General features: G+C 52.9%; 54 protein-coding genes (1 of these 54 running past the window's edge). 34 read left to right on the top strand and 20 right to left on the bottom strand.

What is annotated here, in order from left to right; all coding sequences use genetic code 11:
• Positions 1-374: 374 nt before the first annotated feature.
• Complete coding sequence (gene queG, locus SBO83_RS16375) at positions 375-1,562, bottom strand: tRNA epoxyqueuosine(34) reductase QueG (protein ID WP_396132270.1); 1,188 nt, start codon at positions 1,560-1,562, stop codon at positions 375-377.
• Between queG and nnr the strand changes: the two genes are divergently transcribed.
• The 15 genes from nnr (at position 1,561) to SBO83_RS16450 (ending at position 19,952) form a co-directional block, all read left to right on the top strand.
• On the top strand, positions 1,561-3,075 hold the full coding sequence (gene nnr / locus SBO83_RS16380; protein ID WP_396132271.1) for a bifunctional ADP-dependent NAD(P)H-hydrate dehydratase/NAD(P)H-hydrate epimerase: 1,515 nt from the start codon (positions 1,561-1,563) through the stop codon (positions 3,073-3,075). The two genes, queG and nnr, sit on opposite strands and share 2 nt — an antisense overlap.
• A gap of 10 nt (positions 3,076-3,085) precedes the next feature.
• On the top strand, positions 3,086-3,553 hold the full coding sequence (gene tsaE / locus SBO83_RS16385) for a tRNA (adenosine(37)-N6)-threonylcarbamoyltransferase complex ATPase subunit type 1 TsaE (RefSeq protein WP_353500639.1): 468 nt from the start codon (positions 3,086-3,088) through the stop codon (positions 3,551-3,553).
• Positions 3,554-3,560: 7 nt separating this feature from the next.
• Positions 3,561-5,318, top strand: coding sequence for an N-acetylmuramoyl-L-alanine amidase AmiB (amiB, locus tag SBO83_RS16390; RefSeq protein WP_396132272.1), 1,758 nt, complete (start codon positions 3,561-3,563; stop codon positions 5,316-5,318).
• Between the two features lie 45 nt (positions 5,319-5,363).
• Positions 5,364-7,277, top strand: a complete 1,914-nt coding sequence (gene mutL, locus SBO83_RS16395; protein ID WP_396132273.1) for a DNA mismatch repair endonuclease MutL — start codon at positions 5,364-5,366, stop codon at positions 7,275-7,277.
• Complete coding sequence (gene miaA, locus SBO83_RS16400; protein ID WP_396132274.1) at positions 7,270-8,211, top strand: tRNA (adenosine(37)-N6)-dimethylallyltransferase MiaA; 942 nt, start codon at positions 7,270-7,272, stop codon at positions 8,209-8,211. The genes mutL and miaA overlap by 8 nt, the downstream gene beginning before the upstream one ends.
• Before the next feature lie 114 nt (positions 8,212-8,325).
• On the top strand, positions 8,326-8,637 hold the full coding sequence (hfq, locus tag SBO83_RS16405) for an RNA chaperone Hfq (protein WP_034795158.1): 312 nt from the start codon (positions 8,326-8,328) through the stop codon (positions 8,635-8,637).
• Positions 8,638-8,735: 98 nt separating this feature from the next.
• Positions 8,736-10,040: a ribosome rescue GTPase HflX gene (gene hflX, locus SBO83_RS16410; RefSeq protein ID WP_034795161.1), complete on the top strand. Its 1,305-nt coding sequence runs from the start codon at positions 8,736-8,738 to the stop codon at positions 10,038-10,040.
• Positions 10,041-10,073: 33 nt separating this feature from the next.
• A complete protein-coding gene (hflK, locus tag SBO83_RS16415) occupies positions 10,074-11,354 on the top strand; it encodes an FtsH protease activity modulator HflK (RefSeq protein ID WP_353500642.1) in 1,281 nt (426 codons plus the stop codon).
• Between the two features lie 2 nt (positions 11,355-11,356).
• A complete protein-coding gene (gene hflC, locus SBO83_RS16420; protein ID WP_353500643.1) occupies positions 11,357-12,352 on the top strand; it encodes a protease modulator HflC in 996 nt (331 codons plus the stop codon).
• Positions 12,353-12,436: 84 nt separating this feature from the next.
• A complete protein-coding gene (locus SBO83_RS16425) occupies positions 12,437-12,637 on the top strand; it encodes a DUF2065 domain-containing protein (protein WP_353500644.1) in 201 nt (66 codons plus the stop codon).
• Positions 12,638-12,780: 143 nt separating this feature from the next.
• Positions 12,781-14,079 carry an adenylosuccinate synthase gene (locus SBO83_RS16430; protein ID WP_396132275.1) on the top strand — a complete coding sequence of 433 codons (1,299 nt, stop codon included), beginning with the start codon at positions 12,781-12,783 and terminating at the stop codon, positions 14,077-14,079.
• A gap of 250 nt (positions 14,080-14,329) precedes the next feature.
• Entirely contained in the window at positions 14,330-14,755 is a 426-nt protein-coding gene (gene nsrR / locus SBO83_RS16435) for a nitric oxide-sensing transcriptional repressor NsrR (protein ID WP_034795174.1), read from the top strand.
• A gap of 41 nt (positions 14,756-14,796) precedes the next feature.
• On the top strand, positions 14,797-17,340 hold the full coding sequence (gene rnr / locus SBO83_RS16440; RefSeq protein ID WP_396132276.1) for a ribonuclease R: 2,544 nt from the start codon (positions 14,797-14,799) through the stop codon (positions 17,338-17,340).
• Between the two features lie 87 nt (positions 17,341-17,427).
• Positions 17,428-18,168, top strand: a complete 741-nt coding sequence (gene rlmB, locus SBO83_RS16445; RefSeq protein ID WP_034795179.1) for a 23S rRNA (guanosine(2251)-2'-O)-methyltransferase RlmB — start codon at positions 17,428-17,430, stop codon at positions 18,166-18,168.
• Positions 18,169-18,320: 152 nt separating this feature from the next.
• Positions 18,321-19,952 carry an isovaleryl-CoA dehydrogenase gene (locus SBO83_RS16450; protein WP_396132277.1) on the top strand — a complete coding sequence of 544 codons (1,632 nt, stop codon included), beginning with the start codon at positions 18,321-18,323 and terminating at the stop codon, positions 19,950-19,952.
• A gap of 3 nt (positions 19,953-19,955) precedes the next feature.
• On the opposite strand, the gene bsmA is transcribed toward SBO83_RS16450, so the two are convergent.
• Both bsmA and SBO83_RS16460 read right to left on the bottom strand, forming a co-directional pair.
• Positions 19,956-20,264, bottom strand: a complete 309-nt coding sequence (gene bsmA / locus SBO83_RS16455; protein ID WP_396132278.1) for a biofilm peroxide resistance protein BsmA — start codon at positions 20,262-20,264, stop codon at positions 19,956-19,958.
• 96 nt (positions 20,265-20,360) lie between these two features.
• Positions 20,361-22,307, bottom strand: coding sequence for a Cache 3/Cache 2 fusion domain-containing protein (locus tag SBO83_RS16460; protein ID WP_396132279.1), 1,947 nt, complete (start codon positions 22,305-22,307; stop codon positions 20,361-20,363).
• Between the two features lie 251 nt (positions 22,308-22,558).
• Here SBO83_RS16460 and yjfP point away from each other — a divergent pair, with 251 nt between their 5' ends.
• From yjfP to rplI, 5 genes are all read left to right on the top strand, one after another.
• Positions 22,559-23,308: an esterase gene (gene yjfP / locus SBO83_RS16465; protein WP_396132280.1), complete on the top strand. Its 750-nt coding sequence runs from the start codon at positions 22,559-22,561 to the stop codon at positions 23,306-23,308.
• Positions 23,309-23,479: 171 nt separating this feature from the next.
• The gene (gene rpsF, locus SBO83_RS16470) at positions 23,480-23,872 is read left to right on the top strand and encodes a 30S ribosomal protein S6 (RefSeq protein WP_017492198.1); all 393 of its coding nucleotides are present in this window, start codon (positions 23,480-23,482) and stop codon (positions 23,870-23,872) included.
• Positions 23,873-23,877: 5 nt separating this feature from the next.
• Complete coding sequence (gene priB, locus SBO83_RS16475; protein WP_353500651.1) at positions 23,878-24,195, top strand: primosomal replication protein N; 318 nt, start codon at positions 23,878-23,880, stop codon at positions 24,193-24,195.
• Between the two features lie 4 nt (positions 24,196-24,199).
• Entirely contained in the window at positions 24,200-24,427 is a 228-nt protein-coding gene (rpsR, locus tag SBO83_RS16480; RefSeq protein WP_002210155.1) for a 30S ribosomal protein S18, read from the top strand.
• 39 nt (positions 24,428-24,466) lie between these two features.
• Entirely contained in the window at positions 24,467-24,919 is a 453-nt protein-coding gene (gene rplI, locus SBO83_RS16485) for a 50S ribosomal protein L9 (RefSeq protein WP_100938242.1), read from the top strand.
• A gap of 81 nt (positions 24,920-25,000) precedes the next feature.
• On the opposite strand, the gene SBO83_RS16490 is transcribed toward rplI, so the two are convergent.
• On the bottom strand, positions 25,001-25,732 hold the full coding sequence (locus tag SBO83_RS16490) for an OapA family protein (protein WP_396132281.1): 732 nt from the start codon (positions 25,730-25,732) through the stop codon (positions 25,001-25,003).
• Between the two features lie 298 nt (positions 25,733-26,030).
• On the opposite strand from SBO83_RS16490, the gene fklB reads away from it, so the two are divergent.
• On the top strand, positions 26,031-26,651 hold the full coding sequence (gene fklB / locus SBO83_RS16495) for an FKBP-type peptidyl-prolyl cis-trans isomerase (protein WP_396132282.1): 621 nt from the start codon (positions 26,031-26,033) through the stop codon (positions 26,649-26,651).
• A gap of 68 nt (positions 26,652-26,719) precedes the next feature.
• Here the strand turns inward: fklB and SBO83_RS16500 are convergent, their stop codons facing one another.
• Positions 26,720-28,681: a bifunctional 2',3'-cyclic-nucleotide 2'-phosphodiesterase/3'-nucleotidase gene (locus SBO83_RS16500; RefSeq protein ID WP_396132283.1), complete on the bottom strand. Its 1,962-nt coding sequence runs from the start codon at positions 28,679-28,681 to the stop codon at positions 26,720-26,722.
• A gap of 220 nt (positions 28,682-28,901) precedes the next feature.
• Between SBO83_RS16500 and cysQ the strand changes: the two genes are divergently transcribed.
• Positions 28,902-29,648, top strand: a complete 747-nt coding sequence (gene cysQ / locus SBO83_RS16505; RefSeq protein WP_396132284.1) for a 3'(2'),5'-bisphosphate nucleotidase CysQ — start codon at positions 28,902-28,904, stop codon at positions 29,646-29,648.
• A 71-nt stretch (positions 29,649-29,719) separates the two neighbouring features.
• On the opposite strand, the gene SBO83_RS16510 is transcribed toward cysQ, so the two are convergent.
• Positions 29,720-30,277, bottom strand: a complete 558-nt coding sequence (locus SBO83_RS16510) for a YtfJ family protein (protein ID WP_396132285.1) — start codon at positions 30,275-30,277, stop codon at positions 29,720-29,722.
• 318 nt (positions 30,278-30,595) lie between these two features.
• Here SBO83_RS16510 and SBO83_RS16515 point away from each other — a divergent pair, with 318 nt between their 5' ends.
• Positions 30,596-30,802 (top strand): DUF1107 domain-containing protein, encoded by a 207-nt coding sequence (locus SBO83_RS16515; protein WP_353500657.1) that lies wholly within the window; start codon positions 30,596-30,598, stop codon positions 30,800-30,802.
• Between the two features lie 81 nt (positions 30,803-30,883).
• On the opposite strand, the gene SBO83_RS16520 is transcribed toward SBO83_RS16515, so the two are convergent.
• The 4 genes from SBO83_RS16520 to msrA form a co-directional block, all read right to left on the bottom strand.
• Positions 30,884-31,444 carry a DNA-3-methyladenine glycosylase I gene (locus SBO83_RS16520; protein ID WP_396132365.1) on the bottom strand — a complete coding sequence of 187 codons (561 nt, stop codon included), beginning with the start codon at positions 31,442-31,444 and terminating at the stop codon, positions 30,884-30,886.
• Between the two features lie 223 nt (positions 31,445-31,667).
• Complete coding sequence (locus SBO83_RS16525; RefSeq protein WP_353500659.1) at positions 31,668-33,041, bottom strand: hemolysin family protein; 1,374 nt, start codon at positions 33,039-33,041, stop codon at positions 31,668-31,670.
• Positions 33,042-33,052: 11 nt separating this feature from the next.
• Positions 33,053-33,310 (bottom strand): hypothetical protein, encoded by a 258-nt coding sequence (locus SBO83_RS16530; RefSeq protein WP_353500660.1) that lies wholly within the window; start codon positions 33,308-33,310, stop codon positions 33,053-33,055.
• Positions 33,289-33,945 carry a peptide-methionine (S)-S-oxide reductase MsrA gene (msrA, locus tag SBO83_RS16535; RefSeq protein ID WP_396132286.1) on the bottom strand — a complete coding sequence of 219 codons (657 nt, stop codon included), beginning with the start codon at positions 33,943-33,945 and terminating at the stop codon, positions 33,289-33,291. Before msrA ends, SBO83_RS16530 begins: the two co-directional genes overlap by 22 nt.
• A 299-nt stretch (positions 33,946-34,244) precedes the next feature.
• Between msrA and tamA the strand changes: the two genes are divergently transcribed.
• The 3 genes from tamA to SBO83_RS16550 are packed head-to-tail and all read left to right on the top strand — an operon-like array spanning position 34,245 to position 40,121.
• The gene (gene tamA, locus SBO83_RS16540; RefSeq protein WP_396132366.1) at positions 34,245-35,924 is read left to right on the top strand and encodes an autotransporter assembly complex protein TamA; all 1,680 of its coding nucleotides are present in this window, start codon (positions 34,245-34,247) and stop codon (positions 35,922-35,924) included.
• Entirely contained in the window at positions 35,921-39,739 is a 3,819-nt protein-coding gene (gene tamB / locus SBO83_RS16545) for an autotransporter assembly complex protein TamB (protein WP_396132287.1), read from the top strand. The genes tamA and tamB overlap by 4 nt, the downstream gene beginning before the upstream one ends.
• A gap of 31 nt (positions 39,740-39,770) precedes the next feature.
• Positions 39,771-40,121 (top strand): gamma-glutamylcyclotransferase family protein, encoded by a 351-nt coding sequence (locus tag SBO83_RS16550; RefSeq protein WP_034795217.1) that lies wholly within the window; start codon positions 39,771-39,773, stop codon positions 40,119-40,121.
• A gap of 118 nt (positions 40,122-40,239) precedes the next feature.
• Here the strand turns inward: SBO83_RS16550 and SBO83_RS16555 are convergent, their stop codons facing one another.
• Positions 40,240-41,211: a helix-turn-helix domain-containing protein gene (locus SBO83_RS16555; protein ID WP_396132288.1), complete on the bottom strand. Its 972-nt coding sequence runs from the start codon at positions 41,209-41,211 to the stop codon at positions 40,240-40,242.
• Positions 41,212-41,486: 275 nt separating this feature from the next.
• A complete protein-coding gene (gene ppa / locus SBO83_RS16560) occupies positions 41,487-42,017 on the bottom strand; it encodes an inorganic diphosphatase (protein WP_034795220.1) in 531 nt (176 codons plus the stop codon).
• A 303-nt stretch (positions 42,018-42,320) separates the two neighbouring features.
• Here ppa and SBO83_RS16565 point away from each other — a divergent pair, with 303 nt between their 5' ends.
• Positions 42,321-43,892, top strand: coding sequence for a methyl-accepting chemotaxis protein (locus SBO83_RS16565; RefSeq protein ID WP_396132289.1), 1,572 nt, complete (start codon positions 42,321-42,323; stop codon positions 43,890-43,892).
• A 91-nt stretch (positions 43,893-43,983) separates the two neighbouring features.
• Here the strand turns inward: SBO83_RS16565 and fbp are convergent, their stop codons facing one another.
• Positions 43,984-45,000, bottom strand: coding sequence for a class 1 fructose-bisphosphatase (gene fbp / locus SBO83_RS16570; protein WP_353500665.1), 1,017 nt, complete (start codon positions 44,998-45,000; stop codon positions 43,984-43,986).
• 167 nt (positions 45,001-45,167) lie between these two features.
• Between fbp and mpl the strand changes: the two genes are divergently transcribed.
• Complete coding sequence (mpl, locus tag SBO83_RS16575; protein ID WP_396132290.1) at positions 45,168-46,553, top strand: UDP-N-acetylmuramate:L-alanyl-gamma-D-glutamyl-meso-diaminopimelate ligase; 1,386 nt, start codon at positions 45,168-45,170, stop codon at positions 46,551-46,553.
• Positions 46,554-46,849: 296 nt separating this feature from the next.
• On the opposite strand, the gene yhcN (SBO83_RS16580) is transcribed toward mpl, so the two are convergent.
• The 3 genes from yhcN (SBO83_RS16580) to argR form a co-directional block, all read right to left on the bottom strand.
• Positions 46,850-47,113 (bottom strand): peroxide/acid stress response protein YhcN, encoded by a 264-nt coding sequence (gene yhcN / locus SBO83_RS16580; RefSeq protein WP_353500667.1) that lies wholly within the window; start codon positions 47,111-47,113, stop codon positions 46,850-46,852.
• 232 nt (positions 47,114-47,345) lie between these two features.
• The gene (gene yhcN, locus SBO83_RS16585) at positions 47,346-47,609 is read right to left on the bottom strand and encodes a peroxide/acid stress response protein YhcN (protein WP_100938234.1); all 264 of its coding nucleotides are present in this window, start codon (positions 47,607-47,609) and stop codon (positions 47,346-47,348) included.
• Positions 47,610-48,091: 482 nt separating this feature from the next.
• A complete protein-coding gene (gene argR, locus SBO83_RS16590) occupies positions 48,092-48,562 on the bottom strand; it encodes a transcriptional regulator ArgR (RefSeq protein WP_353500668.1) in 471 nt (156 codons plus the stop codon).
• Between the two features lie 463 nt (positions 48,563-49,025).
• Between argR and mdh the strand changes: the two genes are divergently transcribed.
• Entirely contained in the window at positions 49,026-49,964 is a 939-nt protein-coding gene (gene mdh / locus SBO83_RS16595) for a malate dehydrogenase (protein ID WP_034795231.1), read from the top strand.
• 72 nt (positions 49,965-50,036) lie between these two features.
• On the opposite strand, the gene SBO83_RS16600 is transcribed toward mdh, so the two are convergent.
• The gene (locus SBO83_RS16600) at positions 50,037-50,303 is read right to left on the bottom strand and encodes a helix-turn-helix domain-containing protein (RefSeq protein ID WP_353500669.1); all 267 of its coding nucleotides are present in this window, start codon (positions 50,301-50,303) and stop codon (positions 50,037-50,039) included.
• Positions 50,304-50,970: 667 nt separating this feature from the next.
• On the opposite strand from SBO83_RS16600, the gene SBO83_RS16605 reads away from it, so the two are divergent.
• The gene (locus SBO83_RS16605; RefSeq protein WP_396132291.1) at positions 50,971-51,339 is read left to right on the top strand and encodes a DNA-binding protein; all 369 of its coding nucleotides are present in this window, start codon (positions 50,971-50,973) and stop codon (positions 51,337-51,339) included.
• 64 nt (positions 51,340-51,403) lie between these two features.
• Here the strand turns inward: SBO83_RS16605 and ispB are convergent, their stop codons facing one another.
• Positions 51,404-52,375, bottom strand: a complete 972-nt coding sequence (gene ispB / locus SBO83_RS16610; RefSeq protein ID WP_396132292.1) for an octaprenyl diphosphate synthase — start codon at positions 52,373-52,375, stop codon at positions 51,404-51,406.
• Positions 52,376-52,634: 259 nt separating this feature from the next.
• Between ispB and rplU the strand changes: the two genes are divergently transcribed.
• From rplU to cgtA, 4 genes are all read left to right on the top strand, one after another.
• Positions 52,635-52,946 carry a 50S ribosomal protein L21 gene (gene rplU, locus SBO83_RS16615; RefSeq protein ID WP_034795239.1) on the top strand — a complete coding sequence of 104 codons (312 nt, stop codon included), beginning with the start codon at positions 52,635-52,637 and terminating at the stop codon, positions 52,944-52,946.
• Between the two features lie 18 nt (positions 52,947-52,964).
• Positions 52,965-53,222, top strand: coding sequence for a 50S ribosomal protein L27 (gene rpmA / locus SBO83_RS16620; RefSeq protein WP_034795241.1), 258 nt, complete (start codon positions 52,965-52,967; stop codon positions 53,220-53,222).
• 88 nt (positions 53,223-53,310) lie between these two features.
• Entirely contained in the window at positions 53,311-54,282 is a 972-nt protein-coding gene (locus SBO83_RS16625) for a DMT family transporter (protein WP_353500672.1), read from the top strand.
• An 18-nt stretch (positions 54,283-54,300) separates the two neighbouring features.
• Entirely contained in the window at positions 54,301-55,470 is a 1,170-nt protein-coding gene (cgtA, locus tag SBO83_RS16630) for an Obg family GTPase CgtA (protein WP_353500673.1), read from the top strand.
• Positions 55,471-55,558: 88 nt separating this feature from the next.
• Here the strand turns inward: cgtA and pmrB are convergent, their stop codons facing one another.
• A complete protein-coding gene (gene pmrB, locus SBO83_RS16635) occupies positions 55,559-56,626 on the bottom strand; it encodes a two-component system sensor histidine kinase PmrB (RefSeq protein WP_396132293.1) in 1,068 nt (355 codons plus the stop codon).
• On the bottom strand, positions 56,623-56,648 hold the 3' end of the coding sequence (gene pmrA / locus SBO83_RS16640) for a two-component system response regulator PmrA (RefSeq protein ID WP_353500675.1). 637 nt of this gene lie beyond the right edge of the window; 26 of the gene's 663 nt are visible here — the last part of the coding sequence; its start codon lies off the right edge, out of view; it ends in the stop codon at positions 56,623-56,625. Before pmrA ends, pmrB begins: the two co-directional genes overlap by 4 nt.

The following is a 56,648-nucleotide window of genomic DNA, read 5'->3' on the forward strand; positions in this document are numbered from 1 at the left end:
GGAATAGCTCAGTTGGTAGAGCACGACCTTGCCAAGGTCGGGGTCGCGAGTTCGAGTCTCGTTTCCCGCTCCAAATTATCCACTTCATATCTAAGCCAGACACCACGCCACTTACAGGCGCGTTACGTCATCACTTTACATCCTTTGTAGTAACTTCTTTAACAGACTTATCCACAGATTTCGTTTGGTTTTCACACAGTGCGTTTTTGCACCGCTATTTCTTGTTAAAAAATAACCATCTGATTTATAACAGAATAAATATATGAAGAAACGTTATGACGATCACTTGCTCTTTTTTTTGCACTTGATTGGCAAAGCATTTTTATTTTTATGCACAGCTAAAAACTTCACAATATTACAATTCAAATCCCGCCTTATGCGTCGCGCGGTAAGCCTTTTTCCACCGCCCGAATCAGACGTTTCTTCTGCGAAGATTGCACCTCGACTTGGTTTTCACTCCGTTTTTGCAGCTGCTGCGCGATAGCCCACTCAATGTGCTCATCAAGCAGGCTATTTTCCCCTTGGCGAGATTGCAGGGCCAAAAGCACATTTTCTGCATAAGGCGCATTGCCCAGTGCCACTGAAATGTTGCGTAGCCAACGCAGATGGCCAATACGCCGAATCGGCGAGCCTTCGGTGATGCGCAGAAACTTCTCTTCATTCCAGGTGAACAGGGCGACCAGCTCCGGGGCATGCAGCGCGGCGCGCGGGCTAAAGTCATCTTCATCAGTCAGTTGCGAGTAGCGATTCCATGGGCAAATCAGCTGGCAGTCATCACAGCCGTAGATGCGGTTGCCCATCAGCGGGCGGAATTCTTCTGGAATGGCACCTTCTAGCTCGATAGTCAGGTAGGAAATGCAACGGCGGGCGTCGACGGTGTAGGGCGCGACAATCGCCTGCGTCGGGCAAATCGTCATGCAGGCCACGCAGCGCCCGCACTGTTCCTCCTGCGGTTTATCTACCGGCAGCGGCAAATCAATCAGCAGTTCGCCCAAGAAGAACCACGACCCGGCTTCACGATTCAATATAAGTGAGTGCTTACCAACCCAACCAAGCCCGGCTTTCTCCGCCAGCGGACGCTCCATGACGGGAGCAGAATCCACAAAAGGCCGAAACGAAATTTGTGTGCCATGCTGATTCAAGCCATCAACTGCCGCTGAATCAGCATGTTCCGTGCAATAGTCTTGGATTTTTTCGCCTAACTTCTTCAGACGTTGGCGCAAAACCTTGTGATAGTCGCGGCCAAGGGCATAGCGGCTGACATAGCCCAGCTCGGGGTTATTTAAGGTTTTGGCGAAGGCGGCTTTGGCGGGCAAATAGTTCATGCGCACGCTGATCACCCGCAGAGTGCCGGGCAAAAGCTCGTGCGGGCGGGCGCGCAGCATGCCGTGGCGAGCCATCCAATCCATTTCACCGTGGTATTGTTTATCCAGCCACGCTTGTAATTTCGGTTCTTCAGCCGATAAATCGGTATCGCAAATACCGACCTGCTGGAAGCCTAGAGATTGGCCCCACTGCTTGATAAGTTGGGACAGCTGAATGAGATCGAGAGGGAGTGTCATGACTAACCAAAGTGAAAAACGTAACGCGGCGAGTTTACCACATTCTGTCTTTTCCGCAGACTGGCTGCGGCAGGCCGAGTCTCAGGCTGCGCGGGAAACCGGTATCTCTTTGTTTACACTGATGCAACGCGCGGCGTCGGCGGCTTTTTCTCTGGCTCGCGCCGAGTTTCCTGCTGCCAGACACTGGCTGGTGCTCTGCGGGCATGGCAACAACGGCGGGGATGGCTATGAGATCGCTCGGCTTGCCAAGGCGGCGGGTTTACAGGTGACGCTGCTGGCGGTGGACGGCAAAAAGCCGCTGCCTGAAGAAGCTCAGATGGCGCAACGAGGTTGGCAGAAGGCGGGCGGGCACACGCTGAATGCTGAAGCCAGTTGGCCGGAAGATATTGATTTAATTATTGATGGCCTGCTGGGGACCGGGCTGTCGTCTGCCCCGCGCGCGCCCTATGACGGATTAATCGCCGCCATTAATCAGCACCCTGCGCCGGTGCTGGCGCTGGATATTCCCTCTGGCCTGAACGCCGCCACCGGCGCGGCAGAAGGGGAGACGGTGAATGCCAAGGTGACGATTTGCTTTATCGCCCTGAAGCCGGGCGTATTGACCGGCAAGGCGCGGGACCACGTTGGCAGGCTGCACTGTGATCCCCTCGGGCTGGAAAGCTGGCTGGGCGGCCATCCGCCGGTATTGCAGCTGCTCGACGCAAGCCAGCTGCCTGACTGGTTGCACCCTCGACGCCCCTGTTCGCACAAAGGCGATCACGGCCATTTGCTGGTGGTCGGCGGCGATATTGGCTTTGCCGGGGCCATAAGAATGGCTGCCGAAGCCGCGCTGCGCGCAGGTGCTGGTATGGTGCGAGTACTCACTCACAAACAGCATCTTGGCCCCTTGCTTACCGCCCGACCAGAGCTGATGGTGCAGGAGTTGAATGAAAAATCGCTGGCCGAAGGTCTGGAATGGGCCGACGTGGTGGTGCTCGGGCCGGGGTTGGGGCAGAACAGCTGGGGCAAAAATGCCTTCAAACAAGTGACGGAAAGCCAAAAAACCGCCTTGTTCGATGCTGATGCACTTAACTTACTGGCAATCACACCGCAGAAACGGCAAAATCGCGTGTTGACGCCTCATCCCGGCGAAGCCAGCCGTTTGCTCGGATGTTCAGTGAAAGAGATTGAAAGTGACCGCTTACTTGCTGCGCGTAAATTGTCAGAACGCTATGGCGGCGTTGTGGTCTTAAAAGGCGCGGGCAGTTTGATTTCCCAAGACGGCGGGCCATTGGCCTTGGCCGATGTCGGTAACGCGGGTATGGCGACCGGCGGGATGGGTGACGTGCTCTCCGGCATCATTGGCGGCCTGCTGGCACAAAAACTTTCTCTGTATACGGCAACCTGCGCGGGCACGGTGGTTCACGGTGCCGCCGCCGACAGACTGGCTCTTTCGCAAGGAACGCGCGGTATGCTGGCGACAGATCTTTTAACGGTAATTGCCCCGTTAGTTAATCCTGACTTAAAAAAATAGATATTACCTAATGAATCAATTATTTATCTCTCTGCCGGACGAAGCGGCGACGCTGAAATTAGGTGCTACCCTTGCCAATGCGTGCAAGGGTTCCACGGTTATTCACCTGTTTGGTGATTTAGGTGCCGGGAAAACCACCTTTAGCCGGGGGTTCCTGCAAGCCCTTGGTCATCATGGAAATGTTAAAAGCCCAACCTATACTTTGGTGGAGCCTTATCAGCTTGAGCCGATTGCGGTATACCATTTTGACTTGTATCGTCTGGCTGACCCGGAAGAACTCGAGTTTATGGGGATCCGCGATTACTTCGCGCAAGACGCAATTTGTTTGGTCGAGTGGCCGCAGCAGGGCGCTGGCGTTTTACCTGCCCCAGACATTGAATTAACCCTTGAATATCAGGGTGATCAGCGCAAAGCCACGATTAACGCAGTATCTGATTTAGGTCTGAGTTTATTGCATCTGGTACAACAGCAAGGATGAGCACGCGATGACTCAGAGCCTCAAAACATGCTTCCTCAAGACAACGCTTTTTTTAGCGTCATTAGCGCTTTTTGCTACCGTTTCCCTTTCGCCAGCCTTGGCCGCTGGCATGAAAAACATCAATGTGTCCAATGGGTCAACCCAATCGACCATTACCATCACCTTCGACGGTAAGCCTGATTACGCTTTTTTCCCACTACATAATCCAGAACGCGTGGTGATAGACGTTAAGCAAAGCGGCGTCATGAGAGGTCTGCCGCTGAATTTTAATGGGCAGAATCTGGTGAAGCGCGTGCGTTCGAGCAATGCACAGGACGCCCAGAGCCAGCGTTTAGTGTTTGAATTAACGCAAAAAGTTCGCACTAACGCCGTTACCCAGCAGAATCAGGTGGTGTTCACCATGACGGCGGCGGGAACGCCAACCAAGCGCGCGGCGCCTATTGATACTGTGACCTCGACGCCTTCGCCAAACAGAGCTCCGGCTCCGGCGAACAATGGCGCTAACCCGTTTGATGGCAACAAGCTGACGGCAGTCACCAGCGGCCCGGCATCCGATAATACGCCGACTCCGCGCACGCGCGGCACCACCAGTGATAATCAGGTGATTGTGGCGATTGACGCCGGACACGGCGGCCAAGATCCCGGCGCCATCGGCAGCAATGGCCTGAAAGAGAAAAACGTCACTATTGCCATTGCGCGCAAGCTTGAAGCCAAGCTCAATGCCGACCCGATGTTCAAACCGGCAATGACCCGCGATGGCGACTACTTCATTTCCGTCATGGGCCGTTCGGACGTGGCGCGTAAAAAAGGCGCTAACGTGCTGGTTTCTATTCACGCGGACGCCGCGCCGAACCGCAGCGCGACAGGGGCATCGGTCTGGGTGCTGTCTAACCGCCGCGCAAATAGCGAAATGGGTAACTGGCTGGAACAGCACGAGAAGCAGTCCGAGCTGTTAGGCGGCGCGGGTGACATGCTGGCAAACACCGCGGCTGACCCTTACTTAAGCCAAGCAGTGCTTGATTTACAATTCGGCCATTCGCAACGCGTGGGTTATGACGTCGCCTCTAAAGTCTTGCTCCAGCTGCGCCACGTCGGCAAGTTGCACAAAGCCAAGCCAGAGCACGCCAGCCTTGGCGTATTGCGCTCGCCGGATATTCCTTCCCTGCTGGTAGAAACCGGCTTTATCAGTAATGCGAATGAGGAGCGGCTGCTTGGAAGCAGCGCGTATCAGGATAAAATTGCTCAGGCCATCTATTCCGGCCTGCGTAATTACTTCCTGTCGCATCCGTTGCAATCCGGCCCAAAGGTCGAAAACCGACCGTTGCTGGCCTCAGCAACGGCGGTTGATTCAGGCAACAGGGCTGCTAACAGCTCGATGAGCCAGCCCGGCCCGGTTGAAGCCACGGCGGCATCGGCCGGGGCAACGCAGATTCACCAGGTTAAGCGCGGCGAAACCTTAACGGGCATCGCCAATCGCTACGGCACCACGCCGAAAGCCTTGAGTGATATGAACAAATTGAAGAAAGACGGTGTTTGGGTCGGGCAGCGGCTGAAAGTACCTGCCGGCACCAGGGCGGTTTCGCCAAACAGTACCAAAACCGCTGCCGTTAAGAAAAAAGCGGCAAAGCATAAAGTGACTCGCGGCGATACGCTATCCGCTATAGCATCCAAGTATGGTGTCAGCATGAATGACATCAAAACGGCGAATCACATGAAGTCCGGCGAAGTTCAGCTTGGCCAAACATTAACTATTCCGCAGTCATAACCCGGCCATGCGTCACGGGTTGTAACGTCGCTTACAGGAGCTGCCATGCCGATTCAGGTTCTTCCGCCGCAGTTAGCTAACCAGATTGCGGCTGGTGAAGTTGTTGAAAGACCGGCTTCGGTAGTGAAAGAGCTTGTCGAGAACAGTCTGGACGCGGGCGCTACCCGCATCGATATTGATATCGATCGCGGCGGTGCCAAGCTCATCCGCATTCGCGACAACGGCTGCGGCATTGGTAAAGATGAGTTGGCGCTGGCGTTGGCGCGCCACGCCACCAGTAAAATCAGCTGTCTGGATGACCTCGAAGCCATCATTAGTTTAGGTTTTCGCGGCGAAGCATTGGCCAGTATTAGCTCGGTATCGCGCCTGATGCTCACCTCGCGCACGGCAGCCCAGCCAGAAGCCTGGCAGGCCTATGCCGAAGGGCGCGATATGGCGGTGACGGTGAAACCTGCCGCGCACCCTCAAGGCTCGACGGTCGAAGTGCTCGACCTGTTTTACAACACGCCCGCCCGACGCAAGTTCATGCGCACGGAAAAAACCGAATTCACCCATATTGATGAAGTGGTGCGCCGCATCGCGCTGGCGCGTTTCGACGTCGCCATCAACCTGAGCCACAACGGCAAGCTGATACGTCAATATCGCGCCGTGACAGACCCGGCGCAATCTTCACGCCGTCTGGCAAGCATCTGCTCGCAGACCTTTGTCCAACACGCGCTGGAAGTGAAATGGGAACACGGCGATTTAGGCATTCGCGGCTGGGTTGCCGACCCGGCGGGCTCTCGCAGCCTGACTGACATGCAATATTGTTATGTGAATAACCGCATGATGAAGGATCGCCTGATAAATCACGCGATCCGCCAGGCGTATCAGGATCAGTTGAAAGACGATCAGCAGCCCGCTTACGTGCTCTATCTGGATGTCGATCCGCATCAGGTGGACGTCAACGTTCATCCCGCCAAGCATGAAGTGCGTTTCCACCAGTCGCGTCTGGTACATGACTTCATCTATCAGGCTGTGATGACGGTGTTGCAGCAGGCGGCCAAGCCAGAATTAGTCGCCCAGCCGAACGTAGACGAAGACGGCGTGGAAGATGAACTGCCGCGCTGGCAGCCGGAGAACCGGCAGGCGGCGGGGGGCAATCACTTCTCACAGCCAGCCGCCAAGCGTGATGCTGTGCCAAAAGCGCCTCGGGAGAATGTGTTCCCGGCCACGTCGCGAGTCAGCCAGCCGCGTGAGCAGCTATTTAAAGAAGACAAACCGACTTACAGCCCGCCGCAGGGCGAGGTGTACCAGCGTTTGTTGCAAACCACCGCCGAAGCCTTACACGCCAACGAACCTGCGCCAGCGGCTCAGCCTAAAGTATCGCATAATCAGCCCGCCGAGCCTGCACTGGAGTCCCATAGCCAAAGCTTTGGGCGCGTGCTGACCGTCTGCGCGCCGCAATATGCCTTGCTCGAACGGGGCAAGCAGTTGGCATTGTTATCACTGCCGGTTGCTGAACGCTGGTTAAAAAGGGCACAGCTGACGCCGACGGAAGAGGGCTTACGCCCACAACCACTGCTTATCCCCTTGAAGCTGCAAATAAATAAAGAAGAGAACGCCACCGTTGCTCGCTATCAGGCCCTGCTGCAGAAATTCGGCATAGAGATGGGGGTTGATCACCAGCGTGTGACCTTGCGCGCGGTACCTTTACCTTTACGCCAACAAAATTTACAAAAGTTGATACCTGACCTGTTAGGCTACCTTGCTGTTCAGCAGGAGGCGACTTCTGATGCGGTAGCCATGTGGTTTGCCCGCCATATTGGTAGCGATCATGAAGTCTGGACCATTGCTCAGGCCATACAATTACTCACGGATGTCGAGCGACTTTGCCCCCAATTGGTGAAATCACCTCCGTCCGGTCTCCTGCAACCTGTTGATTTACAGCCCGCCCTGGCGGCTTTTAAGCATGACTGACTTGAATATACATTCTGCACCCCCAGCTATCTTTATTATGGGGCCAACGGCTTCCGGCAAAACAGCGCTCGCGATGTCTTTACTCGAGCATCTTCCCGTCGAACTTATCAGCGTGGATTCCGCACTGATTTACCGGGGAATGAATGTCGGCACCGCGAAACCGACGGCGGAAGAACTGAGTCACGCGCCGCATCGATTAATCGATATTCTCGACCCGAGCGAAGCCTATTCTGCTGCTGATTTCCGCGCAGACGCTTTGCGCGAAATGGCCGAGATCACCGCGCGTAACAAAATTCCTCTGTTAGTGGGTGGGACCATGATGTATTTCAAAGCATTATTGGAGGGTTTATCGCCATTACCTCCGGCTGATGCTGACGTTCGGCAGCGCATTGAAGCGCAGGCGGCGGAGTCAGGTTGGGAGTCTTTACATGCGCAGTTACGCGAGATAGATCCGGTTGCCGCTTTGCGAATTCATCCGAATGATCCACAGAGACTGTCCAGAGCACTGGAAGTTTTTTTTATTTCGGGTAAAACTTTAACCGAACTGACTAAAATTTCGGGTGAAACGCTGCCTTATCACGTGCATCAATTTGCGATTGCCCCAACGCGTCGTGAACTGTTACATGAACGTATTGAACAGCGCTTTAGTCAGATGCTATTGAATGGTTTTGAAGACGAAGTCAGAACGCTGAAAGCTCGTGGCGATTTGCATACGGATTTGCCTTCCATTCGTTGTGTGGGGTATCGCCAGATGTGGTCATATCTTTCTGGTGAAACCGACTACGATGAAATGGTTTATCGTGGTGTTTGCGCGACACGACAGCTAGCCAAACGTCAGATGACTTGGTTGCGTGGCTGGGAGGGGGTTGAATGGCTGGACACAGAAAAGCCAGACGAAGCCTTAAGCCGTGTAATTCAGGTTGTTAGTGCATAGGTTGGGTGATTGTGTACAATTGATTAGTACTCAGCGCGCAAATTTTTGATGTGTTTTATTTTCGAGCCAATAGGCTCAAAGTTACGAACAACAAACTAATAAGGAAAAGATAGAATGGCTAAGGGGCAATCTTTGCAAGATCCGTTCCTGAACGCATTGCGTCGTGAACGTGTTCCGGTTTCTATTTATTTGGTGAATGGTATTAAGCTGCAAGGCCAGATTGAGTCTTTTGATCAGTTTGTCATTCTGTTAAAGAACACGGTAAGCCAGATGGTGTATAAACACGCTATCTCCACCGTGGTGCCTTCCCGCCCGGTTTCTCACCATAGTAATAATCCAAGCAGTGGTGGCGGCAGTAATTATCACCAAGGTAGTACTTCTTCTGCGCCGCAACAGCCGCAGCAGGACAGCGATGACGCTGAATAAGGCGCATAGCTGGTTGACCACGATGGGGCTCATAAGTCTTCCGATTACGCTTATGTGCCCCTGGCTGGCGGTTTTTCCCCAAATGAGAGGTCACAAGCTTGTTTGACCGTTATGAAGCCGGTGAGCAGGCCGTACTGGTTCATATCTATTTCTCGCGAGACAAAGACACGGAAGACCTGAGCGAATTCGAATCGCTGGTATCTTCTGCAGGTGTTGAGGCGTTACAAGTCGTCACAGGTAGCCGTAAGGCTCCACACCCTAAATACTTTGTCGGTGAAGGAAAGGCCCAAGAAATTGCAGACGCAGTTAAAGCAACTGGCGCGTCTGTTATCCTGTTTGATCATGCACTTACACCTGGCCAGGAGAGAAACCTGGAAGCACTGTGCGAATGTCGCGTGGTCGATCGTACCGGACTAATTTTAGATATTTTTGCCCAGCGTGCTCGAACCCATGAAGGTAAATTACAAGTAGAATTGGCGCAATTACGCCACATTGCTACCCGATTGGTTCGCGGTTGGACACACCTTGAGCGTCAAGGTGGCGGTATTGGTGCTCGTGGGCCGGGTGAAACCCAGCTCGAAACCGACCGTCGTTTATTACGCGACAGGATAACGCTTATCCTCAGCCGACTTGAGAAAGTCGCCAAGCAGCGTGAACAAGGCCGTCGGGCGCGTATTCGTGCCGATATCCCCACTGTTTCGCTCGTCGGTTATACCAACGCCGGCAAATCAACGCTGTTTAACCGTATTACTGAGGCCGACGTGTTTGTGGCCGATCAGTTGTTCGCCACGCTAGACCCGACAGTCCGACGCATTTCGGTCGCAGATGTCGGCGAAACAGTGCTGGCGGATACCGTAGGGTTTATTCGTCACCTGCCCCATGATTTAGTCGCCGCTTTTAAAGCGACATTGCAGGAAACCCGACAGGCAACTCTGCTAATGCATGTGATAGACGCAGCGGATATTCGTGTTGAGGAAAATATCGACGCGGTGAATACGGTGCTAGCAGAGATTGAAGCAGATGATATCCCTGTGCTGTTAGTGATGAATAAAATAGATATGTTGGATGACTTTGTCCCGCGTATCGACCGCAACGATGAGAATTTGCCGATCAGGGTCTGGCTTTCAGCCGTGACCGGTGAAGGTATCCCGTTGTTATTTCAGGCATTGACGGAGCGTCTTTCTGGTGAAATAGCGCAGCATGAATTGCGTTTACCACCGGAGGCAGGCCGCCTTCGTAGCCGTTTTTACCAGCTTCAGGCTATTGAAAAAGAATGGATTGAAGAGGATGGAAGTATCGGTCTTATGGTGCGAATGCCCATTGTTGACTGGAACCGCCTCTGCAAACAAGAACAGGCACTGAGTGGTTATGTCCGCAACCAGAACCTGTCTGATTTGGCCTGAAGAACACCAATCATAGAATAATGGAGCTATAACATGGCGTGGAATCAGCCCGGTAATAACGGACAGGACCGCGACCCCTGGGGCAGCAGCAACAATAGCGGCAACTCTGGTGGAAATAATTCTGGTGGTAATAACAACAAAGGTGGCCGCGAACAGGGCCCGCCTGACCTTGATGATATCTTCCGTAAACTCAGCAAAAAGCTGGGTGGTTTCGGTGGAAAAGGCTCGGGCAATGGCAATGGAACCGGCAATGGTTCTAGTCCGCAAAACAGCCTAAGCGGTCGTATTATCGGTATCGCCGTGGTGGCCGTGGTCGTTATCTGGGCCGCCAGCGGTTTCTACACGATTAAAGAAGCGGAGCGCGGCGTTGTGACGCGTTTCGGTAAGTTTAGCCATCTGGTCCAGCCTGGTCTGAACTGGAAACCAACCTTCATCGATCAGGTTCGTGCTGTTAACGTCGAATCCGTGCGTGAATTGGCGGCATCTGGCGTCATGCTGACCTCCGACGAGAACGTCGTGCGCGTCGAGATGAACGTTCAGTATCGCGTTACCGACCCAGAAGCTTACCTGTTCAGCGTAGCTAATGCTGACGACAGCCTGAGTCAGGCAACTGACAGTGCGCTGCGTGGCGTTATCGGTAAGTACACGATGGATAAAATCCTGACTGAAGGCCGTACCACGGTGCGTAGCGACACCCAACGCGTATTGGAAGAAACCATTCGTCCATACAAAATGGGTATTACGGTTCAGGACGTCAACTTCCAGACCGCGCGTCCACCGGAAGAAGTGAAAGCGGCTTTCGATAACGCCATCGCCGCCCGTGAGAAAGAGCAGCAGTCTATTCGTGAAGCAGAAGCCTACGCTAACCAGATCCAGCCTCAGGCAAACGGTGAAGCACAGCGTAAGCTGGAAGATGCTAAAGCCTATAAAGACCGTACGGTTCTGGAAGCACAGGGTGAAGTGGCTCGTTTCGCCAAGCTGCTGCCTGAATATAAAGCTGCGCCGGAAATTACCCGCGAGCGTCTTTATATCGAAACCATGCAGAACGTCCTTAGCCATACTCGTAAAATCTTGGTTAACGACAAGAGCAACAATCTGATGATGTTGCCTCTGGACCAAATTATGCGCGGCGGCAACGCAGCTGCATCAAAAGGAAGTGATCAGGGTGGGCTTCTGCCTCCTAGATCTTCAAGTTCACTGAACAGTGTGAACAGCAGTGCCAATAACAGCGGTTCCCGTTCGTCTGGCAGTGTCATGGACCAACGCCGTGCTGATGCACAGCGTGACGATACACTTCGCGTAGGGAGAGAATAACAATGCGTAAGTCATTTTTACTTATCGTCGTTGTGGTGCTGGTGGCGCTTTATGCTTCACTGTTTGTGGTTCAGGAAGGCGAGCGCGGTATCGTGCTGCGTTTCGGCAAGGTTCTTCGTGATAGCGAAAATAAACCTTTGGTTTATGAGCCAGGCCTGCACTTCAAAGTACCTTTTGTTGAGTCGGTGAAAACCCTCGACGCGCGTATCCAGACCATGGATAACCAGGCTGACCGTTTCGTGACCAGCGAGAAGAAAGACCTGATCGTTGACTCATATCTGAAATGGCGTATCAGTGATTTCAGCCGTTACTATCTGGCAACGGGCGGCGGCGACGTCTCTCAGGCAGAAGTGCTGTTGAAACGTAAACTGAGTGACCGTCTGCGTTCTGAAATCGGTCGTTTGGATGTTAAAGACATCGTGACTGACTCACGTGGCCGTCTGACGCTGGACGTTCGCGACGCGCTGAACAACGGTTCTGCTGAAGAAGTTGAAGCGACCACCGAAGCTGATGATGCGATTGCCTCAGTAGCTAAACGCGTTGAGCGTGAAACCAGCGGCGAACAGCCTGCGGTGAATCCAAACAGTATGGCAGCGTTGGGTATTCAGGTTATCGACGTGCGTTTGAAGCAAATTAACTTGCCACAGGAAGTGTCGAGCGCCATTTACGACCGTATGCGTGCTGAACGTAACGCGGTTGCATTGCGCCACATCTCCCAAGGTCTGGAAGAAGCTGAAAAACTGCGCGCAACGGCTGACTACGAGAGAACCCGTACCGTTGCCGAAGCTGAGCGTACTGCGCGTATCACTCGCGGTGAAGGTGATGCAGAAGCCGCTAAGCTGTTTGCTGATGCCTTCAGTCAGGATCCAGACTTCTACGCATTCATTCGTAGCCTGCGTGCTTACGAAGAGAGCTTCAGCAGCGGTAACGATGTCATGGTGATGAGCCCAGACAACGATTTCTTCCGCTTCATGAAGTCCCCAGATAAAACCAAGTAATCAGGTTTTGCTGATAATCAAAAGGCCCTTAACGGGGCCTTTTGTGTTATATGAGCCCGTCAATTCACAGAGAAAAGAGCAAAAATGAATTCGAGCATTTGGTTAGCGCTGGGGTTAGTTCTGGTTCTGGAAGGTTTAGGACCGATGCTTTACCCTAAAGGGTGGCGAAAAATGATTCAATCCATGACCCAGTTGCCTGACAGCGTTTTGCGCCGTTTTGGTGGCGCTCTTGTGGTTGCCGGCTTCGTTATTTACTACATGTTGCGGAATCAGGCCGGTGGCTAAAGATTTGTGACTAACCTGCGTCACTTTTGAATTTGGCGCGTAGCAGGAAATGGAAAAATTTCACGCAATCGTATACTAAAAGTGCTGGAAACCGCGGATTGAGATGTTAGAATCCTTTTTTAAGCAACCTGGTGATTCTTGAGATGGGTAAGAACGTCGTCGTACTCGGCACTCAATGGGGTGACGAAGGGAAGGGCAAGGTCGTCGACCTGCTGACCGAACGGGCTAAATATGTTGTGCGCTATCAGGGCGGTCACAACGCTGGTCATACTCTGGTTATTAACGGTGAAAAAACCGTTCTTCATTTAATTCCTTCTGGCATTTTGCGTGAAAACGTCACCAGCATCATCGGCAACGGTGTTGTACTGGCGCCTGACGCCTTAATGAAAGAAATGGGCCAGCTTGAAGCTCGTGGCATCCCTGTACGCGAACGTCTGTTACTGTCTGAAGCCTGCCCGCTGATCCTGCCTTACCATGTCGCTCTGGACATGGCGCGCGAAAAAGCGCGTGGCGATAAAGCTATCGGCACCACCGGTCGTGGTATCGGCCCTGCTTATGAAGATAAAGTTGCTCGTCGCGGTCTGCGCGTGGGTGATCTCTTCAACAAAGAAACTTTCGCCAGCAAGCTGAAAGAAATCATCGATTATCACAACTTCCAGTTAGTGAACTACTACAAAGTAGAAGCCGTTGATTACCAGAAGACTCTGGACGACGTGATGGCTATCGCTGACATCCTGACCGGAATGGTAGTTGACGTGTCTGAACTGCTGGATGGCGCGCGTAAGCGTGGCGACCTGATCATGTTCGAAGGCGCACAAGGCACCTTGCTGGACATCGACCACGGTACTTATCCATACGTGACCTCTTCTAACACCACGGCTGGCGGCGTTGCTACCGGTTCTGGTATTGGTCCACGTTACGTTGATTACGTTCTGGGTATCGTTAAAGCCTACTCCACTCGCGTAGGTGCAGGTCCGTTCCCTACTGAACTGTTCGATGAAACTGGCGAGTACCTGCGTAAGCAAGGTAACGAGTTTGGTGCAACCACTGGCCGTAGCCGTCGTTGTGGCTGGTTGGACATCGTTGCGGTACGCCGTGCTGTGCAGATCAACTCCCTGTCTGGCTTCTGCTTGACCAAGCTGGACGTGCTGGATGGCCTGAAAGAAGTCAAACTGTGCATCGGTTACCGTATGCCAGATGGCCGCGAAATGACTACCACCCCGCTGGCAGCAGAAGGCTGGGAAGGCATTGAGCCAATCTACGAAACCATGCCTGGCTGGACAGAAACCACCTTCGGCGTGAAGCAAGTAGACAAGCTGCCACAGGCGGCGCTGGACTACATCAAACGCATCGAAGAGTTGACTGAAGTGCCAATCGATATCATTTCGACTGGTCCGGATCGTAGCGAAACCATGATCCTGCGCGACCCGTTTGACGCATAACAGCCCGGCTGTTTGCTGCTAACGCCGCAATGAAATCCAAACCGGGCCTTGTGCCCGGTTTTGTTGTATAGAGTAAAGTTTTTCTTCCCGCCTATGCTTGTGTACTTCTCATAAACCATCCACTATCTAAATGATTAGCCGCGAACTTCATCGCTGGTTTATCATCAACACGCTAATTTAAATAATCTTCTTAACCCTGTTGTCATCGTCGAAAGAGAAAGAACGGGTAAACTACTACCCAGAGGTATGTGTGCAGTTAACGAGTTTTACTGATTATGGTTTGCGGGCACTGATTTACATGGCGGCACTGCCAGATGATCAGATGACCAATATTTCACAGGTCACCGAGGTTTATGGTGTATCGCGTAACCATATGGTGAAAATCATCAATCAGTTAAGCCGGGCTGGATTGGTCACAGCCGTGCGGGGTAAGAACGGTGGGATTAAGCTGGGTAAGCCAGCAGAAACTATCCTTATTGGCGACGTAGTGCGTGAGCTTGAACCTTTGACGCTGGTGAACTGCGCCCAAGATTTCTGCCACATCACGCCAGCGTGCCGACTTAAGCAGGTATTACACACTGCTGTAGAACATTTTCTTGATGAGCTGAATCAATATACTTTGGCTGACATGGTTAAAGACAATTCATCGCTCTACAAATTATTGCTTGTTGAATGAAAGAGTTTCAACAAACTGCTGATGACAACGGAGGAACCGCTATGTCACAAGATCCATTCCTGGAACGAGAAGCAGAGAAGTACGAATCACCTATTCCAAGTCGTGAATTTATTCTTGAACATCTCGCTAAACGTGAAACCCCTGCCAGCCGCGAAGAGCTTGGCAATGAACTGAATTTATCCGGCGAAGAAGCGCTGGAAGCACTGCGCCGCCGTCTGCGTGCCATGGAGCGTGATGGCCAGCTAGTCTTTACTCGCCGCCAGTGTTACGCACTGCCAGAGCGCCTGGACCTGCTGAAAGGCACGGTCATTGGCCACCGCGATGGTTACGGCTTCTTGCGCCTCGAAGGCGTGAAAAAGGACGACGTTTACCTCTCTGCCGAACAGATGAAAATGTGCATCCACGGCGACGTGGTGCTGGCGCAGCCTATCGGCACTGACCGTAAAGGTCGTCGCGAAGCCCGTATCGTGCGCGTGGTGGTACCGAAAACTAGCCAAATCGTTGGCCGCTACTTCACCGACGCCGGTGCAGGCTTTGTGGTGCCGGACGACAGCCGTTTAAGCTTCGATATCCTGATCCCAGCCGACGCCATTAACGGCGCGCGCATGGGCTATATGGTGGTGGTCGAGCTGACCCAGCGCCCAACGCGCCGCACCAAAGCCGTGGGGAAAATTGTTGAAGTGCTGGGCGACAAAATGGGCACCAGCATGGCAGTAGATATCGCGCTGCGTACTCATGAAATTCCTCACGTTTGGCCGCCGCAGGTGCTCAAGCAGGTTGAAGGCCTGAGCGAGCAGGTGCCGGAAGAGGCTAAAAAAGGCCGCGTCGATTTACGCAAATTGCCGCTGGTCACCATTGATGGGGAAGACGCCCGCGACTTCGATGACGCCGTATACTGCGAGAAAAAACGCGGTGGCGGTTGGCGTCTCTGGGTGGCTATCGCCGATGTCAGCTATTACGTGCGTCACGGCACCGCGCTGGACGACGAAGCCCGCAGCCGCGCGACCTCTGTCTACTTCCCGTCGCAGGTTGTGCCAATGCTGCCGGAAGTGCTGTCCAACGGCCTGTGCTCGCTCAACCCGCAGGTTGACCGTCTGTGTATGGTCTGCGAGATGACCATCTCCGCGCAGGGCAAGCTGACCGGCTCGAAATTCTATGAAGCGGTGATGAGCTCCCATGCTCGCCTGACCTACAACAAAGTCTGGCGCATCATCGACGGCGACGAAGAGCTGCGCGAGCAGTACAGCCCCCTGGTGAAACACCTGCAAGAGCTGCACACCATGTACAAAGTGCTGGATCAGGCGCGTGCAGAGCGTGGCGGTATTGCCTTCGAAACCGAAGAAGCCAAGTTTATCTTCAACGCCGAGCGCCGTATCGAGCGCGTCGAGCCGACCGTGCGTAACGATGCCCACAAACTGATCGAAGAGTGCATGATTTTGGCGAACATCGCCGCCGCGCGCTTTGTTGAGAAGCACAACGAGCCGGCGCTGTTCCGCGTCCACGACCGTCCAAGCGACGACCACATCTCCGCGCTGAAAAGCGTGCTGGGTGAGTTAGGCCTGGTGATGGGCGGCGGCATGAAGCCTGAGCCGAAAGATTACGCGCAAATCATGGATGAGCTGGCGGATCGCCCTGACCGCGAAATGCTGCAAACCATGCTGCTGCGTTCAATGAAGCAGGCGATTTATGATCCGGAAAACCGCGGTCACTTCGGTCTGGCGCTGCAATCTTATGGTCATTTCACGTCGCCAATTCGTCGCTACCCTGACCTGGCGCTGCACCGTGCGATTAAGTACCTGCTGGCGAAAGAGCACGGCACGCTGAAAGAGCGCTGGACGCCAACCGGCGGCTGGCACAGTGATTACGAAGACATGCTGCAACTGGGCGAGCACTGCTCAATGGCCGAGCGCCGCGCTGATGAAGCAACGCGTAACGTGGCCGATTGGCTGAAGTGTGACTTCATGCAAGACCACGTGGGCGAAGTGTTTAACGGCATTATCGCCAGCGTCACCGGCTTCGGCTTCTTCGTGCGCCTCAACGACCTGTTCATCGATGGGCTGGTGCACGTCTCCACGCTGGATAATGACTATTACCGTTACGACAACATCGGTCAGCGTTTGATTGGTGAGTCCTCCGGCATGGTTTATCGCTTGGGCGATACCGTCGAAATCCGCGTTGAAGCTGTGCACATGGACGAGCGCAAAATCGACTTTGCTCTGGTGTCCAGCACGCGCAAACCGCGTGGTGAAGGTAAAACTGCCCGCGATCGTGCGAAGACGCCGGGTGAACGCGCCATGCGCCCAACCGGCCCGGCCAACGGCGGTCGCCGCCGCACGGGCAAGAAAGGGGTGAACTTTGAGCCGGACAGCGCTTTCCGTAAAGAAGACGGCAAGCCAGCCAAACCCGCGCGTTCGAAAAAAGCCGCGAAAGATGCCGCTGTAGCCCCTGTAGATAAAGGGGCTGTTAAAGGGGCGACGGGCAAAGACGGTAAGCCGAAGAAGACCAAAAAGCCTTCTGACAAAACGCAGAAAATTGCCGCCGCCACTAAAGCCAAGCGTGCAAAGAAAAAGCAGTCTGACAGCTAGCCGGACGGGTGATAGAATCGCCCGCAACCTTGTTTAATGTTTAATTGCGGACAGCATGCTGTCCGCAAGTCTATTTTAAAGAGCATCATGAGCGAAATTATCTACGGTATTCACTCCGTTAAAGCCTTACTCGACAACGATCCGCAGCGCTTTCTGGAAGTTTTTATCCTGAAAGGCCGTGACGACAAACGCCTGAAACCCTTGATCGATGAGCTGGAAGCCAGCGGCATTGTGATTCAGGTGGCAAACCGTCAATGGCTGGATGAGAAGTCCGAAGGTGCGGTGCATCAGGGCATTATCGCCCGCGTGCGCGAAGGGCGTCAGTATCAGGAGAATGATCTTCCTGCGCTGCTTGAAAGCCTCGACAGCCCATTCCTGCTGGTGCTGGACGGCGTGACTGACCCGCATAACCTGGGTGCTTGCCTGCGTACGGCTGACGCGGCGGGCGTTCACGCGGTGATTGTTCCTCGTGACCGTTCTGCCAAGCTAAACGCCACGGCGAAGAAAGTCGCCAGCGGCGCAGCAGAGAACGTGCCGTTAATCAACGTGACCAACCTGGCGCGCACCCTGCGCGTGTTGCAGGAGCACAATGTCTGGATCGTCGGCACCGCCGGTGAAGCCGACCACAACCTGTATCAGAGCAAAATGACCGGCCCAATGGCGCTGGTGATGGGTGCCGAAGGCGAAGGTATGCGCCGCCTGACTCGCGAACACTGCGACGAGCTGATCAGCATCCCAATGGCCGGTTCTGTCTCTTCTCTAAACGTATCAGTGGCGACTGGCGTCTGCTTGTTCGAAGCTGTGCGCCAGCGCGCGCTTAAAGCCTAATCTTTCGGATTAAGTCTTTGATAATTAAACGGGAGCCAACAGGCTCCCGTTTTGCATTCCTGCCTTTGTGATCTACCCGCCGGTTAATTCCCCGATTTTTACCATACTTGATCCCATCACGACGTGGCCCTTTTACAGTCATGGAGAACATTATGGACTGGCAAACCCATCGAGTTTTTAATCAGCCGAAGCCTCTCAGCAACAGCAATTTATTCCTTTCTGACTCTCCTCTGCGCGAAGCGGTAAGCCGACACCATGCCGGCTGGGACGCCGACGTGCTGGCCTCCCTTGGTCAACAGCTGGGTTCGGCCGAGTCGCTGGAGCTGGGGCGACTGGCCAATGTTAACCCGCCCGAGCTTTTGCGCTATGACCCGACCGGCGAGCGGCTGGACGAGGTGCGCTTTCACCCCGCGTGGCACCTGCTAATGCAGGGATTGATTGCCAATCGCGTGCATAACCTGCCGTGGGAGGATGAGGCGCGGATTGGCTCCTCGGTGGCGCGCGCGGCGCGTTTTCTGCTTCACGCGCAGGTGGAGGCGGGCACGCTCTGCCCGATAACCATGACCTTTGGCGCGATCCCGCTGCTCAAGAAAACCCTGCCCGCCGAGTTCAAGCAGTGGCTCACGCCGCTGCTTTCTGACCGCTATGACCCTCATTTGCTGCCCGGCGACCAGAAGAAGGGCGTGCTGATTGGCATGGGAATGACCGAAAAGCAGGGCGGCTCGGACGTGCTGAGCAACACCACTAAGGCGACGCCGCTGGCCTCGCGCGGCCCCGGCGAGGCGTATCGGCTGGTCGGGCATAAGTGGTTTTTCTCCGTGCCGCAGAGTGATGCTCACTTGGTGCTGGCCCAAGCCGACGGCGGGCTGTCGTGCTTCTTCCTGCCCCGCGTCTTGCCCGACGGGCAGCGCAACGCGGTGCGCATCGAGCGCCTGAAAGACAAGCTGGGCAATCGCTCCAACGCCAGCAGCGAGGTGGAGTTCCAAAACGCCACCGGCTGGCTGCTGGGGGAGGAGGGGGACGGCGTTCGCCATATCCTCAAGATGGGCGGCCAGACGCGCTTTGACTGCGCCTTGGGCAGCCACGGCATGATGCGCCGGGCGCTTTCTGTTTCGCTTTACCACGTGTTCCAGCGGCAGGCGTTCGGTAAGTCGCTGGTGGATCAGCCGATGATGCGCCAAGTGGTGAGCCGCATGGCGCTGCGCCTTGAAGGGCAAACCCAAATTTTGCTGCGGCTGGCCGCTGCCAGCGGCGCGGCGGAGAGTGTTAGCGAGCAGGTGCTGTATCGCCTGCTGACGCCTGCGGCCAAGTTTGAAGTATGCCGACAGGGTATGCCTTTTGTGGCCGAAGCCATGGAGACGCTGGGCGGGGTGGGGTATTGCGAAGAGAACGAGCTGCCGCGTCTGTATCGCGAGATGCCGGTCAACAGCATTTGGGAAGGCTCGGGCAATATCATGTGCCTTGACGTACTGAGAACCCTGAAGAAAGTGCCCGACAGCGGCGAGCTGGTGCAGCAGTTTTTACATCACTCTCGCGGGCAGAATCGCTGGTTTGACCGCGCCGCGCGACAGTTGCTGCAAAGGCTGCGTTCTCCCGATGAAGCGCAGGCGCGCTGGCTGACTTCACAGCTATTTAATCTGTTTACTGCCGCGCAGATGTTGGAGTTTTCCTCGCCGCCGATTGCCGATGCCTGGTGCCAAATGACCTTAGACGAGCGCGGCGAAAGCCTGCTTTCAGAGCGCCTGTGCCAGCAGTTGCTTAACCGCGCCATAGGGGCGGAGTAGCGTTTAGCGGTACAGAATAGCCTGTGAATACCAGCGACCCGGCACGATGGTTTCGCTGTTAAACATGATCACATAGTAACGCGCGCCTTGGGCATCTGCCTTGCGCTGCACGGCGGCTTCGGCGTCCATCGGGCTGCCGATCACTTCCACCGTAATGCTGCCCATTTTGGTCAGGGTGGACGTTTGCGCGCGGGTGATTTCCTGCGCCTTGGCCGTGGGGGCCGGTGGCGGAACCGGCGTGGTTTGCGTCAGGCTGCTACAGCCGCCGAGGGCGACAACAAAAAACAGGGCAATCAGGGAAGGCGTTTTCATGGGAGTGTCCAAAATATCGGCGATAGCCTCAGTGTAGCGCTTCGCCGAGGAGTCTGGCGAGAGGCGCTACGTCACCCCTCGCCAGAGATCGCACTTTTAGGAACTTATTTTGAACAGGCTGACAACGCGCGACAGGTGCTCACCCTGCTCGCTGAGCGACTCGGTGGTCTGGTGGGAATGCTCAACCAACATGGCGTTCTCCTGCGTGGCTTTGCCAATCTGCATAATCGCCACATTGACTTGGGAAATGCCCGCCGACTGCTCGTGAGAAGCCACGTCAATGTCATGCATCAGGGCGCTCACTTGACGAATGCCCCGCAAGATATCGCTCATGGTGGCCTGCGTTTTACGCGCGCTGTGCTGGCCGTCGTCGACCTTCTGCAAAGAGTCGTTGACCAGCGTCTCAATCTCTTTCACCGCATTGGAGCTGCGCTGCGCCAGAGCGCGGACTTCGGCGGCGACCACGGCAAACCCGCGACCCTGTTCGCCCGCGCGGGCGGCTTCTACGGCGGCGTTCAGCGCCAGAATATTGGTCTGGAAGGCGATGCTCTCGATGACCGTAGTGATATCCGCAATGCGCTTCGACGAGTGCTCGATGGCCGCCATGCTCTCTGCGGACTGCCTGACGGCATCTTCGCCCGCCGTGGCGGCCTCTGCCGTCTGCTGCACCAGCCGTGCCGCCTGAGAGGCGTTGTCGGCGTTGTGCTGCACATTGCCGGTGATCTGCTCCATGCTGGCCGAGGTTTCTTCCAAACTGCTGGCCTGCGTGCCAATCTGCTGGGTTATCTTGCCGCCGTTGGAAGCCAGACTTTGGGTGCTTTCGCTGACTTCCACCGAAACTTGGCGAACCTCCGCGACGATTTTCTCCAGCCCGTTGCCAATGCCGTCGATGGCATTCATCAGCGCGCCAATTTCATCAATCCGCTGAGTCTGCGCTCGGGCCAGCAAGTTACCACTGGCGTACTGCTCGGCGATTTTCACCACCTGATTCAACGGCTGGCTGACCATTCTTTTGGTTAGCCAGACAAACAGCACGGCAAAGGCGGCGAGGGCCAGCAGGCTGATGACAATGAACTGGTTGCGAGTCTGATCCACCTTTTCAACCAGACTGTCTCTGTCGGTGGTGCCTGCCACAATCCAATGCCATTCGGGGATGCTGGTGTACACCATGAATTGTGAACGATGGGTTTCGGTGTCGATATACTCCTGCTCGCCGTGCTGCTGGCTTATCACTTTCTGCAGCATGCCTTCCGGCCACGCTGGGCGCTGGCCTTCGCGATGCGCATCAATGAGATAGTTACCCAGATTTTTCCCTTCGGCGCTGTTCAGCGCGAAGAATTCTCCTTTGGCGCCAATGCGTTTAGCCAAAATCTTACTGCGCATATCGGCAAATTGTTTAGTGATATCCACCCCGACAAACAGAATGCCGATCACGCCACCCTGTGCATCGCGCACCGGCTGATACTTGGTGATGTATTGCTTGCCGAACAGCGTTGCCAGCCCGCTAAAGGACTGGCCCGCCATGATTTGCCGATATGCCGGGGCTGTCGGGTCAAGCTGCGTGCCCATGGCGCGACTGCCGTCCTGCTTTTTAAGCGAGGTGGTGATGCGAATGAAGTCATTGCCGCGCCGGGCGAAAATGGTGGAAATCGCGCCAGTGCGTTCGAGGAAATCGTCAGGTAACTGCGTATTCAGGTTGAGCACCTGACCGCCAGCCTTTAGCGTGGGTGCCAGCTGGTCGCCCACTTTCAGAGGGTTTTGGCTATCAAGTTCAAAGTCGGATGGCAGGAATCGGCTGAAAAGGCGGGTATAACTGTCGACCTGCGCATTCAAACTATTGTTATAAATTTCAATCATATCGGCCACGCCAGTGACCTGTTCATTGATCGCCTGTATCGCCAGCGTGTTGATCTGCTTACCTGCCGATTGGGCCAGAGAAAGGGTGATAATGATAAATAGGATCCCTACCAGTGCCGAAGCGCAGCTGGCGAGCTTTGCGCCAATACTCCAACTGCGAAAAAAGAAAGGCTTAGCCGTTTTCATAGTCATTTCCGTTTATTTTTTGAATAGCGCAGTAACGGCTAAAGCTGGGAAATGATTAGTTCCATAATGTAAGCATTTGTTTCACTAAATTTTGATCTAAATCATGGAAATTTATATTTAACTTAGTTTGTCATTTTATTCTTGGTTATAAATCATGCCAAAAAGCCAGTGGTAGCTTTTGTTGAGGCAGCTAAAATAGAGGCCTTGCGAGGGTTTTCGCCTTATCGCCATTATTTAAGGGAGTGAATCAGATGGTTGAGATGTATCAAGAGGAGGTAGAAGGCATTCAGCTGATCCACGCCGTTCCTTCCGGTCAGTACCATGCGCAGCTGCCCACCATTTTCTTCTATCACGGTTTCCTCTCTTCAAAAGAAATTTACTCCTACTTTGGCTACACGCTGGCGAAAGCGGGGTATCGCGTGATTTTGCCGGATGCCCTGCTGCACGGTGCGCGCGCCGATGGCGATGAGCCGAAGCGTCTCGCCAGTTTCTGGCGCATTCTGCAAAATAATGTTGATGAGCTTGAGACGCTGAAGGATTCGTTTGTCGCCCGCGGCCTGGCGGATGCCGAGCGTTTGGCGGTAGGTGGCGTGTCGATGGGCGGCATGACCACGCTGGCGTCGCTGGTGCGCTTCCCTTGGGTGAAAGTGGCGGCGTGCCTGATGGGCTCTGGCTACTTCTCGACGTTATCTGCCACGCTCTATCCCAATTATCAGCAGGAAGATGCCGAGCAGCTTGAGGCTTTCCGCCAGCATCACGCGCCGCTCCTGAGTTGGGACGTCAGTGACAAAGTGGCACAGATAGCGGATAGACCTCTGTTTATCTGGCACGGCGAGCAAGATGACGTGGTGCCCTTTGCCGACAGCCTGCGCCTGCGCCAAGACATTATTGCCTGCGGACACGCATCGAACCTGATCTTTGTTGCCGAGCCTGCCGCCACGCATAAAGTCAGCGTTTATGCCCTCAATGAGACGGTTGCCTTCTTCGAGCGCCAGCTTTAATGCCCGTATTTTCAAAGGCTGAGAATTAATCAGCCTTATTCCTTGAGTTTCCCGCTGGCTGTACATATAATTGCGCGTCATTTTTTCGACCGCACAACAAACACGTTCCTTGCTTCCATGGGCCGCGGTTGACCCTGACAGGAGGCTGAATAATCCGTAAGGAGCAATTCGATGCGTCATTACGAAATCGTTTTTATGGTTCACCCTGACCAAAGCGAACAGGTTCCGGGCATGATCGAGCGTTACAGTGCTGTAATCACTAACGCTGCTGGTCAGATTCACCGTCTGGAAGACTGGGGCCGCCGTCAACTGGCTTACCCGATCAACAAACTGCACAAAGCCCACTACGTTCTGCTGAACGTTGAAGCTCCGCAGGAAGCGATCGATGAGCTGGAAACTAACTTCCGCTTCAACGACGCCGTTATCCGTAGCATGGTTATGCGTACAAAACACGCGGTAACTGAAGCTTCACCAATGGTTAAAGCGAAAGACGAACGCCGTGAGCGTCGTGAAGATTTCGCCGAAGCTAATGATGATTCTGAAGCTGGGGATTCTGAAGAGTAATTGCCGTGACGGCGAATCGTCTGGTGTTGTCCGGCACAGTGTGCAAGGCACCCATTCGTAAAGTGAGTCCTTCCGGGATACCCCACTGCCAGTTTGTGCTAGAGCACCGCTCGCAGCAGGAGGAAGCCGGATTTAACCGACAAGCATGGTGCAGAATGCCCATCGTTGTCAGTGGACAAGCGTCACAAGCATTAACTCACAGTATAACGGTCGGCACGCAACTCACTGTTTCCGGATTCATTAGTTGCCATCAAGGGCGCAATGGACTGAACAAAGTGGTGTTACATGCCGAGCAGATTGATTTGATAGATTCTGGAGACTAGCCTAATGGCACGTTATTTCCGTCGTCGCAAGTTCTGCCGTTTCACCGCGGAAGGCGTTGTAGAGATTGATTACAAAGACATCGCTACGCTGAAAAACTACATTACCGAAAGCGGTAAAATTGTCCCGAGCCGTATCACCGGTACTCGTGCAAAATACCAGCGTCAGCTCGCTCGTTGCATCAAGCGCGCTCGCTACCTTTCTCTGTTGCCATACACTGATCGTCATCAGTAATCGGCAACTGTCCATTAACGACTTTGAGAGGATAAGGTAATGCAAGTTATTCTGCTTGATAAAGTAGCAAACCTGGGTAGCCTGGGTGATCAAGTTAACGTTAAAGCGGGCTATGCTCGTAACTTCCTGGTACCACAGGGCAAAGCTGTTCCTGCTACCAAGAAAAACGTTGAGTTCTTCGAAGCACGTCGTGCAGATCTGGAAGCCAAACTGGCTGACGTTCTGAGCGCTGCTGAAGCTCGCGCAACTAAAATCAACGAACTGGGTTCAGTCACCATCGCGTCTAAAGCAGGCGACGAAGGTAAACTGTTCGGCTCTATCGGTACTCGCGATATCGCTGATGCCGTTACTGCTGCTGGCGTTGAAGTTGCTAAAAGCGAAGTTCGTTTGCCGAATGGCGTTCTGCGTACCACTGGTGAACACGAAGTTGAGTTCCAGGTACACAGCGACGTATTCGCTAAACTGAACGTAGTTGTGGTTGCTGAAGCGTAATAACGCTGAGGTTAACCTGTGAGACGCCGGCCTTGTGCCGGCGTTTTGCTTTTTAAAGAAAGCAAAATTGAAAAGCGCGAGTTAACGGCTGCGCTGATATGTCCCATCCGCCTGACGGGTAAAGAGCACCGTCGTGTTCTGTTCGGTGGTGATTTGTAGCGACGTCACCGCGCCCTGCGCATTGCGCTGAATCTTCACTTCCTGTCCCGCCTTCAAATTACTCAGCGGCTTTTGGCTGCCTTCCACCTGCGCCATCGCGAAGACATCGTTGACCGCCAGATTGTTGTCGCGGAACAGCTGCGCCATGGTTTGACCCGGCTTCACGCTGTAGCTCTGCCAGTTGTCCTGAGCGACAGGCTGAGGCGGCTCAGTGGCCGCCTGCTGTTGAGGTTGAATCTCTTGCTGCTGCGGCTGAGCCCGCTGCGTGGTGCGCCCCTGATCGTTTCGCAGGTCAGCTTGCATCGGAATGGATGTCGACTGCTGCGGCTGAGAAGGGGCATAGGTATTCGGCGGTGAATAAGGCCATAACAGCGCCAGCACCACGATCAGCGCGCTAATAAGGATCCAGCGGCGATGCGCGTAAGGCAGTGGCGACATCCAGTGAAAATTATCACTCATATGCCAAACTTTGTGCGCCAGCGCCTTGGCTTTGCTCACCAGTGATGGCTTCTGCGGCGGTAGCTCTTGCTGTTCATCGCTTTCAGACTGCGGCGTAGCGTTACGCATCGGTCTTTTCATAATGGCAATCCAGGATCTCAACATGGGTTGATACATACGGATGGCTTTCCTTCTCCTGGGCGGGATTCGGCCCATGACAACCTCTCTTTCTTACGCTTGAAACGCACGACTTCTGGATTTAACAGAACAAAAATCATACCCGATTATTCTGTCGGATTTTCCCGCTAAGTATAGCTGGTTAACTGCTTGATGCGGAAAGGAACAACGCACAAATAGCACGCAAACGATGCCTTTGCAGAGAATTAGCGGAATAAACCATGTCCTATCTAGGAAAATGCCGGGCCGATGTCATGCCACTTCATAGAGAATTTTACCCAAAAGCCGCACACTGTTATGCTGCGTTTTCGACTTTTTAAGAATTTAAGGAAACTTCATGACAACCCCTTCATTTGAAAGCGTTGAAGCGCAGGCAAGCTACGGTATCGGCTTGCAAGTTGGTCAACAATTGCAAGAATCAGGTTTACAAGGTTTAGAGCCTGACGCATTGCTGGCAGGCTTACGCGATGCGCTGGAAGGGAATACGCCAGCAGTTCCTGTTGACGTCGTTCACCGTGCTCTGCGTGAAGTTCACGAGCGCGCTGACGCCGTGCGTCGTCAACGTCAAGAAGCTCTGGCGGTTGAAGGACAAGAGTTCCTGACTGCCAACTCTCAGCGTGAAGGCGTAACCAGCACCGAGTCTGGTCTGCAATTCTCTGTGATCAAACAAGGCGATGGCCCAATCCCAGGCCGTCAGGATCGCGTACGCGTTCACTACACCGGTAAGCTTATCGACGGCACTGTGTTCGACAGTTCCGTGCAGCGCGGCGAGCCAGCTGAGTTCCCGGTAAACGGCGTTATCGCTGGCTGGATTGAAGCTCTGACCCTGATGCCAGTCGGTTCTAAGTGGGAGCTGTATATCCCTCATGAGCTGGCTTACGGCGAACGCGGTGCTGGCGCGTCCATCCCGCCATTCAGCGCGCTGACTTTCGAAGTTGAGCTGCTGGAAATCCTGTAATCGCGACAGATTACAGAGATAAGAAAGGGCGCCTCGGCGCCCTTTTTTGCGTTCACAAGAGGATTTGATTACTTTTTCAGAGGAGTTTGCAGGTCAACCTGATAGACCTCGAAACCGACGTCATCCGCGCCCTTGGCAGTCATCGGGTACTGCGCGTGGGTTTTGATGAATTCGGCCGCTTTTTCGCTTGGAGACGTTTCGAAGCGAATGTCCAGAGGCTGGCTGGCGACAATCGGCGCCAAACGCCAGTTGTTGTCCGCGGTTGGCGTGACCGCCCCTGATTTCTGGGTTTCAGCACCAATATAAGCCGCGACGACAGAACGGTTTTCATCCGGCGAGGCGAAGGCGATGTGCTTATCGCCCGTTCCGGCGAACTTACCGCCATAGGCGCGGTAGTTGTTGGTGGCGACCAAGAAGGTGGCCTTCAGGTCGATAGGCTTGCCGTTGAACGTCAGGTTCTTGATACGCTCCGCATCTTTATTGACAAGCGTACACTCGCCGTCATATCGCGCGGGCTGGGTGACGTCTATCTGGTAATTCACCCCGTCAATCACGTCGAAGTTATAGGTGCGGAAGCCGTCCCAGTTAATTAGCGATTGCGGTTTGCTGCTGTGAACGTCGATTTGGTTGAACTGCCCGGCGGAGCACTCCAGCCAGTCTTTCACTTCCTGCCCGCTGACCTTCATCACCACCAGGGTGTTCGGGTAAAGGTACAGGTCTGAGGCATTGCGGAAGGTCAGATTGCCTTTCTCGACCTCAACAAAGCTTGCCGGGTCATTCTTGCGGCCACCGGCTTTGAACGGCGCGGCGGCGGAGAGCACCGGCAGGTTCGCTAGGTCCGGATCGCCCTGAATAAAGTGCTCGGTATAGGCTTTCTGCGCGTTGTTGACGATTTGCACCGTTGGGTCATCCTGAATCAGCGACAAGAAGCTGTACATGTTGTCGTTAGATTTCCCCACCGGCTTGCTGACAAACTCACGCGTGGCCTTGTGGTCGTCGGCCAGCACTTTCACTAACTCCGGGTCTTCCGCCGCTAACGATTTCTTGCTGGCTTTGTCGAAAATTGGCCGGGCTTCGGCGCGAGCCGTTTCCACGCTCCACTTGCCGTCTTTATTGTTCAGCACCATGTCAACCACGCCGAGGTGGTCACCCCACATGCCCGGCATCACGGCGGGTACGCCATTTAATGTGCCTTGTTTGATGTCCGCACCTTTGATATTGGCGAAATCTTCACTTGGGAACACGGCGTGCGCGTGGCCGAACATGATAGCGTCGATGCCCTTAACCTGGCTTAAGTAGTAGACCGAGTTCTCTGCCATGGTTTTGTAGGGGTCGCCGGACAGGCCTGAATGTGGGATGGCCACGATAATATCGGCGCCTTGCTTGCGCATCTCTGGCACCCACTTTTTGGCGGTTTCGGTGATGTCGGCGACGGTCACTTTGCCTTGCAGGTTGGCCTTATCCCACACCATGATTTGCGGCGGCACAAAGCCGATATAGCCAATGCGCAGGTTGTGCGTTTTGCCATCGCGGTCTTTGACAGTGTTGTCGGTAATGAGGAAAGGTGTGAACAGCGGCTTGCCGGTTTTGCTGTCGATGACGTTGGCATTCACATAAGGGAATTTCGCCCCGGCAACGGCTTTTTGCAGGTACTCCAGCCCGTAGTTGAACTCGTGGTTGCCCAAGTTGCCGACCACGTAATCCAGCGTATTCATGGCTTTATAGACGGGATGGATGTCGCCTTTGTTCAAGCCCTTCGCCGCCATATAGTCGCCCAGCGGGCTGCCCTGAATCACGTCGCCATTGTCGACCAGCACGGAGTTAGTGACTTCGCCGCGCGCCGCGTGGATCAGGCTGGCGGTGCGCACCAGCCCAAATTTGTCCGTCGGCTTATCTTTGTAGTAGTCGAAGTCCATCATGTTGCTGTGTAAGTCGGTGGTTTCCATGATGCGAAGATCAACCTGTGACGCGTGGGCCGAGACGGCAACCAGCGAAGCCAGCAGGGATAACGTCAGATGACGCTTAAGCATTGAAGTGCCTCCAGAAAAGAAGAACAGTGAACAAAAAGTCGGATATATATCTCAAAATTCGGTGAGAATGTAATCAGGTGTCATAAATAATTGTGAGATGTAACAGGTATTGCCCAGCGGAATTGTTAACACGGGCAGATTACGGGATAGCTATTCCGGCTAAAAAAAACTAGGCTTCTTACATGACTTAGCGTTTTGAAAAGAACAACTGAGGTGGACAATGTTAGAGCAAATTTGCCAACTGGCGCGCGAGGCGGGTGACGCTATCATGGCGGTGTATGACGGTGAGCAGCCGTTAGACGCCCGCCAGAAAAAGGATGACTCTCCGGTCACGGCGGCGGATATCGAGGCTCACAACGTGATTAAGCAAGGCCTGACGGCGCTTGACCCGCAGACGCCGATGCTGTCCGAAGAAGACCCGCAGAGTTGGAGCGAGCGGCAGGGCTGGACTCGCTATTGGCTGGTCGATCCGCTGGACGGCACCAAAGAGTTCCTCAAGCGCAATGGCGAGTTCACCGTGAATATCGCGCTGATCGAAGACGGCAAGCCGGTGCTGGGCGTGGTGTATGTGCCGGTGACCGGCGTGATGTACAGCGCGGCAGAGGGCAAGGCGTGGAAAGAAGAGAAGGGCGAGCGCAAGCAGATCCGCGTACAGGAAGCCCATCCGCCGCTGGTGGTGGTAAGCCGTTCGCACTATGACAACGATCAGGAGTTGCAGGATTACCTGACTCAGCTCGGCGAGCACCAAACCGTGGCTGTAGGCTCTTCGCTGAAATTCTGTCTGGTGGCGGAAGGCGAGGCGCAACTCTACCCGCGCTTTGGGCCAACCAATATTTGGGACACCGGCGCAGGCCATGCCGTGGCGATTGCCGCAGGCGCGGTGGTCAAAGACTGGACCGGGCAAACCCTGCTCTATACGCCGAAAGAGTCATTCCTTAATCCGGGCTTCCGCGTTTCACTATTCTAGTGAGGTAAAAGATGCCATAAAAAGAAAAGCGCCGACGGGCGCTTTTCAGTTCGAGTCTTCCTTGCCGGCAATTACTCCTTCACCAGCTTATGCAGCAGATCAATCACCTGTTTGACCTCGGCCTGGGTCAGCGCGCCATCTTTGGCAAATTTAATCATCCCGTTCTTATCTAGCACCACGATGGCCGAGCTTTTCGGCTCCAGCTGCCACGCCTTTTTCACCACGCCGTTGCTGTCGACAATCACCTGTGACCACGGGAACTCCTTCTTGCCGCCCTCGATGCTTTTTCGCACAAACATGCCTGTGCCGATAATGGCGTCATCAGTATTCACGATTGTCGTCGTTTGGTAACGATCGTGAGGTAGATTGGCTGCCCTGATGGCATCGACCAGCGGCGCATTCAGCTCTTTTGCGCTGCTGCGCCCGGCCATATGCTGCACCACGCGGACCTTGCCCGGCAGTTTGGCACTGTTCCAGCGGGCGTAGCTGAACTCATCGTTGACGTAATTGAGTTCGCCTTTTTCGTCCACGCCGACCGCCGGAAGGCGATTGTCGATGACCAAATTGTGGGCTGAGGCGAAGAATGGAAAAATAACTAAGGATATAATTAGCAAGCTTCTTAAAGTCATAGTGGCTCCAGAGAAAAGGCGACAAAACGTACTGACACGACAATCATAGAAGTTGTTAAGTGGTCTGTCCTGTTGAGATGTTAACAGTGTGTTATAGCTTACAGAAATGACATAGATTGAAGGGTTATACTGTTGGCATAAGGACTATTCTGAAAGCGTACTGTCAAGGTAGGTAAAAGCAGTTAAATATACTGGCAGAACCTGAACTCCCTGCTATGTTATATGTCTACTCACTGCGAATATGATTCGATTCAGGCTTTCATCGCAGCTTTAACCTGAGCCTGAGCACGCAGTGATTTATCGGAGGAAAGTAGAAAAATGAGAATCTTCCAGCGCTACAATCCGTTGAAAGTAGCCAAGTATGTTAAGACGTTGTTCCGCGGTCGTTTGTATATTAAAGATGTCGGCGCATTTGAGTTCGACCATGGCAAAATTTTATTGCCGAAAGTACGTGATAAGCGCCATTTTAGTGTGATGTCTGAAGTTAACCGTCAGGTTATGCATCTTCAGGCCGAAATGGGCTAAGGCCCACAGGCGCGCACAACAGCGAGTTTTCTGTTGTACGCGCCATTATGTTTCTCTTCAGTCCTCGATTCCCCCTTCGCTTCAAACCGGCCGTTTCAGCTTTGCTCGCAGCGCCTCCACTTCCTGACGACAAATACAACCTTCGAGATGATCGTTCACCAGCCCCAGTGCCTGCATTAATGAATAGGTGGTGATTGGCCCGACAAAGGTCCAGCCGCGCTTTTTCAGGGCTTTGGACATGGCGAGAGAGGCGGCGCTGGTGGTGTTTTCATGCCAGTAAGCCAGATTGACGGTTTCCGGCCGCTCCTGCGGCGACGGCTCAAACTGCCATATCCACGCCGCCAGGGAGCCAGCTTCTTGCACCAGTTCAATCGCGCGTTTGGCATTGTTAATGGTGGAGAGGATTTTCGCCCGGTTACGCACAATACTGGCGTCTTGCATCAGGCGCTCAACGTCCTGCTGGTCGAATTGCGCGACAAGATGGAAGTCGAAGTCGTTGAAAGCCCGGCGGAAATGCTCGCGCTTGTTATAAATCAGCTTCCACGACATGCCCGAATGAAAGCCTTCGAGACAGATTTTTTCAAACAGCCGCTGGTCATCCACCACCGGATGGCCCCATTCGTTATCGTGATAGTCCGGCATGCTTGGTTGCCAGAAGCAGCGAGGCGTCCCGTCTTCAGCCACGATCAGCCCTGATTCTGTATTGCTCAATGCTTTGCTCAAACCGCGCGCTCCATAGCTGGGAGGATAAACTTACCCTAGTGGGCTTTGTGGCGCCGATCAACCCGCATAAAAAAATCCGAAAACGCGATGAACGTTTCCGGATTCCGTTTTCGAGATTGATTTAGCGCGCGGCTAACGACGGTTAGTGGTCGCCGTTTTTCTCAGCCAGCTTGTTCGCGGCTTTCTCATCTTTGATCTCTTGCGGCGTTTTTGGCAGCAGAGGCGCGACCGGTTTGTCAGTGATGCGAGTCACCAGCAGCTGGTCAATCTTGTAGCTGTCGATGTCTACCACTTCAAACTTGTAGCCCGAGAACTTGACGAAATCGGTGCGTTTCGGGATTTTACGCAGCATGAACATCATGAAGCCGCCGATGGTTTCATAGTTGCCAGACTGCGGGAACTCTTCGATATGCAGCACGCGCATCACGTCTTCGATTGGCGTACCGCCTTCGATAAGCCATGAATTCTCGTCACGGGCGACAATCTGCTCTTCCATACCCTGACCGACCAAATCGCCCATCAGGGTGGTCATCACGTCATTGAGGGTGATGATGCCCACGACCAGCGCGTATTCGTTGAGGATCACCGCGAAGTCTTCACCGGCGGCTTTAAAGCTTTCCAGCGCCTCGGAGAGGGTCAGGGTGTCCGGCACAATCAGCGCGGAGCGAATCTGCACGCCGCTGCTCAACATTAGGCTCTGATTGCCCAACACGCGGTTCAGCAGGTCTTTGGAATCGACATAGCCCACGACCTGATCGATATGACCGTCACACACCAGAAACTTCGAGTGCGGATGGGTGGCAATCTTCTGTTTGATGCTGTCTTCGCTCTCGCGCAGGTCAAAGTAGATCACGCTTTCGCGAGACGTCATGGAAGAAGGCACGGTACGAGATTCAAGCTCAAACACGTTTTCAATCAGCTCGTGCTCCTGCTTGCGCAGCACGCCCGCCAACGCACCGGCTTCAAACACGGCGTAAATGTCGTCGGAGGTAATGTCGTCGTTGCGCACCATTGGCAGTTTGAACAGGCGGAAAATCATATTTGCCATGCCGTTGAAGAACCAGACCATAGGGCGGCAAATCATGAGGCAGAAACGCATCGGGTTGACTATACGGACGGCAACCGTCTCAGGTGAAATCATACCGATGCGCTTCGGCGTGAGGTCAGCAAATAGAATAAACAGGCTAGTGACCAGGACGAAGGAACAGATGAAGCTGACTTGATCCGCCAATTCCGGCGACATGAAGCGAATAAAGAACGTCTGGAAAGCAGGGGAGAAGGCCGCATCACCGACAATACCACCAAGAATGGCGACGGCGTTCAGACCAATTTGTACCACGGTGAAGAACAGGCCAGGGGTTTCCTGCAATTTCATAACACGGGAGGCATTGACGTTTCCTTCGTCTGCCAACTGTTTAAGTTTAATTTTTCGAGAAGCGGCCAGCGATATCTCCGACAGGGAGAAAAAGGCACTGATCGCGATGAGTAAAAGAATCAGTAAGATACTGTTTAACATAATCTATCCGTTTAACACCGACCTAAAACCGGCAGGGAAGGGTACTCGTTGGGTTGCTGTATAAAAGAAAAATCATCAAGGGCGAAAAAATCAAAGATAACAGCTAGAAATACTCTGATTGGGCCACATTCGCGGCCCGCATAGTATAGCGGAGCCGCGATATTGCCGCCAGCGCTTAAAAATTCTCCTGCATCGCCCGTGCTGCGGGGCTTTTCGCCATCCGCGCCACGGGCAAATTGGCAAATCATCAGCGCGTCGGTGGCAGACAAACGCCAATGCCGCCTAACCCGCAATAACCCTCTGGGTTCTTGAACAGGTATTGCTGGTGGTCATCTTCGGCATAGTAGAAAGGCAGCGCTTCGCTGATTTCCGTGGTGATGTGGCGCTTGTCGTTGGCGGCGTCCATAGCATTCTGGAAACGCTGGAGGCTCGCCAGGGCGGCGTCCTGCTGCGCTTCGCTCAGCACGTAAATCGCCGAGCGGTACTGAGTGCCGATATCGCCACCCTGACGCATGCCCTGCGCCGGATCGTGATTTTCCCAGAAAATTTGCAGCAGCTTTTCATAGCTGATGATGGCCGGATCGAACACCACGCGCACCGCTTCGGCATGGCCGGTCTGGCCGGTGCACACTTCGCGGTAGGTCGGGTTGGGGGTGAAACCGCCGGTGTAACCTGCCGCCGTGCTGTAAACCCCTTCTTGTTGCCAGAACAGGCGCTCAACGCCCCAGAAACAGCCCATAGCAAAGATTGCCACGTTCATTTCATCGGGAACGTGAGTCATGGAGTGGCCAGTCACGGCGTGAGTCGTGGCAACGGGCATTGGCGTGGTGCGGCCGGTTAAGGCGTCTTCTTGCTTCACCCGTTGAGTTTTGTCAGTACTATTTTTATCAGATTGTTGAACCAAAACGGACTCCAGTTGTTTCTTTAATAACCTGTTACGGTCAATAGTTTGCTGTTAGTTGTATCTGATTGCGACTTTGCACACAATACGGGAGACGTTGCTCTGTCGTTGACGATTTTTAGGGAATTAGCACTAAACTACGTGAATTAGATTTTAAAGAGGCGAATCTGCCGACTTTCGGCATTAATTCCCCGGCAGGCATCTGATATTTTAACAGGATAGTAAAATCAGCAGGAGCGCTTGTGCCACGTTACCACCGTAAACTCTTTGTGTTAGGTCTGTTGCTGGCCCCCTCGCTCTCTATGGCGGCGAAAGTGCGCTTGCAGTTGGAAGGTCTGGAAGGCGACCTGCAAAAGAATGTCCGTGTCCGACTCTCCTCAATCCAGAGTGACGAAGTGGGGGCGGACGGGCGTTTCCGCGCGCGCGTCAGTGCGGCTATCCAGCAAGGCCTAAGGCCGCTGGGGTATTACCAACCGACTATCGATTTCGACTATCGAGCGACCCCGCCGCCGGGCCGTCCGGTGCTGATTGCCAAAGTCACGCCGGGCATTCCGGTGAAAATCGCCGGGACCAGCGTGGTGATTGAAGGTCAGGCGAGCAAGGACGAAGAGTTTGAAGCGCTAAAGAAGTCGCGCGTCCCAGCCGTGGGCACCATCCTCAATCACGGAACCTATGACAGTTTCAAAAGCGCGCTGACCGGCGCTGCCGTGCGTAAGGGCTACTTTGACGCAGATATGCGCAAGAGCCAGCTTGGCGTGATAGAAGATGAACACAAGGCGTTCTGGGATATCCAATTCGACAGCGGCGATCGCTATCACTTTGGGCAGGTCAATTTCCAAGGCTCGCAAATCCGCGAAGAGTATCTGCAAAATCTGGTGCCGTTCCATCAGGGCGACTACTACAGCTCCTCAGATCTGGCGGAGTTGAACCGCCGTCTGTCCGCGACGGGCTGGTTTAACTCGGTGGTGGTCGCGCCTGATTTTAGCGACGCCAAAGCCACCAAAACGCTGCCGTTGAACGCCGTGGTGACGCCACGAACCCGCAACACCTTAGAAACCGGTGTCGGTTACTCCACCGACGTCGGCCCGCGCATTAAAGCCAACTGGAAGAAGCCTTGGGTCAACGATCGCGGCCAGAGCATTGAAAGCACCATCAATCTCTCCGGCCCGGAGCAGTCGCTGGACCTGAGCTATAAAATCCCGCTGCTGAAAGCGCCTCTCGAGCAATATTATCTGGTGCAGGGCGGCTTCAAGCGTGAAGACCTCAACGACACCAAATCGGACTCCAGCACCGTCAATCTGGCGCGTTACTGGGATCTGAGCAGCGGCTGGCAGCGCGCGGTTAACCTGCGCTGGAGCCTCGACCACTTTACCCAAGGTAATGTCACCAACACCACCATGCTGATTTATCCGGGCGTGAGTGCCAACCGCACCCGCCAGCGCGGCGGTTTGATGCCGACCTGGGGCGACTCCCAGCGCTACTCGCTCGACGTGTCTGATACCACCTGGGGATCGGACGTCGACTTCGCGGTGGTGCAGGCGCAAAACGTCTGGATCCGCACCTTGGCGGAGAAAAATCGCTTCGTGGTACGCGGGAATTTGGGCTGGATTGAAACCAACGACTTCGAGCGCGTGCCGCCGTCTTTGCGTTTCTTCGCCGGTGGTGACCGCAGTATTCGCGGCTATAAATACAAATCTCTGTCGCCAAGAGACAGTGACGGCAAGCTGACCGGTGCGTCAAAACTGGCGACCGGCTCGCTCGAATACCAATACAACGTGACCGGAAAGTGGTGGGGCGCGGTGTTTGTTGACTCCGGCGAAGCCGTAAATGATATCGCCAAAAGCAATGTGAAAACCGGCGCGGGTGTGGGCGTTCGCTGGGCTTCCCCCATTGGGCCGGTCAAGTTCGACATTGCCGCGCCCGTGGCGGACAAAGATGAGCATGGATTGCAGTTTTACATCGGTTTGGGTCCAGAATTATGAGTTTGTTTAAAAAGATCTGTATTGGTTTCCTCATCGTTCTGCTGTTGCTGCTGGGCACGGTGGCGTTTCTTATCGGCACGCAAACGGGCCTGCATCTGGTTATCAACAGCGCCCAGCGCTTTGTCCCCGGCCTGAAGATCGACAGCGTTGAGGGCGGCTGGCGCAACCTCCAGTTGAAAGGCCTGCATTACCAAATGCCGGGCGTGGATGTGAAAGCGGGCGAGTTCCACCTGTCGCTCGACCTCTCGTGCTTTAAAAACAGCGCGCTGTGCGTCAACGCCATCGGCCTGAGTGACGTGGACGTGGCGGTGAAAACCAATGAAATGGCGCCGTCACAGCCCGCTGCTGAACCAGAAAACAGCGAGCCGCTGACCAACCTCAGCACGCCGTACCCCATCACGCTGCGCGCGCTGACGCTCAATAACGTCAATGTGACTATCGACGATCGCGCCATTTCGCTGGGTGAGTTCAGCACTGGCGCGCAGTGGACGGATCGCTCGCTGCATCTGACCCCGACTCATATCGGCGGCCTGCTGATTGCCCTGCCGAAGACCCCGGCTAACCCTCTGCCAGAGGTGGTGCAAGCCGCGCAAGATAAGGCTATTGAGAAAGCCACCGGCAAACCGGCGGAAAAACCGGTTGAAGCCCCGCCTGAAAAGCCGCTGGGTGAAACCTTACAAGAGCTATTTGCCAAGCCATTGCTGCCAGAACTGCCGAACTTCCGCCTGCCGCTGGATTTGAATATTGAGCAGCTGACGGCGGACAATTTACGCCTGACGGGGGATACCGACGTGTTGATCACCCGTTTCGCCCTTAAAGCCAGCTCGCAGGAGCAGATTGTGAAGCTTGAGCAGCTGCAAGTGCGTTCGCCGCAAGGCTCCCTAGACGGTATTGGTCAGGCGACGCTGGAAAACAACTGGCCGGTGGACATGACGCTGAACACCGCGCTGAACGTCGACCCCATCAAAGGCGAGAAAATTAAGCTGAAGGTGGGCGGTGGCCTGCGCGACAAACTGGATCTCGGCATTAACCTCTCAGGCCCGGTGCGCGCGCAGCTGGCGCTGCAAACCCAGCTCGCCGAGGCGGGCCTGCCGCTCAATCTGACCCTGAACAGTGACGCGCTGCAATGGCCGCTGACCGGCACGCCGCAGTATCAGGTCAAAGGCTTCAAACTGAAGTTTTCGGGTAAGGCGACGGATTACGCGCTGTCACTGCGTTCCGACTTCAGCGGCGACCAAATCCCTCCTGCCACCTTGACCGTGGATGGCAAAGGTAACGTCGAGCAGTTCAAACTGACCCTGCTACGCCTGGCCGCTCTGCAGGGTAATACTGACCTGACGGGCATTGTGGACTGGAGCAAGGCGATTAGCTGGAATGCCTTACTGACCCTGAATGGCATCAACACCGCCAAGCAGTATCCTGACTGGCCAGCCAAATTGCAGGGCAAAATCGCCACGCGCGGCAGCCTGTATGGCGGAAGCTGGCAGATGCAAATCCCGACGCTGGAGCTTGACGGCAACGTTAAGCAGAACCTGGTTAAGGCGCGAGGGAATCTGCGTGGTAACAACTACGGCCAGTGGGATATCCCTCAGCTGCATCTGGAGTTGGGCCGCAACAATATTGATGTGAAAGGCTCACTCAGCGATAAATGGGCGCTGGACGCCAACATTGACGCCCAGCATCTGGACGGCGCGCTGCCGGGACTGGGCGGCGTCGCTAAAGGCATGATTCAGGTGCGCGGTGACTTGAAAGCGCCGAAGCTGCTGGCTGACCTGACCGCCAGCCGCCTCAAGTGGCAGGCGCTGACCATTAACCGGGTGGACATCAAAGGCGATGTCAGTTCGTCGGAGCAGATTCAGGGCAATCTCGCGGTTCGCATCCAACAGCTCAAGCAAGATGCTCTGGATATCAGTAACCTGACGCTAGATGCCAAAGGCAATGAGAAGCTGCATCAGCTGAAATTGAATGTCGAAGGCAAACCGGTTTCTGGCCAACTGGCCCTGACCGGCAGTTTCGACCGCGCCACAGAGCAGTGGAAAGGCAACATCAACAACACGCTGTTTGATACGCCAGTGGGCGCGTGGCGCTTGAATCGCTCGATTGCGCTGGAGTACTTCAACAAAGAACAGCGCGTTACCGTCGGCCCGCACTGCTGGCAGAACCCCAATGCCGACCTTTGCGTGCCGAAAACCATCGAGGCGGGAGCCAGCGGGCAGGCGAGTTTGCAGCTCAATCGCTTTGATTTGGCGATGCTCAAGCCTTTCCTCGGCGACGATACCAAGCTGAGTGGCGTGTTTACCGGCAAAGCCAACGTGGCGTGGAAAGCCGACGGCGGCTTGCCGCAGGGCAGCGTGTCGCTGGTGGGTAACGGCGTGAAGGTACAGCAACTGGTGAGTGGCAACCCCCTGCCTATCGCCTTCGACACCCTGAACCTGAATGCCGGCATGAACAACGGCCGCGCGACGCTGGACTGGTTAATCAAGCTGACCAATAACGGGCAGTTTGATGGCAACGTGCAAATCGCCGACCCGCAGAACCGCCGCAATCTCAGCGGGACGGTGAATATCAATCGCATCTCGATGGCGCTGATCCAGCCGATTCTGGCCGATGGCGAGAAGGCCTCGGGCCTGCTCAACGCCAACCTGCGTCTGGGCGGCAACGCGCAGAAGCCGCAGGTGTTTGGCCGATTGGCGCTGTCCGATATCGACTTCGACGCCGCGTTTATGCCGTTTGATGTCACCAGCGGCAACCTCAATATCAACTTCAACGGCATGTCGTCGCTGATGGATGGGGTGATCCGCACCGCCCACGGCCAGCTGGCATTAAACGGCAACGCCGACTGGAGCGTGCTGAACGCGTGGCGCGCCAGAATTGCCGCCAAGGGCGACCGGGTGAGGGTTTCCGTGCCGCCGATGGTGCGACTGGACGTCTCGCCGGACGTGGTGTTTGAGGCCACGCCGCAGCTGTTCTCGCTCAACGGTCGGGTGGATATCCCGTGGGCGCGCATTACCGTGCAGGAGCTGCCGGAAAGCGCGGTGGGCGTCTCGTCCGATGAAGTGATGCTCAATGACCAGCGGCAGCCGATTGCGCCGCCGTCGACCTCGATCCCCATCAACAGCAACCTGATGGTGAATATCGGCGATGACGTGCGTCTCGACGCCTTCGGCCTGAAAGCCCGTCTGAAAGGGGCGCTCAAGGTCGCGCAGGATAAACACGGTCTGGGGTTAAACGGCCAGATTGATATTCCTTCCGGTCGTTTCCACGCTTACGGGCAGGACCTGATTGTGCGTAAAGGCCAACTGCTGTTCTCCGGCCCGGCCGACCAGCCGCTGCTGAATCTGGAAGCGATTCGTAACCCAGACTCGACCGAAAATAACGTTATTGCCGGTTTACGTGTTACGGGCGAGGCGGATTCGCCTAAACTTGAAATATTCTCAGATCCGGTGATGTCGCAGGAACAAGCCTTGTCCTACCTGCTTCGCGGCCAAGGTTTGGACAGTTCTGGTGCCGATAGTGGCGCGATGACCTCAATGCTTATCGGTATGGGGGTTGCGCAAAGTGGTAAACTTGTGGGTAAAATCGGCGAAGCATTCGGTGTCAGCAATCTGGCGCTGGATACGCAGGGCGTTGGGGATAACTCTCAGGTGGTGGTCAGTGGCTATGTTTTACCGGGTCTTCAGGTGAAATACGGTGTCGGTATCTTCGACTCGCTGGCTACGCTGACTCTGCGTTATCGTTTGATGCCTAAACTTTACCTCGAAGCCGTTTCGGGTATCGATCAGGCATTGGATTTGCTTTATCAGTTTGAGTTTTAACTCATGTGACTTTTACTATACGAAACCAAACATGCGAATAATTGTTTATGGCAGTTTACGACGCAAGCAAGGCAATAGTCATTGGATGACGAACGCTCAGTGGTTGGGTGACCACGAGCTGGAAGGCTACGCGCTCTATAATCTGGGGCACTATCCGGCAGCCGTTCCAGGGGATGGAAAAGTCTATTGTGAAGTTTACCGCATCACGTCATCCATTATGGCTGAACTGGATGAACTGAAAAGTAATACAAAAGATTATAAACGTGAGCTGATTTCCACTCCGTACGGCAGTGCCTGGATCTACCTCTATATACGTTCGCTCGAAGGCGTACCGCGTATTGAAGGTGGTGATTGGCTCAAGCGTGCGGAAGATGTGAAGTAAGAACGCTGAGCAAGGTCGTCGTTCCGTTGATACCAAACACATCTCTTCTAAAACCAGGGAGAGAGACATAAAAAAAACACCGTCCAATGGGCGGTGTTTTTCTTTTTACTAAACTGTGTCAGTTTTCATCTCTGCTGATATGGAAATCTGCTGTATCGAGTTCAAAATCTTCTTCCATACCGAGTTTTTTCAGAATAGCTGGTAGCACTTGATGGATCGTCCGCATCCCTACCAATAGCTCGTTCATATAGATATCCGGATGTAATCGTAAAGCATTTGTCCCAAAACTTTCTTCTTCTGCCTCAACAGAAAGCGTGTCACTAGATGAGTTCACAAGGTCTAATAACTCTGCTTTTAAAGGGATTCTTGCTCGTAGCACTTTGTTCTTAATTTTATTCACTAAACGAATACAGTTGGTTTTAACTTTGTATCTAAAACATAAAATATCCGGCGATAAATCATTATTTATTCTTATTTTACATGCGGATAGCGCTAGTAGGCTATATTCTAACTCTGATACGGTATCGAATAAATCTAGCTCATCATCGTACATGAAATCTTCAATATATGCAGAGTAGAAGCCATATACTCCATTGAGAGCATTATACATTTCATAGATTAACGAAGTGATAGGATTAGCATTTATAGCATCCCAGAGCTGTTCCTCTAAATCTTCATCATCTATATCTGCATAATCAGCATCTAACTCGTGAGGGAAATCTTTGGGTATCTTGATACCAATTTGGTTCAGTACATCTAAAGTCTGGTGGCACAAATCATTCATTTCATCTAGCAAGGGGTAGGTTTCAATCCCAGTTTCAGCGTTTTGAAGTGCTGAGTTTGCAAGGAAATGAATTAATCCTTCCCATTTTTCAGCATTCTCTACAGAGCCAGCCAAGAGTATAAATGCCTCATCAAAGGTATTAGAGCCAATAATCTCTCTAACCTTTTTCTCCATTTCTGATGACATATGGTCACCTTTTTTCCATTTTGTAATCTGAGTGGGCGAAACACCAAGTTGGATAGCTAACGCCTTCTGGCTGCAACCTAGCTTATCTAATGCTCGTTTAATCAAATTTTCGCTAAGCATAGGAGACACCTCTTTAATTTTTATTTAGTGAAATTAGTGTGTTTTTTACTAAACTCATTTTAATGAATGATTTAGTTTATATCTATGTAAATTTACTAAACAATCTAATGTGCGAAGATAGAGAGAGGGTCTTGAGAAAAAGACTTTAAAGGATATTGTTTTGATATCAGATGGTTGCGATTTTACGAACATAAAAAAACACCGTCCAATGGGCGGTGTTTTTCTTTTTATACGGCTTGTACGGCCACCAGTCAGCGGCCGCGTAGCTCAAACAATTACTTGTTTTTAGCGCGTTCGAAAGAGGTCACGATCTCTTCCTTCGCGGCAGCAGCGTCAGCCCAGCCGTCAACTTTAACCCATTTGCCTTTTTCCAGCGCTTTGTACTGCTCGAAGAAGTGGGTGATCTGGCCGCGCAGCAGTTCTGGCAGGTCGTTCACATCTTTAATGTGATCGTACTCTTTGCTCAGTTTGGTGTGTGGTACTGCAACAACTTTGGCATCTTCGCCAGATTCGTCGGTCATTTTCAGCACGCCAACTGGACGGCAGCGAATGACTGAGCCTGGTTGCAGTGGGTACGGCGTTGGGACCAACACGTCTACCGGGTCACCATCAAGGGACAGGGTGTGGTTGATGTAACCGTAGTTGCATGGGTAGAACATCGCAGTCGACATGAAGCGATCCACGAACAGTGCACCGGTATCTTTATCTACTTCGTATTTGATGGGATCAGCATTAGCTGGGATTTCGATAACTACGTAGATATCTTCTGGCAAGTCTTTGCCTGCCGGCACATTGATTAAGCTCATTTTGGTTTCCTTCATTGAACCAGGAATTGGAGTGGCGGACATTATAGCCAAGTCCGTCACGATTTCCTGTCCTTTTCGTGGTGGGGATTTCTGGTGTTTCTCTCTTTTTCCCTGCTGTTAATCCCTATTGTTTGGCATGAAAGTTTTCTGAGTCCTCGCTTTACCGCCTAACTGCCTGTTTTACGGTTTCTTCTCAAGATTTTCACAAAATAGTCGATAACAAATGACATAAAAAAGTCTGCGGCATTGACAGATTACCTCTCTTCATTTTCCTCCATTTCCTAAACCACCGGATAACACAGCATGTTGAATAAGTTGAGCGTAAAGGCAGGGTTGATCGCCTTGTTAGGGGTAATGACCCTGATTTTATTGTTGGTCAGCGTCTTAGGAGCCAACGCCATTCGCCAGAGCGCCTCCTCGTTGCAGCAAATTAACCAGTTGCAGGGTGAAGAGTTGGGTTCGCTGGCGGAGAGTTACAGCTTCTCGCTGCGCGCTCGCGTGGCAAGCAGCGTGGCCGTGCGTCAGTTGGAAATTGGCATGGTGGATGACTCGAAGGCCACGGCGGGGCGAGTGGCAGGCTATTTGAAACAAGCCGATGAGAAAGTGGCTCTGTTTGTGGGGATTGATGATGGCAACGAGCAGGGGCGTGCGCTGACCAAGGCCTTGAAAGACGCCTATGATGCTTATAAAGCCAACGGTTTGCTCCCCGCGCTAGCGGCGATTCAGTCACAAAGCAGCGACGCCTATTACGACGTGTTAGAAAACAAAATGACGCCGTACAGCAACGCCTACGATAAGGCACTGAGCGATTTCCGCATTTACGCTCAGGAGAGCACCCAGCAGCGCATTGAGCATGCTCGCGCCCAGTCGCGCATCCAGCTGACCATTATTATTGTTGCCTGCATCGCTGCGATCTCTATCGCACTGCTGTCGTGGTTCGCGTTGCAGAAAATCATCATGCATCCGCTGAGCACCTCGATTGCCCAACTGGAGTTCATCGCGGCGGGCGATTTGACCCATGACATCGATGATTCGCGTAGCAACGAAATGGGCCGTCTGCTGCGCGCCATGAAGAAGATGCAAGACTCGCTGGCGGCCTCCGTTGGCCGAGTGCGCGATGCGGGCAATCAGATTGACGTCGGCACCCGCGAACTGGCTGCCGGAAACGTGAATTTGGCGCAGCGCACCGAAGAGTCGGCGGCTTCGCTGGAAGAGACGGCGGCTAGCATGGAGCAGTTGACCTCTACGGTGCGTATGAACGCCACCAACTCCGAGCAGGCGAATCAGCTGGCGCAGAGTGTCTCGAGCATTGCCGATAAAGGCAGTCAGGTGGTGAATCACGTGATGGATAAAATGCGGGCCATCACTGACAGCTCGAAACGCATTACCGACATCATCACGGTGATTGACGGTATTGCCTTCCAGACCAATATTCTGGCACTGAACGCCGCCGTTGAAGCTGCTCGCGCCGGTGAGCAGGGGCGCGGTTTTGCCGTGGTGGCGGGCGAAGTTCGTAGTCTCGCGCAGCGCAGCGCGCAGTCGGCAAAAGAGATCAAAGAGCTGATTGTGGACTCTGAAAGCCGCATCTCGGAAGGGGAAACCATGGTCAAATCGGCGGCCGGCACCATGACGGAGATTGCCAACGAAGTGCGCCGCGTTACCAGCTTAATGCGTGAGATTTCTATCGCCACCACCGAGCAGACGCACGGTATCGAGCAGGTGAATATCGCCATTACCCAAATGGATCAGGTGGCGCAGCAAAACGCCGCGCTGGTGGAAGAGGCGACGGCGGCAACGCGCTCGCTGGAAGAGCAAGCGCAGTTACTGGCGCAAAGCGTGTCGGTGTTTAAGCTCAGCCAGCAAGATTTGGTGTAAATCGAATCCAAACTAATGGCTTGGGCAAATAAAAAGGTTCGGCAAATGCCGAACCTTTTTTATGTAAGTGATGTACAGAGATAACGCGTTCTTATTGTGGGTAAGCGTCGTCTGGGAACTCAGCGATGAAGCGTTCTGCATCTTCAACCATAGAACGGTTGCCGACGAAGAAAGGTGCGCGCTCGTGCAGCTTTTGCGGAATGATGTCCAGAATACGGTTTTTACCGTCGCTGGCTTTACCACCGGCTTGCTCGGCAAGGAACGCCATCGGGTTGCACTCATACAGCAGGCGCAGTTTACCGGTAGGGTGACTTGCGGTGCTTGGATAGATATAAATGCCGCCTTTAAGCAGGTTACGGTGGAAATCCGCTACCAGAGAGCCGATATAGCGCGAGGTGTAAGGGCGATTTGTGGCTTCGTCCTGCTCCTGACAGTACTTAATGTACTTCTTAACGCCGAGCGGGAATCTGATGTAGTTGCCTTCGTTAATGGAGTACATGTTGCCCTTCGCAGGGAAACGGACTTTTTCATGAGACAAGCAGAAGACGCCGAGTGAAGGGTCATAGGTGAAGGCATGAACGCCCGCGCCCGTGGTGTAAACCAGCATGGTGGAGGAGCCGTAAACCACATAACCTGCCGCGACCTGACGGTTGCCCGGTTGCAGGAAGTCAGCTTCGGTGACCGGTTGGCCCAGTGGAGTGGTACGACGGTAAATAGAGAAGATGGTGCCGACAGAGACGTTGACATCAATGTTGGAGGAGCCATCAAGGGGGTCCATCAGGATCACGTATTTTGCATTTTCAGCACGTTCCCCTTCAAAGACGACAATCTCATCTTCTTCTTCCGACGCGATACCGGCAATTTCGCCGCGCGCTAACATCGCCGCTTTTAACTTTTCATTGGCGTAAAGGTCGAGTTTCATCTGAACTTCGCCCTGCACGTTTTCTACACCACTTGTACCGAGAATATCGACCAGCCCGGCTTTGTTGATGTCCCTATGAATGATTTTTGCGCCGAGTTTTATTGCTGAAAGGAGAGCGGTCAGCTCGCCCGTCGCATGGGGAAAATCCTGCTGCTTTTCAACAATAAATTCGCCTAACGTTTTCATGACGCATTCCCTAAATCTAGGATGGATAACGGTTTATTAATGAAACCTTAACATGAGCACGAGCAGTTTAGCCCAAATATATGGATGAATCCTAGGCAAATCCATTTCTTCTGGAGGATTCTGAGCGGTAGAATAGCGGCTGACTTAAAGGCATTAATGGAAAACATATGCGCATTCATATTCTTGGGATTTGCGGCACCTTTATGGGCGGGCTGGCAATGCTGGCACGCGCACAAGGGCATCAGGTTACCGGTTCAGATAACAACGTTTATCCACCAATGAGTACGCTGCTGGAGAATCAGGGTATTGAACTGATCCAGGGTTACGACCCCGCGCAGCTCGAGCCTCGTCCTGATCTGGTGATCATCGGCAACGCCATGACGCGTGGAAACCCGTGCGTGGAAGCTGTGCTGGAGCAGGGCATTCCTTACGTTTCTGGACCACAGTGGTTACACGACCACGTGCTGCCGGGCCGCTGGGTGATTGCCGTTGCGGGCACCCATGGTAAAACCACCACGGCTGGCATGGTCGCGTGGATCCTAGAAGCCTGCGGCTACGAGCCGGGCTATGTCATCGGCGGCGTGCCGGGCAACTTCGACGTCTCTGCACGTCTGGGTAACAGTCCGTTTATGGTGATTGAAGCCGACGAATACGACAGCGCGTTCTTCGACAAACGTTCCAAGTTTGTTCACTACAGCCCGCGCACGCTGGTGCTGAACAACCTTGAGTTCGACCACGCTGACATCTTCGACGACTTAAAAGCTATCCAGAAACAGTTCCACCATTTGGTTCGTCTGGTGCCGGGTCAGGGGAAAATCATTCTGCCCGACAATGACACGCCGCTGAAACAAGTGATGGCGATGGGCTGCTGGAGTGAGCAGGAGTTTGTTGGTGAAGCCGAAACCTGCGCCTGGGATGCCAAGAAGCTGACCCCGGACGCCAGCTCGTTCACCGTCTACCTGCGCGGTGAGAGCGTCGGCGAAGTGCACTGGTCGCTGGTTGGCGAACACAACATGCACAATGGCCTGATGGCGATCGCCGCGGCGCGTCACGTCGGCGTTAAGCCTGAAGATGCCTGCAAAGCCTTGGGCGATTTCATCAATGCCCGTCGCCGTCTCGAACTGCGCGGCGAAGCCTATGGCGTGAGCGTGTATGACGATTTTGCTCACCATCCGACGGCGATTCTGGCCACCCTTGCTGCCTTGCGCAGTAAAGTCGGCGGTACCGCGCGCATTTTGGCCGTGCTCGAACCGCGTTCTAACACCATGAAAATGGGCATGAGCAAGAATGAGCTGGCGCCAGCGCTGGGCCGTGCCGATGAAGTCTTCCTGTTACAGCCTCAGCACATTCCTTGGCAAGTAGCAGAAGTTGCTGAGCACTGTGTGCAGCCGGCTCACTGGAGCGCGGATGTCGACTCGCTGGCCGATTTAGTGGTGAAAGCCGCGCAGCCGGGCGACCATATTTTGGTGATGAGTAACGGCGGCTTCGGCGGCATTCACACCAAACTGCTGGATGCTCTGGCGGCGAAATCTGTGGCGGTCGAGCAGGAATAAGCTTCAGCCTGTTGGAACCTTCTTAAACACAGCTCCGGCTGTGTTTTTTTATGGCTGAAAGGCAGCAGGGCGCGGAAAAAAGGATAAAAAAAAGCTCCCGCAATACACGGGAGCCAAAGGGTGTCGTCGGACAGGACGACGAGGGTCTCGGGAAGTTAAGAGCACGGCAGTGGCAGTGTCAGCTCTCTTTCCAGCCTCAACAGCGCTTATTCTTATCGCTGGGTGGCTATTGAAACCGGGACTTCAATACAACAATTTTTCTACTTATGAGGGTGACTCGCTTCGCTCAATAAAGCTTATTTATAGAGCTCAGCCGTCGCGTGATATGCGCCTTCGTTATAAGCCTCAATCACACGGTAAGAGGTCGCGCCTTTGCTGTCGGCTTTGTCAGACAGTTGCTGGCGGATATCCATAGGTACGCCGTTAACGCCGCTGACGCTAATGGTACCCATAGGTTGTAAATTCTGTGCCTGATCGTTGGTGACCAAGTTGGCAGCTGAAGCGCCAAATGAGATGGCAGAGAACAGGCTAAGTGCAGCGATAGTAGTAGTGATTTTCATGACAATTTCCTGATATTTATGACGTTGATGCAGGTTATTTGATAGCAACGTCGATTCATGTTTTGGATTCATCAGGTCTGTATTATCAAGATTGAAGGGCGTTTTTGCGCTCTGGAAACTTGGTGCGTTGCAGCGATAAATCCGTTTTTTAATGCTTCGGCCTCTATTTCTTAGGCCAGATAATTTGTCTTACTCAAACTTCTCTTACTAAAACGTCTGTGACTTCAACGTCTTATTGGTAAATCTCTGCCGTTGCGTGGTAGTTGCCTTCTTGGCGAACTTCAATCACGCGGAAGGCTTTTGCACCTTGCTCATCCGCTTTATCAGATAGTGCCTGACGAATATCCGTAGGAGCACCGGCCACGCCGCTGACGCTAACCATACCGACGGACTGCAGATTTTTAGCCTGATCTTGTGTGACAGGTTGTGCTGCAAATGCGCCAAATGACAGTGCAGAGAGAATGCTGAATGCAGCGATAGTAGTTGTTACTTTCATGATTGACCTCGTCTCTTTTATTATGTAGTCCGAACAAACAGTGATTCACATCACGGAAATGAGTATACATCTAGTAACCCGAAATATTAATAGTTTGCTAATAGTTTTTGGTGTGGTTATAAGGGGGCTAGTAGTGTTTTTAATAACAGAAAAGAATAAAAAACGGCTTAAAATTGACCTTTTGAGGGTATTGTCTAGATAAATTAATGGGTTATGTCATTTGAGCTATTTGTGCTGAATATTGCAGAGATTCACACTATTGAAACCAGCATGTGAAGATGGTGTGACTGGTAGGGTCGTATTTAACAGGATGACATCTTGACAGGTCGTTTGGAAAACAACCTGATAGGTGGGTTTTAGGGTTAATAATTTATAAATAACCAGTAAAGAAGGTAGAAAAGGGTGCTCGCAGGATACCGTTGAGTACTTCACGGGTCACCTGCGCATATAATGGAGTGGCTTTACGCTGAGGAAGAGCGCGATTAAAGCTCTTGTTCGAACAGACTGAGAATGGCTTCGTACAGCTGTTTCACGCTAAACCCGCGGGCTGGCGTGGTGAAAATGGTGTCATCCCCGGCGATGGTGCCAAGAATGCCTTCCGATTTGCCTAATGAGTCCAGCAGGCGGGCAATAAGTTGCGCTGCGCCCGGGCTGGTGCGGATCACCACAACGGCATCGTTATAGTCGATATCCAGAACCAGGTTTTTCAACGGGCTGGTGGTGGTCGGGACACCAATCTCGGCCGGCAGGCAATACACCATCTCCATTTTCGCATTGCGGGTGCGTACGGCACCGAATTTGGTCAGCATGCGAGAAACTTTAGATTGGTTGATGTTCTCAAATCCGTCCTCTTGCAAAGCAAGGACGATTTCGCCTTGAGAACTGAACTTCTCTTCCTTCAATAAGGCTTTGAAGGCTTTAATTAGATCTTCCTGTTTGGCAGGATTACGCATTTTGCACCCTAAGGTCATAACGATAGTGCGGGTGATTATGCATATATATGAATTTTTATGCAATAAAGATAATCACGCATTACCCTGAGTTGTGCGCAATGTCTGGTTATACCCATTTATCCAGCGATGAATTTAGTAATGAATATGCTGGAATTGTGCATTGTTGACATAAGACATAGTTATTAAATTGTTATGGAATTGATATTGTCCTGATGCCATCAACGGGTGTAATGTAACCGCCGGTTAACCTGTCGTGTTTCGTGACGCTATTTTTATGATGTCATTGATTTATGCCATTGATGCATAAGCAAATAATCTTAAATAAAGCCGACATACAGCCAAAATTACCGCGTAGCTTCTCAATCTCAGGTATAGAGATTGTTGCAGTAGTGCAGTGGATGATGGTCACTACCTAGATGAATTCACGGCGCTTTTTAAGTTTATGATAATAAAGGAGTATAGGATGAAAGTTGCAGTTCTCGGTGCAGCTGGCGGTATCGGCCAGGCCCTCGCCCTTCTACTCAAGACCCAACTGCCTTCAGGTTCAGAACTCTCTCTGTATGACATTGCCCCCGTTACCCCGGGCGTAGCAGTTGACCTCAGCCACATCCCTACAGCAGTAAAAATCAAAGGTTTCAGCGGTGAAGATGCAACGCCTGCACTGGTTGGTGCTGACGTGGTGCTGATCTCTGCTGGCGTAGCTCGTAAACCGGGCATGGACCGTTCCGACCTGTTCAACGTGAACGCGGGCATCGTCCGTAACCTGATTGAGCAAGTGGCTAAAACCTGCCCGAAAGCACTGATTGGTATTATCACCAACCCAGTGAACACCACCGTTGCCATCGCAGCAGAAGTGCTGAAAAAAGCCGGTGTTTACGACAAAAACAAACTGTTCGGCGTGACGACTCTGGATGCTATCCGTTCAAACACATTCGTGGCTGAACTGAAAGGCAAACAGCCTCAGGACATCGAAGTACCTGTGATCGGCGGCCACTCAGGCGTGACTATCCTGCCACTGCTTTCTCAGATCCCTGGCGTCTCTTTCACTGAAAGTGAAGTCGCTGATCTGACTAAACGTATCCAGAACGCGGGTACGGAAGTGGTTGAAGCGAAAGCCGGTGGCGGATCTGCAACCCTGTCTATGGGTCAGGCTGCGGCACGTTTCGGTCTGTCTCTGGTTCGTGCTCTGCAAGGCGAAAGCAACATTGTTGAATGTGCTTATGTTGAAGGTAAAGGCGAACACGCCCGCTTCTTCGCACAGCCAATTCTGTTGGGTAAAAACGGCGTAGCCGAGCTGAAAAGCGTGGGTACTCTGAGCGCATTCGAGCAGCAATCTCTGGATTCAATGCTCGACGTACTGCGTAAAGATATCGAGTTAGGTGAGCAGTTCATCAACAAGTGATATCTGCCTAGGCAGTGCCAAATCAACCGCCGGTCTCCCCGGCGGTTTTTTTATGCGTTGTTTGCAAGAACCTCAGGCTTTATTTGGGGAACGGATTTTTCGCTCAATTCTTTTAGAGGTCGTAGGATCAAAATATCTGTTCGGCCAAATGAGGGAAGGGTGGATACCTATTGCATCAGCAATAATGCGCTCTCCTTTAGGCCACGGCCGCGATAATGCATTTGCTAGGGTTGATGAACTCAAACCGGCCTCTCGTGATACTGCCGCCAGGGTGGTGCCTTTCTTGCGTAATGCAGCAATAATGTCTGCCTGATGCCAATTTTCTTTATGTCCTTTCATACGTATTCCCTTTTATTATCGGCAAGTTGATCGTCGTAATATTGATATGATTTTTGGTATCAAGATCCAGAATATGAGCTTTAAAAATGGATGTTCTTGGTTTCTGAAAAGCTTTTCATTTTTGGGAAAATATCTCTTTATTCTTGCTAACGCAAATGAGTAATACAAATTGTTCTAAATTAATGGCGCAAGTTAATCAAAACCGCCTATTTATTAGGAGGATAAATGAATGACTTTTTTTGCTACTTTAAATATATGAATAAGATGTCTGACTAATTACCGACAGCCGTGAGGTCCTTGGTGGCAAGTGAGTGAGGGTTGTAAAAGATTTTCGCTCATCACTTTTGGTTTTATCTCTTTGAAAAATATTGGTTTAATGATTTTGATTGGTTTGTTGACTAACTGTTTAATACTTTCCAAAAAACACTGATTGTGTATTTATTAACTTTCATAAAAAAGATTAATCGATATCTGGGCTTCTTTTGTTACTTATTGAAGTGAGTTAATCAGCTTTATTACTTCTATTAAGTAGTGCTATAAGTTATCTGCTTTTATTAAATCTAAAGCTAAACGGAAAGCAGAACAGGCCATTTATGGACATTTTCATGGTCTCAGCGCGTTATAACAGCATTCTTTTGTGCAAATGCACAATATGAAAAGGAACGTTATGAAAAAAGAGTGGTTTTCAGCGAGGGAATTAATTGGTTTCGACGGTCTGCCAAATTCAACTCAGGGCATTCACAGTATGGCACGGCGTCAGGCATGGTTAAAACGCCGTCGTTGGGGTGTTCAGGGACGCGCCGTTGAATATCACATTGGCACTTTACCGATTAAGGCGATGAATAGCCTGGAAATGAAAGAGCAGTCCGCTGAATATGTTTACACTGCCCATCAAGATCCTCTGGCGATTTGGATTGAGAGCTACAAACAGTTAAAAGAAGATGAGCGGGATTTAATTATCAAATTCATCGTGCGGGAAGGGATGTCAGAGGTGTTAAATCGATTGAGCGCTAAGCCTTATACGCCTGATGTCTGAAGCCATGTGAAATGACAACTGTACCGCAGCCGAATCGCGGTACAGCCGTTTTAAGAGGCGTGGATTAGAAATCTCTTCTTACCGCAATATGCGCCAAGCCTTCCAGCGCCGTACGGTAAGGCGATTCTGGCAAGACCTGCAATGCGCGAATCGCCTTATCAGCTTCTTCTTCAGCGCGAGCGCGAGTGTAGTCCAGAGAACCCCACTGGTGCATCGCTGCCAGAACCGGCTCCAGCAGATGGCGGCCATTTCCTTGCTCAATAGCACCACGGATCATGGCTGATTGCTCGGCATCGCCGTGCTTCATGGCGTGAAGCAGAGGCAGGGTGGGTTTGCCTTCGTTCAGGTCATCGCCGGTGTTTTTACCCAGCGTCTCGCCATTCGCATCATAATCCAGCAAGTCGTCGATCAACTGGAAGGCCGTGCCCAGATAGCGGCCATAGTCTTGCAGACCCTGAATTTGCTCGTCGTTGCCGCCGGCCAGCATGGCCGATGACTGGGATGCCGCTTCGAACAGGCGGGCCGTTTTGCTGTAGATAACCTGCATATAGATCTCTTCCGTAATGTCCGGATCGTTGCAGTTCATCAGCTGTAAAACTTCACCTTCGGCAATCACGTTGACGGCTTTCGCCATCAGCGCCAGCACCGGCATTGACTCTAAATCCGTCATCATCTGGAAAGCGCGGGTATAGATAAAGTCGCCAACCAGCACGCTGGCGGCATTGCCAAAGGCCGCATTGGCTGTCGCTTTTCCACGGCGCATATCAGATTCATCAACCACGTCGTCATGCAGCAACGTCGCGGTATGGATAAACTCGATAAGGGCGGCGATGGTCACATGCTTGTCGCCTTCATAGCCCAACGCGCGCGCGGTGAGTACGGCGATCATTGGGCGAATGCGTTTACCACCGCCACTAATGATGTAATAGCCCAACTGATTGATCAGTGATACATCAGAATTCAGCTGTTCCAGAATGGTTGCGTTGACCGCAGCCATGTCCTGCTCGGTGAGATCGATAATCTGTTCTAGGTTCATTGTGTTTTTTCGGCTGCGTTACTCTTCACCGCAATGAGATCTGGCTCACATTGGCACATGGCGCTAACTGTAAAGGGGATTGTACTTGAAAAACAATGGAGATAAATGCCATCTAGTGAACTGCGCTTTTTTTCTTCTTTTGTCGTGAAAGTGCTCTTGTCATATGCTGATTTTTTGCGTAGAATTCGCGCCCTATTGTGAATATTTATAGCGCCCTCTGGACTATACAAAGTTGAGTGCGCGGAAAGCGGAGTTTTATATGTACGCGGTTTTCCAAAGTGGTGGTAAACAACACCGTGTTAGCGAAGGGCAGACTATTCGCCTTGAGAAATTGGACATCGCAACTGGTGAAACAGTTGAGTTCGACCAAGTTTTGATGATTGCTAACGGTGAAGAAATCAATATCGGTCTGCCATTAGTTTCTGGCGGTTTGATCAAGGCTGAAGTTATTGCTCACGGTCGTGGCGACAAAATTAAGATCGTTAAATTCCGTCGTCGTAAGCATTACCGTAAGCAACAGGGCCACCGTCAGTGGTTCACTGATGTTAAAATCACCGGCATTAGCGCTTAAGTTTAGGAGAGCGGAACAATGGCACACAAAAAGGCTGGCGGCTCCACACGCAACGGTCGCGATTCAGAAGCTAAACGTCTTGGCGTAAAACGCTTTGGCGGCGAAGCAGTACTGGCAGGCAGCATCATCGTTCGTCAGCGCGGCACCAAATTCCACGCTGGTAACAACGTGGGTTGCGGTAAAGACCACACTCTGTTTGCTTTGGCTGACGGTAAAGTCAAGTTCGAAGTTAAAGGCCCGAAAAATCGTAAATTTATCAGCATCGAAGCTGAATAAATTTCTCGAGTCTTAAGAAAATAGATGTAAGCCCCGCAATTCGTTGCGGGGCTTTTTACATTCTGGTTCGCCTAAGTATGGCAGGGACATGGACACGAAATCGCAGGCGCCTATAGGGATTCTGTTAGCGGTGATCACGGCAATGTGCTGGGGTTCGCTGCCTATAGCGATGAAGCAAGTGTTAGTCGTCATGGACCCTTTCACTGTCGTCTGGTTTAGGTTCTCTCTGGCCGCAGTGGTGCTGGGATGTATTTTGGCATCACGGCATAGATTGCCGCCGATGCAAATGTTCAAAAGTCCTCGCTGGTTGATTTTACTGTTAGTCGCGACCTGTGGGTTATTGGGCAATTTCGTCTTGTTTGGGTCATCTCTGCAATACCTCAGCCCTACGGCGTCGCAGGTTATCGGGCAGTTATCACCCGTCGGCATGATGTTCGCCAGCGTCATTATCTTGAAAGAGAAGATGCGCGTAACCCAAGTGATTGGGGCGGGCATGCTGATACTCGGCTTGGTGCTGTTCTTTAATACCAGCCTGATTGAAATTTTCACACGTCTCACGGATTACACCCTGGGTGTATTGCTGGGGATAAGTGCGGCAACGGTTTGGGTTATTTACGGCGTTACGCAGAAGGTCTTATTGCGGCGGCTAGCCTCACCTCAGATCTTGTTTTTGCTGTACACTTTATGTTCTATCGCATTGCTCCCGCTGGCCAGTCCGGCGATGCTCTCGCAGCTCAATAGTTGGCAATTTGCCTGTTTATTGTTTTGTGGCGCGAATACGTTAGTAGGATATGGCGCATTAGCGGAAGCGATGGCGAGATGGCAGGCGGCACAAGTAAGTGCATTTGTTACCCTGACGCCATTGTTTACCCTGCTATTTTCAGATTTATTAGCACTTGCCTGGCCTAATATGTTTGCTGCACCAGTGCTTAACCTAATTGGTTATTTGGGAGCATTCGTGGTGGTGGCGGGAGCGATGTTTTCCGCAATTGGCCATCGTTGGTGGCCTGGTCGGACAGAACAAACCCTGGTGGCGACTCTTAAGCAGCCGGGTGAATGATTTACGGAGACGGTACACATGAAGTTTGTAGATGAAGCCACAATTTTGGTCGTGGCAGGTGATGGCGGTAACGGCTGTGTCAGCTTCCGTCGTGAAAAATATATCCCTCGTGGCGGCCCTGATGGCGGCGACGGCGGCGACGGCGGCGACGTCTATGTGCTGGCAGATGAAAACCTCAACACGCTGATCGATTTCCGTTTTGTGAAATCTTATCGTGCAGAGCGCGGCACCAATGGCCAGAGCAGCGATTGTACGGGTAAACGTGGCAAAGACATCGTCATCAAAGTCCCGGTCGGTACGCGTATTCTGGATCAGGGCACTGGCGAAGTATTGGGTGACATGACCCGCCACGGCCAGCAGCAGATGGTTGCCAAAGGCGGTTTTCACGGCCTAGGTAACACCCGCTTCAAATCATCCGTAAACCGTTCCCCTCGCCAAAAAACGATGGGCACCAAGGGTGAGATGCGCGACATCTCTCTGGAACTGATGTTGTTGGCTGACGTGGGCATGCTAGGTCTGCCGAACGCCGGTAAATCAACCTTCATTCGCTCTGTCTCAGCCGCTAAACCAAAAGTTGCCGATTATCCATTTACTACGCTGGTGCCAAGCTTGGGCGTTGTGCGTATGGATAACGAGCAGAGCTTCGTGATTGCCGATATCCCAGGCCTGATTGAAGGGGCTTCGGAAGGCGCAGGTTTAGGTATTCGCTTCCTGAAGCACCTTGAGCGCTGCCGCGTGCTGCTGCATCTTATTGATATCGCACCAATCGATGAATCTGATCCGGTTGAAAACGCTAAAGTTATCATCAACGAACTGCAGCAGTATGATGCCAAATTGGCAGAAAAACCGCGCTGGTTGGTGTTCAACAAAGTTGATCTGATTGAGAAAGAAGAAGCTGAAGCTCGTGCTAAAACCATCGCCGATGCTTTGGGTTGGGAAGGAGATTACTATCTGATCTCTGCCGCCAATCGCGAAGGCGTTAACGCGCTGTGCTGGGATGTGATGAAGTTCATCAATGAAAATCCTAAGCACATGGCTGTTGAAGCTGCCGTGCCAGAGAAAGTTGAATTCATGTGGGATGATTACCACCGTGAGCAACTGGCTGAAGTCGAAGCCGAAGATGACGACTGGGATGATGACTGGGACGAAGATGATGACGAAGGCGTAGAGATTATCTACGAACGTTAATTCTGCGTTTAATTGATTATTTACACGTCGATAAAGGCCGCTCTACAGCGGCCTTTTTTCATGCATACATTGGAGGTTCAGGCTGGGCTTAGTATTTGTCGATAAAGGTTTCTGGTAGCCAGCACTGGGCGCAGAGGCCTTGGGTATCTTTGCGATTGCTCAATTGCAGATTGCCGCCGTGCAGTGTGGCAATGCGCACAATGATATTCAGCCCCAGCCCGCTGCCACCGTATCGCTGGTCAACGCGTTTGAAAGCCTGAGTCAGCTCACTGGCTTTCTGTTCATCAATTCCCGGGCCGTTATCCTCGACTTTCACCACTGCGCCCTGATTCTCACTTAGCAGGGTCAAGGTTATCTCACCACCCTCCGGGCCATACCTAAAGGCATTTTCCACCAGATTGCGCACCATCAGGCGTAGCAGGATGGCGTCGCCCTGAATCACCCGCTTCTCAGGCAGGGAGTAGCGCAGAGACTGTTGGCGCAGGGTAAGCATCTCCTCCAGCTCCTCCTGCAGAGGCAGCACCACGTGCTCGACCAAGTCCACCTGATCATAATGCCCCTTCGCGAAGTTTTGCCCCGCACGCGATAGCATCAGTAGCTGCTCGATAGTCAGCATCAGCTGATCGATGCGGCTAATCAAGGTCTTGCTGCCTTCCACACCTTTCTGCTCCATCAGCTCGAGGTGCAAACGCACTCCGGCCAGCGGCGTGCGCAGCTCATGGGCGGCATCGGCGGTAAACAGCCGCTCTTGCTGAATGGTGTTGGAAAGCCGGGCGAAAAGCTGATTCAGCGCCTTAGTGACCGAGACGATTTCGCTGATTTCGCTGTTAAGCGGCAGGGGGGATAAGTTGTCCGCCGAGCGAGTTTCCAGCCGATTCTGCAATTGGTTAAGTGGCCGAATGATCCAGCTGATAGCCCAGAAGGAGAGCAGCAGCGTGACGGCCATCATCAGTAGGGAAGGGGCAATCAGCGAGGCAATCGCCTCGGCTATCTCTTTCTCAACATGGCTATTGCGCACCTTGGCTGAGAGCGTGTCGTTGACCAACAGGTTGATCTGTTCCTGACTCTCATGCCAAAGCCAAAACACGCTGGTGAGCTGAGTGACGAACAAGATCAGCGCCAGCATGACGAGCAGCCGACGCCGCATGCTGTTCATTCAGAGACCTCTAAACGATAGC

This window comes from Ewingella allii, assembly GCF_044430645.1.
GTDB classification, from domain to species: Bacteria; Pseudomonadota; Gammaproteobacteria; order Enterobacterales; family Enterobacteriaceae; genus Ewingella; species Ewingella allii.

Excerpts from the sequence above, each read along its gene's own strand:
- hflC (WP_353500643.1), top strand. The coding sequence starts at position 11,357 with ATGCGTAAGTCATTTTTACTTATCGTCGTTGTGGTGCTGGTGGCGCTT.
- SBO83_RS16600 (WP_353500669.1), bottom strand. The coding sequence starts at position 50,303 with ATGAAAGGACATAAAGAAAATTGGCATCAGGCAGACATTATTGCTGCA.
- rpsR (WP_002210155.1), top strand. The coding sequence starts at position 24,200 with ATGGCACGTTATTTCCGTCGTCGCAAGTTCTGCCGTTTCACCGCGGAA.
- SBO83_RS16510 (WP_396132285.1), bottom strand. The coding sequence starts at position 30,277 with ATGACTTTAAGAAGCTTGCTAATTATATCCTTAGTTATTTTTCCATTC.
- argR (WP_353500668.1), bottom strand. The coding sequence starts at position 48,562 with ATGCGTAATCCTGCCAAACAGGAAGATCTAATTAAAGCCTTCAAAGCC.
- amiB (WP_396132272.1), top strand. The coding sequence starts at position 3,561 with ATGACTCAGAGCCTCAAAACATGCTTCCTCAAGACAACGCTTTTTTTA.
- yjfP (WP_396132280.1), top strand. The coding sequence starts at position 22,559 with ATGGTTGAGATGTATCAAGAGGAGGTAGAAGGCATTCAGCTGATCCAC.
- SBO83_RS16625 (WP_353500672.1), top strand. The coding sequence starts at position 53,311 with ATGGACACGAAATCGCAGGCGCCTATAGGGATTCTGTTAGCGGTGATC.
- SBO83_RS16555 (WP_396132288.1), bottom strand. The coding sequence starts at position 41,211 with ATGCTTAGCGAAAATTTGATTAAACGAGCATTAGATAAGCTAGGTTGC.
- yhcN (WP_100938234.1), bottom strand. The coding sequence starts at position 47,609 with ATGAAAGTAACAACTACTATCGCTGCATTCAGCATTCTCTCTGCACTG.
- bsmA (WP_396132278.1), bottom strand. The coding sequence starts at position 20,264 with ATGAAAACGCCTTCCCTGATTGCCCTGTTTTTTGTTGTCGCCCTCGGC.
- mutL (WP_396132273.1), top strand. The coding sequence starts at position 5,364 with ATGCCGATTCAGGTTCTTCCGCCGCAGTTAGCTAACCAGATTGCGGCT.
- miaA (WP_396132274.1), top strand. The coding sequence starts at position 7,270 with ATGACTGACTTGAATATACATTCTGCACCCCCAGCTATCTTTATTATG.
- SBO83_RS16605 (WP_396132291.1), top strand. The coding sequence starts at position 50,971 with ATGAAAAAAGAGTGGTTTTCAGCGAGGGAATTAATTGGTTTCGACGGT.
- queG (WP_396132270.1), bottom strand. The coding sequence starts at position 1,562 with ATGACACTCCCTCTCGATCTCATTCAGCTGTCCCAACTTATCAAGCAG.
- SBO83_RS16565 (WP_396132289.1), top strand. The coding sequence starts at position 42,321 with ATGTTGAATAAGTTGAGCGTAAAGGCAGGGTTGATCGCCTTGTTAGGG.
- fbp (WP_353500665.1), bottom strand. The coding sequence starts at position 45,000 with ATGAAAACGTTAGGCGAATTTATTGTTGAAAAGCAGCAGGATTTTCCC.
- SBO83_RS16430 (WP_396132275.1), top strand. The coding sequence starts at position 12,781 with ATGGGTAAGAACGTCGTCGTACTCGGCACTCAATGGGGTGACGAAGGG.
- SBO83_RS16520 (WP_396132365.1), bottom strand. The coding sequence starts at position 31,444 with ATGCCGGACTATCACGATAACGAATGGGGCCATCCGGTGGTGGATGAC.
- tamB (WP_396132287.1), top strand. The coding sequence starts at position 35,921 with ATGAGTTTGTTTAAAAAGATCTGTATTGGTTTCCTCATCGTTCTGCTG.
- SBO83_RS16490 (WP_396132281.1), bottom strand. The coding sequence starts at position 25,732 with ATGGGCCGAATCCCGCCCAGGAGAAGGAAAGCCATCCGTATGTATCAA.
- SBO83_RS16515 (WP_353500657.1), top strand. The coding sequence starts at position 30,596 with ATGAGAATCTTCCAGCGCTACAATCCGTTGAAAGTAGCCAAGTATGTT.
- rpmA (WP_034795241.1), top strand. The coding sequence starts at position 52,965 with ATGGCACACAAAAAGGCTGGCGGCTCCACACGCAACGGTCGCGATTCA.
- fklB (WP_396132282.1), top strand. The coding sequence starts at position 26,031 with ATGACAACCCCTTCATTTGAAAGCGTTGAAGCGCAGGCAAGCTACGGT.
- tsaE (WP_353500639.1), top strand. The coding sequence starts at position 3,086 with ATGAATCAATTATTTATCTCTCTGCCGGACGAAGCGGCGACGCTGAAA.
- mdh (WP_034795231.1), top strand. The coding sequence starts at position 49,026 with ATGAAAGTTGCAGTTCTCGGTGCAGCTGGCGGTATCGGCCAGGCCCTC.
- rlmB (WP_034795179.1), top strand. The coding sequence starts at position 17,428 with ATGAGCGAAATTATCTACGGTATTCACTCCGTTAAAGCCTTACTCGAC.
- SBO83_RS16460 (WP_396132279.1), bottom strand. The coding sequence starts at position 22,307 with ATGAAAACGGCTAAGCCTTTCTTTTTTCGCAGTTGGAGTATTGGCGCA.
- rplI (WP_100938242.1), top strand. The coding sequence starts at position 24,467 with ATGCAAGTTATTCTGCTTGATAAAGTAGCAAACCTGGGTAGCCTGGGT.
- SBO83_RS16525 (WP_353500659.1), bottom strand. The coding sequence starts at position 33,041 with ATGTTAAACAGTATCTTACTGATTCTTTTACTCATCGCGATCAGTGCC.
- cysQ (WP_396132284.1), top strand. The coding sequence starts at position 28,902 with ATGTTAGAGCAAATTTGCCAACTGGCGCGCGAGGCGGGTGACGCTATC.
- SBO83_RS16500 (WP_396132283.1), bottom strand. The coding sequence starts at position 28,681 with ATGCTTAAGCGTCATCTGACGTTATCCCTGCTGGCTTCGCTGGTTGCC.
- cgtA (WP_353500673.1), top strand. The coding sequence starts at position 54,301 with ATGAAGTTTGTAGATGAAGCCACAATTTTGGTCGTGGCAGGTGATGGC.
- ppa (WP_034795220.1), bottom strand. The coding sequence starts at position 42,017 with ATGAGCTTAATCAATGTGCCGGCAGGCAAAGACTTGCCAGAAGATATC.
- mpl (WP_396132290.1), top strand. The coding sequence starts at position 45,168 with ATGCGCATTCATATTCTTGGGATTTGCGGCACCTTTATGGGCGGGCTG.
- SBO83_RS16450 (WP_396132277.1), top strand. The coding sequence starts at position 18,321 with ATGGACTGGCAAACCCATCGAGTTTTTAATCAGCCGAAGCCTCTCAGC.
- rnr (WP_396132276.1), top strand. The coding sequence starts at position 14,797 with ATGTCACAAGATCCATTCCTGGAACGAGAAGCAGAGAAGTACGAATCA.
- SBO83_RS16550 (WP_034795217.1), top strand. The coding sequence starts at position 39,771 with ATGCGAATAATTGTTTATGGCAGTTTACGACGCAAGCAAGGCAATAGT.
- hfq (WP_034795158.1), top strand. The coding sequence starts at position 8,326 with ATGGCTAAGGGGCAATCTTTGCAAGATCCGTTCCTGAACGCATTGCGT.
- tamA (WP_396132366.1), top strand. The coding sequence starts at position 34,245 with ATGGCGGCGAAAGTGCGCTTGCAGTTGGAAGGTCTGGAAGGCGACCTG.
- rplU (WP_034795239.1), top strand. The coding sequence starts at position 52,635 with ATGTACGCGGTTTTCCAAAGTGGTGGTAAACAACACCGTGTTAGCGAA.
- nnr (WP_396132271.1), top strand. The coding sequence starts at position 1,561 with ATGACTAACCAAAGTGAAAAACGTAACGCGGCGAGTTTACCACATTCT.
- pmrB (WP_396132293.1), bottom strand. The coding sequence starts at position 56,626 with ATGAACAGCATGCGGCGTCGGCTGCTCGTCATGCTGGCGCTGATCTTG.
- ispB (WP_396132292.1), bottom strand. The coding sequence starts at position 52,375 with ATGAACCTAGAACAGATTATCGATCTCACCGAGCAGGACATGGCTGCG.
- hflK (WP_353500642.1), top strand. The coding sequence starts at position 10,074 with ATGGCGTGGAATCAGCCCGGTAATAACGGACAGGACCGCGACCCCTGG.
- SBO83_RS16425 (WP_353500644.1), top strand. The coding sequence starts at position 12,437 with ATGAATTCGAGCATTTGGTTAGCGCTGGGGTTAGTTCTGGTTCTGGAA.
- yhcN (WP_353500667.1), bottom strand. The coding sequence starts at position 47,113 with ATGAAAATCACTACTACTATCGCTGCACTTAGCCTGTTCTCTGCCATC.
- rpsF (WP_017492198.1), top strand. The coding sequence starts at position 23,480 with ATGCGTCATTACGAAATCGTTTTTATGGTTCACCCTGACCAAAGCGAA.